The organism is Streptomyces sp. NPDC054794, from assembly GCF_053611585.1.
Map to the genome: position 1 here is coordinate 1 of NZ_JBSHAQ010000051.1, position 54191 is coordinate 54191.

General features: G+C 70.8%; 57 protein-coding genes, 1 tRNA gene and 4 pseudogenes (1 of these 62 running past the window's edge). 34 read left to right on the forward strand and 28 right to left on the reverse strand.

Going from position 1 to position 54191, the window contains the following annotated elements; genetic code table 11:
- Nucleotides 1-91 precede the first annotated feature (91 nt).
- On the reverse strand, nucleotides 92-517 hold the full coding sequence (gene dtd, locus ACWGKT_RS37625; RefSeq protein ID WP_235453549.1) for a D-aminoacyl-tRNA deacylase: 426 nt from the start codon (nucleotides 515-517) through the stop codon (nucleotides 92-94).
- Nucleotides 518-675: 158 nt separating this feature from the next.
- Between dtd and ACWGKT_RS37630 the strand changes: the two genes are divergently transcribed.
- The 3 genes from ACWGKT_RS37630 (at nucleotide 676) to ACWGKT_RS37640 (ending at nucleotide 3882) form a co-directional block, all read left to right on the forward strand.
- Entirely contained in the window at nucleotides 676-1254 is a 579-nt protein-coding gene (locus ACWGKT_RS37630; RefSeq protein WP_453277191.1) for an RsiG family protein, read from the forward strand.
- Between the two features lie 114 nt (nucleotides 1255-1368).
- The gene (locus ACWGKT_RS37635) at nucleotides 1369-2625 is read left to right on the forward strand and encodes a GNAT family N-acetyltransferase (protein WP_453277192.1); all 1257 of its coding nucleotides are present in this window, start codon (nucleotides 1369-1371) and stop codon (nucleotides 2623-2625) included.
- A 339-nt stretch (nucleotides 2626-2964) separates the two neighbouring features.
- Nucleotides 2965-3882 (forward strand): winged helix-turn-helix domain-containing protein, encoded by a 918-nt coding sequence (locus ACWGKT_RS37640; RefSeq protein WP_453277193.1) that lies wholly within the window; start codon nucleotides 2965-2967, stop codon nucleotides 3880-3882.
- On the opposite strand, the gene ACWGKT_RS37645 is transcribed toward ACWGKT_RS37640, so the two are convergent.
- Nucleotides 3877-4065 (reverse strand): hypothetical protein, encoded by a 189-nt coding sequence (locus ACWGKT_RS37645; RefSeq protein WP_356148970.1) that lies wholly within the window; start codon nucleotides 4063-4065, stop codon nucleotides 3877-3879. The genes ACWGKT_RS37640 and ACWGKT_RS37645 overlap by 6 nt on opposite strands.
- A 150-nt stretch (nucleotides 4066-4215) precedes the next feature.
- On the opposite strand from ACWGKT_RS37645, the gene ACWGKT_RS37650 reads away from it, so the two are divergent.
- From ACWGKT_RS37650 to ACWGKT_RS37700, 11 genes are all read left to right on the forward strand, one after another.
- A complete protein-coding gene (locus ACWGKT_RS37650; protein WP_453277194.1) occupies nucleotides 4216-5097 on the forward strand; it encodes a winged helix-turn-helix domain-containing protein in 882 nt (293 codons plus the stop codon).
- 26 nt (nucleotides 5098-5123) lie between these two features.
- The gene (locus tag ACWGKT_RS37655; RefSeq protein WP_453277195.1) at nucleotides 5124-5852 is read left to right on the forward strand and encodes an HAD family hydrolase; all 729 of its coding nucleotides are present in this window, start codon (nucleotides 5124-5126) and stop codon (nucleotides 5850-5852) included.
- A 337-nt stretch (nucleotides 5853-6189) separates the two neighbouring features.
- Nucleotides 6190-7086, forward strand: coding sequence for a winged helix-turn-helix domain-containing protein (locus ACWGKT_RS37660; protein WP_453277196.1), 897 nt, complete (start codon nucleotides 6190-6192; stop codon nucleotides 7084-7086).
- 309 nt (nucleotides 7087-7395) lie between these two features.
- Nucleotides 7396-9615: a phosphotransferase family protein gene (locus ACWGKT_RS37665; RefSeq protein ID WP_453277197.1), complete on the forward strand. Its 2220-nt coding sequence runs from the start codon at nucleotides 7396-7398 to the stop codon at nucleotides 9613-9615.
- A 44-nt stretch (nucleotides 9616-9659) separates the two neighbouring features.
- Nucleotides 9660-10268 carry a TetR/AcrR family transcriptional regulator gene (locus ACWGKT_RS37670; protein ID WP_453277198.1) on the forward strand — a complete coding sequence of 203 codons (609 nt, stop codon included), beginning with the start codon at nucleotides 9660-9662 and terminating at the stop codon, nucleotides 10266-10268.
- Between the two features lie 68 nt (nucleotides 10269-10336).
- On the forward strand, nucleotides 10337-12418 hold the full coding sequence (locus tag ACWGKT_RS37675; RefSeq protein ID WP_453277199.1) for a HelD family protein: 2082 nt from the start codon (nucleotides 10337-10339) through the stop codon (nucleotides 12416-12418).
- Nucleotides 12419-12455: 37 nt separating this feature from the next.
- Nucleotides 12456-13079, forward strand: a complete 624-nt coding sequence (locus ACWGKT_RS37680) for an RraA family protein (protein ID WP_453277200.1) — start codon at nucleotides 12456-12458, stop codon at nucleotides 13077-13079.
- Nucleotides 13080-13091: 12 nt separating this feature from the next.
- Nucleotides 13092-13655 (forward strand): HAD domain-containing protein, encoded by a 564-nt coding sequence (locus tag ACWGKT_RS37685; RefSeq protein ID WP_453277201.1) that lies wholly within the window; start codon nucleotides 13092-13094, stop codon nucleotides 13653-13655.
- A gap of 157 nt (nucleotides 13656-13812) precedes the next feature.
- The gene (locus tag ACWGKT_RS37690) at nucleotides 13813-14277 is read left to right on the forward strand and encodes a helix-turn-helix domain-containing protein (RefSeq protein WP_453277202.1); all 465 of its coding nucleotides are present in this window, start codon (nucleotides 13813-13815) and stop codon (nucleotides 14275-14277) included.
- 78 nt (nucleotides 14278-14355) lie between these two features.
- The gene (locus ACWGKT_RS37695; protein ID WP_453277203.1) at nucleotides 14356-15003 is read left to right on the forward strand and encodes a hypothetical protein; all 648 of its coding nucleotides are present in this window, start codon (nucleotides 14356-14358) and stop codon (nucleotides 15001-15003) included.
- Between the two features lie 99 nt (nucleotides 15004-15102).
- On the forward strand, nucleotides 15103-15450 hold the full coding sequence (locus ACWGKT_RS37700; protein ID WP_453277204.1) for a DUF2516 family protein: 348 nt from the start codon (nucleotides 15103-15105) through the stop codon (nucleotides 15448-15450).
- A 128-nt stretch (nucleotides 15451-15578) separates the two neighbouring features.
- Here the strand turns inward: ACWGKT_RS37700 and ACWGKT_RS37705 are convergent, their stop codons facing one another.
- The 3 genes from ACWGKT_RS37705 to ACWGKT_RS37715 all read right to left on the reverse strand — a co-directional run bounded on the left by ACWGKT_RS37705 (nucleotide 15579) and on the right by ACWGKT_RS37715 (nucleotide 19302).
- Nucleotides 15579-16892, reverse strand: coding sequence for a PP2C family protein-serine/threonine phosphatase (locus tag ACWGKT_RS37705; RefSeq protein ID WP_453277205.1), 1314 nt, complete (start codon nucleotides 16890-16892; stop codon nucleotides 15579-15581).
- Between the two features lie 263 nt (nucleotides 16893-17155).
- Complete coding sequence (locus ACWGKT_RS37710) at nucleotides 17156-18241, reverse strand: NlpC/P60 family protein (protein WP_453277206.1); 1086 nt, start codon at nucleotides 18239-18241, stop codon at nucleotides 17156-17158.
- 212 nt (nucleotides 18242-18453) lie between these two features.
- Nucleotides 18454-19302: a class I SAM-dependent methyltransferase gene (locus ACWGKT_RS37715; RefSeq protein ID WP_453277207.1), complete on the reverse strand. Its 849-nt coding sequence runs from the start codon at nucleotides 19300-19302 to the stop codon at nucleotides 18454-18456.
- Nucleotides 19303-19496: 194 nt separating this feature from the next.
- On the opposite strand from ACWGKT_RS37715, the gene mshA reads away from it, so the two are divergent.
- The 4 genes from mshA to ACWGKT_RS37735 all read left to right on the forward strand — a co-directional run bounded on the left by mshA (nucleotide 19497) and on the right by ACWGKT_RS37735 (nucleotide 24037).
- The gene (gene mshA / locus ACWGKT_RS37720) at nucleotides 19497-20834 is read left to right on the forward strand and encodes a D-inositol-3-phosphate glycosyltransferase (RefSeq protein ID WP_453277208.1); all 1338 of its coding nucleotides are present in this window, start codon (nucleotides 19497-19499) and stop codon (nucleotides 20832-20834) included.
- Nucleotides 20827-21336 (forward strand): type III secretion system chaperone family protein, encoded by a 510-nt coding sequence (locus ACWGKT_RS37725; protein ID WP_356149008.1) that lies wholly within the window; start codon nucleotides 20827-20829, stop codon nucleotides 21334-21336. The genes mshA and ACWGKT_RS37725 overlap by 8 nt, the downstream gene beginning before the upstream one ends.
- Nucleotides 21337-21448: 112 nt before the next feature.
- Entirely contained in the window at nucleotides 21449-23131 is a 1683-nt protein-coding gene (locus ACWGKT_RS37730; protein WP_453277209.1) for a glycosyl hydrolase family 28-related protein, read from the forward strand.
- A gap of 102 nt (nucleotides 23132-23233) precedes the next feature.
- Nucleotides 23234-24037 (forward strand): hypothetical protein, encoded by an 804-nt coding sequence (locus ACWGKT_RS37735; RefSeq protein WP_453277210.1) that lies wholly within the window; start codon nucleotides 23234-23236, stop codon nucleotides 24035-24037.
- 12 nt (nucleotides 24038-24049) lie between these two features.
- On the opposite strand, the gene ACWGKT_RS37740 is transcribed toward ACWGKT_RS37735, so the two are convergent.
- The gene (locus ACWGKT_RS37740; protein WP_453277211.1) at nucleotides 24050-24847 is read right to left on the reverse strand and encodes an AraC family transcriptional regulator; all 798 of its coding nucleotides are present in this window, start codon (nucleotides 24845-24847) and stop codon (nucleotides 24050-24052) included.
- 49 nt (nucleotides 24848-24896) lie between these two features.
- Between ACWGKT_RS37740 and ACWGKT_RS37745 the strand changes: the two genes are divergently transcribed.
- Nucleotides 24897-25322: a DUF2000 family protein gene (locus tag ACWGKT_RS37745; protein ID WP_453277212.1), complete on the forward strand. Its 426-nt coding sequence runs from the start codon at nucleotides 24897-24899 to the stop codon at nucleotides 25320-25322.
- Between the two features lie 57 nt (nucleotides 25323-25379).
- Here the strand turns inward: ACWGKT_RS37745 and ACWGKT_RS37750 are convergent, their stop codons facing one another.
- Entirely contained in the window at nucleotides 25380-26636 is a 1257-nt protein-coding gene (locus ACWGKT_RS37750; protein WP_453277213.1) for an MDR family MFS transporter, read from the reverse strand.
- A 182-nt stretch (nucleotides 26637-26818) separates the two neighbouring features.
- Between ACWGKT_RS37750 and ACWGKT_RS37755 the strand changes: the two genes are divergently transcribed.
- From ACWGKT_RS37755 to ACWGKT_RS37770, 4 genes and pseudogenes are all read left to right on the forward strand, one after another.
- Entirely contained in the window at nucleotides 26819-27580 is a 762-nt protein-coding gene (locus ACWGKT_RS37755; protein WP_453277214.1) for a phosphoglyceromutase, read from the forward strand.
- 154 nt (nucleotides 27581-27734) lie between these two features.
- Nucleotides 27735-27809: pseudogene (locus tag ACWGKT_RS37760) on the forward strand (DUF2637 domain-containing protein); the annotation flags it as partial.
- A 13-nt stretch (nucleotides 27810-27822) separates the two neighbouring features.
- Nucleotides 27823-27900 (forward strand): annotated as a pseudogene (locus ACWGKT_RS37765) (mobile element transfer protein); the annotation flags it as partial.
- A 263-nt stretch (nucleotides 27901-28163) separates the two neighbouring features.
- A complete protein-coding gene (locus tag ACWGKT_RS37770) occupies nucleotides 28164-28550 on the forward strand; it encodes a hypothetical protein (RefSeq protein WP_453277215.1) in 387 nt (128 codons plus the stop codon).
- A gap of 911 nt (nucleotides 28551-29461) precedes the next feature.
- Here the strand turns inward: ACWGKT_RS37770 and ACWGKT_RS37775 are convergent.
- From ACWGKT_RS37775 to ACWGKT_RS37795, 5 genes and pseudogenes are all read right to left on the reverse strand, one after another.
- Entirely contained in the window at nucleotides 29462-29686 is a 225-nt protein-coding gene (locus ACWGKT_RS37775; protein ID WP_453277216.1) for a hypothetical protein, read from the reverse strand.
- Between the two features lie 846 nt (nucleotides 29687-30532).
- Nucleotides 30533-30739: a hypothetical protein gene (locus ACWGKT_RS37780; protein WP_453277217.1), complete on the reverse strand. Its 207-nt coding sequence runs from the start codon at nucleotides 30737-30739 to the stop codon at nucleotides 30533-30535.
- Between the two features lie 119 nt (nucleotides 30740-30858).
- Nucleotides 30859-31353 (reverse strand): DUF5959 family protein, encoded by a 495-nt coding sequence (locus ACWGKT_RS37785; protein WP_453277218.1) that lies wholly within the window; start codon nucleotides 31351-31353, stop codon nucleotides 30859-30861.
- Between the two features lie 82 nt (nucleotides 31354-31435).
- Entirely contained in the window at nucleotides 31436-31900 is a 465-nt protein-coding gene (locus ACWGKT_RS37790) for a GNAT family N-acetyltransferase (protein WP_453277219.1), read from the reverse strand.
- 148 nt (nucleotides 31901-32048) lie between these two features.
- Nucleotides 32049-32333, reverse strand: a pseudogene (locus ACWGKT_RS37795) (MFS transporter); the annotation flags it as partial.
- 1 nt (nucleotide 32334) lies between these two features.
- On the opposite strand from ACWGKT_RS37795, the pseudogene ACWGKT_RS37800 reads away from it, so the two are divergent.
- Nucleotides 32335-32592, forward strand: a pseudogene (locus ACWGKT_RS37800) (carboxymuconolactone decarboxylase family protein); the annotation flags it as partial.
- Nucleotides 32593-32645: 53 nt separating this feature from the next.
- Here ACWGKT_RS37800 and ACWGKT_RS37805 read toward each other — a convergent pair.
- Nucleotides 32646-32897 (reverse strand): SCO4226 family nickel-binding protein, encoded by a 252-nt coding sequence (locus ACWGKT_RS37805; protein ID WP_356157141.1) that lies wholly within the window; start codon nucleotides 32895-32897, stop codon nucleotides 32646-32648.
- A gap of 460 nt (nucleotides 32898-33357) precedes the next feature.
- Nucleotides 33358-34047, reverse strand: coding sequence for a phosphate signaling complex protein PhoU (gene phoU / locus ACWGKT_RS37810; protein WP_235453582.1), 690 nt, complete (start codon nucleotides 34045-34047; stop codon nucleotides 33358-33360).
- A 222-nt stretch (nucleotides 34048-34269) separates the two neighbouring features.
- Here phoU and ACWGKT_RS37815 point away from each other — a divergent pair, with 222 nt between their 5' ends.
- Both ACWGKT_RS37815 and ACWGKT_RS37820 read left to right on the forward strand, forming a co-directional pair.
- The gene (locus ACWGKT_RS37815; RefSeq protein ID WP_453277220.1) at nucleotides 34270-35562 is read left to right on the forward strand and encodes a sensor histidine kinase; all 1293 of its coding nucleotides are present in this window, start codon (nucleotides 34270-34272) and stop codon (nucleotides 35560-35562) included.
- Complete coding sequence (locus tag ACWGKT_RS37820; RefSeq protein WP_010358452.1) at nucleotides 35559-36239, forward strand: response regulator transcription factor; 681 nt, start codon at nucleotides 35559-35561, stop codon at nucleotides 36237-36239. Before ACWGKT_RS37815 ends, ACWGKT_RS37820 begins: the two co-directional genes overlap by 4 nt.
- 134 nt (nucleotides 36240-36373) lie before the next feature.
- Here the strand turns inward: ACWGKT_RS37820 and ACWGKT_RS37825 are convergent, their stop codons facing one another.
- Complete coding sequence (locus tag ACWGKT_RS37825; RefSeq protein ID WP_356157147.1) at nucleotides 36374-37063, reverse strand: DUF461 domain-containing protein; 690 nt, start codon at nucleotides 37061-37063, stop codon at nucleotides 36374-36376.
- A 628-nt stretch (nucleotides 37064-37691) separates the two neighbouring features.
- Between ACWGKT_RS37825 and ACWGKT_RS37830 the strand changes: the two genes are divergently transcribed.
- From ACWGKT_RS37830 to ACWGKT_RS37860, 7 genes are all read left to right on the forward strand, one after another.
- A complete protein-coding gene (locus ACWGKT_RS37830) occupies nucleotides 37692-38174 on the forward strand; it encodes a CarD family transcriptional regulator (protein ID WP_003953493.1) in 483 nt (160 codons plus the stop codon).
- Nucleotides 38175-38426: 252 nt separating this feature from the next.
- Nucleotides 38427-39191, forward strand: a complete 765-nt coding sequence (ispD, locus tag ACWGKT_RS37835; RefSeq protein ID WP_356157149.1) for a 2-C-methyl-D-erythritol 4-phosphate cytidylyltransferase — start codon at nucleotides 38427-38429, stop codon at nucleotides 39189-39191.
- On the forward strand, nucleotides 39181-39672 hold the full coding sequence (gene ispF, locus ACWGKT_RS37840) for a 2-C-methyl-D-erythritol 2,4-cyclodiphosphate synthase (protein ID WP_453277221.1): 492 nt from the start codon (nucleotides 39181-39183) through the stop codon (nucleotides 39670-39672). The genes ispD and ispF overlap by 11 nt, the downstream gene beginning before the upstream one ends.
- A gap of 99 nt (nucleotides 39673-39771) precedes the next feature.
- Nucleotides 39772-40176: a PPOX class F420-dependent oxidoreductase gene (locus tag ACWGKT_RS37845; protein WP_453277222.1), complete on the forward strand. Its 405-nt coding sequence runs from the start codon at nucleotides 39772-39774 to the stop codon at nucleotides 40174-40176.
- 82 nt (nucleotides 40177-40258) lie between these two features.
- Nucleotides 40259-41662 (forward strand): cysteine--tRNA ligase, encoded by a 1404-nt coding sequence (gene cysS / locus ACWGKT_RS37850; protein ID WP_453277223.1) that lies wholly within the window; start codon nucleotides 40259-40261, stop codon nucleotides 41660-41662.
- Between the two features lie 99 nt (nucleotides 41663-41761).
- Nucleotides 41762-42703, forward strand: coding sequence for a 23S rRNA (guanosine(2251)-2'-O)-methyltransferase RlmB (gene rlmB, locus ACWGKT_RS37855; protein WP_235453589.1), 942 nt, complete (start codon nucleotides 41762-41764; stop codon nucleotides 42701-42703).
- A gap of 138 nt (nucleotides 42704-42841) precedes the next feature.
- Nucleotides 42842-44572 (forward strand): DoxX family membrane protein, encoded by a 1731-nt coding sequence (locus ACWGKT_RS37860; protein WP_453277224.1) that lies wholly within the window; start codon nucleotides 42842-42844, stop codon nucleotides 44570-44572.
- A 137-nt stretch (nucleotides 44573-44709) separates the two neighbouring features.
- Here the strand turns inward: ACWGKT_RS37860 and ACWGKT_RS37865 are convergent, their stop codons facing one another.
- The 3 genes from ACWGKT_RS37865 to ACWGKT_RS37875 form a co-directional block, all read right to left on the reverse strand.
- The gene (locus tag ACWGKT_RS37865) at nucleotides 44710-45441 is read right to left on the reverse strand and encodes a nucleotidyltransferase family protein (protein WP_453277225.1); all 732 of its coding nucleotides are present in this window, start codon (nucleotides 45439-45441) and stop codon (nucleotides 44710-44712) included.
- Nucleotides 45442-45585: 144 nt separating this feature from the next.
- Nucleotides 45586-46053: a hypothetical protein gene (locus ACWGKT_RS37870; protein WP_356157163.1), complete on the reverse strand. Its 468-nt coding sequence runs from the start codon at nucleotides 46051-46053 to the stop codon at nucleotides 45586-45588.
- A 216-nt stretch (nucleotides 46054-46269) separates the two neighbouring features.
- Nucleotides 46270-47406: an ABC transporter ATP-binding protein gene (locus tag ACWGKT_RS37875; RefSeq protein ID WP_235453593.1), complete on the reverse strand. Its 1137-nt coding sequence runs from the start codon at nucleotides 47404-47406 to the stop codon at nucleotides 46270-46272.
- A 220-nt stretch (nucleotides 47407-47626) separates the two neighbouring features.
- On the opposite strand from ACWGKT_RS37875, the gene ACWGKT_RS37880 reads away from it, so the two are divergent.
- Nucleotides 47627-47700, forward strand: a tRNA-Thr gene (locus ACWGKT_RS37880).
- An 81-nt stretch (nucleotides 47701-47781) separates the two neighbouring features.
- On the opposite strand, the gene ACWGKT_RS37885 is transcribed toward ACWGKT_RS37880, so the two are convergent.
- The 10 genes in view from ACWGKT_RS37885 to ACWGKT_RS37930 are tightly spaced (at most 20 nt apart) and all read right to left on the reverse strand, a layout consistent with a single transcriptional unit that may run on beyond the window.
- The gene (locus ACWGKT_RS37885) at nucleotides 47782-48933 is read right to left on the reverse strand and encodes a tyrosine-type recombinase/integrase (protein WP_453277226.1); all 1152 of its coding nucleotides are present in this window, start codon (nucleotides 48931-48933) and stop codon (nucleotides 47782-47784) included.
- Nucleotides 48933-49121 carry a helix-turn-helix domain-containing protein gene (locus ACWGKT_RS37890; RefSeq protein WP_453277227.1) on the reverse strand — a complete coding sequence of 63 codons (189 nt, stop codon included), beginning with the start codon at nucleotides 49119-49121 and terminating at the stop codon, nucleotides 48933-48935. Before ACWGKT_RS37890 ends, ACWGKT_RS37885 begins: the two co-directional genes overlap by 1 nt.
- Nucleotides 49118-50512: a replication initiator protein RepSA gene (gene repSA, locus ACWGKT_RS37895; protein WP_453277228.1), complete on the reverse strand. Its 1395-nt coding sequence runs from the start codon at nucleotides 50510-50512 to the stop codon at nucleotides 49118-49120. Before repSA ends, ACWGKT_RS37890 begins: the two co-directional genes overlap by 4 nt.
- Before the next feature lie 4 nt (nucleotides 50513-50516).
- Nucleotides 50517-50720, reverse strand: coding sequence for a hypothetical protein (locus ACWGKT_RS37900; RefSeq protein ID WP_235453597.1), 204 nt, complete (start codon nucleotides 50718-50720; stop codon nucleotides 50517-50519).
- Nucleotides 50720-51538, reverse strand: a complete 819-nt coding sequence (locus tag ACWGKT_RS37905; protein ID WP_453277229.1) for a GGDEF domain-containing protein — start codon at nucleotides 51536-51538, stop codon at nucleotides 50720-50722. The genes ACWGKT_RS37900 and ACWGKT_RS37905 overlap by 1 nt, the downstream gene beginning before the upstream one ends.
- A 5-nt stretch (nucleotides 51539-51543) precedes the next feature.
- Nucleotides 51544-51861, reverse strand: a complete 318-nt coding sequence (locus tag ACWGKT_RS37910) for a SpdD protein (RefSeq protein WP_235453598.1) — start codon at nucleotides 51859-51861, stop codon at nucleotides 51544-51546.
- A 16-nt stretch (nucleotides 51862-51877) separates the two neighbouring features.
- Entirely contained in the window at nucleotides 51878-52063 is a 186-nt protein-coding gene (locus tag ACWGKT_RS37915) for a mobile element transfer protein (protein WP_235453599.1), read from the reverse strand.
- A gap of 20 nt (nucleotides 52064-52083) precedes the next feature.
- Complete coding sequence (locus ACWGKT_RS37920) at nucleotides 52084-52746, reverse strand: DUF2637 domain-containing protein (protein WP_453277230.1); 663 nt, start codon at nucleotides 52744-52746, stop codon at nucleotides 52084-52086.
- Nucleotides 52747-52758: 12 nt separating this feature from the next.
- Nucleotides 52759-54099 carry an FtsK/SpoIIIE domain-containing protein gene (locus ACWGKT_RS37925; RefSeq protein ID WP_453277231.1) on the reverse strand — a complete coding sequence of 447 codons (1341 nt, stop codon included), beginning with the start codon at nucleotides 54097-54099 and terminating at the stop codon, nucleotides 52759-52761.
- Nucleotides 54096-54191 carry the final stretch of an SCO3933 family regulatory protein gene (locus ACWGKT_RS37930; RefSeq protein ID WP_453277232.1) on the reverse strand. Its footprint extends 240 nt past the window's final position, so only the last 96 of its 336 coding nucleotides appear in the window; its start codon lies beyond the right edge, outside the window; the stop codon is at nucleotides 54096-54098. The genes ACWGKT_RS37925 and ACWGKT_RS37930 overlap by 4 nt, the downstream gene beginning before the upstream one ends.

The window sequence follows — 54191 nt, forward strand, 5'->3', positions numbered from 1 at the left end:
CCTCTCATCAGGCACTCCGGAGCTTTCGATGTTCACTCCGGCATAGAAACACAAGCCACAGAGTCACAACCAGCCACTTTCGACACACGCCCTAGACCTCGATCAGTACGGTGAACGGGCCGTCGTTCGTGAGGGAGACGCGCATCTGCGCGCCGAACCGGCCCGTCGCCACCGTCGCGCCCAGGGAGCGCAGCTGGGCGACCACCTCGTCGACCAGCGGCTCGGCCACGTCGCCGGGGGCGGCGGCGTTCCAGGTGGGGCGGCGGCCCTTGCGGGCGTCGCCGTAGAGCGTGAACTGGCTGATGACCAGGAGCGGGGCGGCGATGTCGCTGCACGACCTCTCGTCGTGCAGCATGCGGATGGACCACAGCTTGCGGGCGAGCTGGGCCGCCTTCTCCTTGGTGTCGTCGTGGGTGACCCCGACGAGGACGCACAGCCCCTCGCCCTCGATCGCCCCGACCGTCTCGCCGTCCACGACGACGCTCGCGCCGTCCACCCTCTGCACCACTGCACGCATGCGGACCATCATGCCGGGTGGTGCACTCTCGTTCGCAAGGGGCCTATTTTTGCTCCTTAACCCCCCATCTGGGGCCGTTCGGGGGCACTCAGTCACATAGCGGCCAGTTGGGGTGGCACGATGCTTCCGTACGCGGGTCGAGGGGACGGTTGAGGCACATGAGCACACCGAGTACCGGGCGGCTGGAGACCCACCGGCCGCCCGCGCAGCGCGGCGAGAGTCCGCTGCTGCCCGAGGATCCGCCCGAGCACGACCTGACCCTGCTCAGCCTGCCCGAACTGCGCACCCTGCGCCGGGACGCGCAGCGCGACGAGGCGGACCTCAGCTATGTGCGGCGGCTGCTGCAGGGGCGCATCGACATCCTGCGCGCGGAACTCGCGCGCCGCGGCCCGGCCTCCGTGCCCGCCCCCGGTGAGGCCCCGGTCGTGGACCGCCTCCCGGAGATCCTCACCGACGCCCCGGCCCGCCACCGCTCCGCCCGCCACGTCACCCTCGGCACGCCGTACAGCGAGGAGTACGAGCGGCTGGCCGCCGACATGCTCGCCGAGGTCGAGCTCTCCGACCTCGAAGCCCGCACGGACCTGGAACTGAACACCGCGATGGGCCGCCTCGTCCGTTACGAACAGCGGGTCTCCTCCCGCCGGCAGCACCTGCAGCGCACGACCGACGACTGCAGCGGGGAGATCACGCGCCGGTACCGGGACGGCGAGGCGCAGGTGGACGACCTGCTGATCTGAGGCGACGGGCCCGCGAGTGCGGGGGAGAGCCAGGGAGAGCGGGCGAGAACGGGCGAGAACCGAGGGCGGGAAAAACCGCGCGACACCGGTGCGCCTCACACCTACCGTGAGCCCATGAGCAGCTCCGCCGCAGACATCGACGTCCGTGCCATCACCGAGGCCGAGTTCTCCGACTGGAACCGTGCCCTGAACACCGGTTTTCTGCGGGAACCGGTCGTCGCGCAGGAGCAGTTGGAGGCCCGGCGGAACCAGTTCGTGCCCGGCCGTCTGCTCGGCGCCTTCGACGCCGGCCGGTGCGTGGCGACCTTTCGCTCCTTCGCGCAGGAGATCACGGCCGTGGGCGGCGCGACCGTCCCCGCGGACGCCGTCTCCAACGTCACCGTGACCGCCACCCACCGTCGTCGCGGCCTGCTCACCCGCATGATGAACCTGGACCTCGCGGCCGCGAAGGAGCGCGGGGACGTCGTCGCCACCCTGATCGCCGCCGAGTACCCGATCTACGGCCGCTACGGCTTCGGCGCGGCGACCTGGATGGCCGAGTGGACGATCGACGTCCCGCGCACCGGCCTCGACCCGCGTTGGTCGGGCCCGGACGACGGCGGCCGGATCGACCTGGTGGACGGCGAGGAGGTCCGGAAGATCGGCCCCGAGCTGCACGAGCGCGTCCGCCGCGCCCAGCCCGGCGCCGTCAGCCGCGACGAGCTGTGGTGGCGGTCGAGCACCGGTGCCGTACGGCTGTTCGGCGGCGAGTGGACCGAGCCGTTCTACGCGGTCTACCGTTCGGCGGCCGGCGAGGTCGAGGGCCTGGTGGCGTACAAGGCCGACGACCAGTGGAACGGCAAGCAACCGCAGCACACGGCCGAGGTGAAGTGGCTGCTCGGGGCGACCCCGGCGGCCGAGCGCGCCCTGTGGCACTACCTCTGCTCGATCGACTGGATCACCAAGGTCGAGAGCGGCTGGCGCGCGCCGGACGATCTGCTCCCGTTCTACCTGCCCGACCCGCGCGCGGCGAGCATCAGGACGCACGGGGACTGGCTGTGGGTGCGGATCCTGGATGTCGTACGGGCCCTTCAGGCGCGGACGTACGAGGGGACCGGCACGCTGGTGCTGGAGGTGACCGACCGGCAGGGCCTGGCCGGCGGCCGCTATCTGCTGGAGGCCTCGCCCGAGGGCGCGTCCTGCGCGCCGACCACCCGGAGCGCCGAACTCAGCCTGGACGTCGATGCGTTGGCGACGCTGTGGCTCGGTGACGAGTCGGCGAGACGGCTCGCGGCGCTGGGGCGGCTGGAGGAAGAGCGAAAGGGCGCCGCCCGAGTGGCCGACGCCCTGATGCGCACGTCCAGGCGACCGTGGTGCCCGGACATCTTCTGAGTGCTCCCTTCTCCCGACGGCCGTGCGGTCTCATCCGTAGCGAGCTGTGAAGTTGTGGCTGTGCGCTGCCGTTGTGAAGTTGTGGCTGTGCGGATGAAGTTGTGGCTGTGCTCTTGAGTTGTGGCTGTGCGTCCTGCGCTGCTGCGGTGCGGTACCGCGGTCGGCCGGCCCTCCGGGCTCCCGGCTCCCCTCCGGAAGGGAGCCCGGTGGGCCAACCACCGGGAAGTGTGACCATGTTGCTGAAGTTGGCGACCAACTTCAATGTACTTATCTCCACTTGGATGCGACTCATAACCACCTTCCCGTGAACTGCCACAAGATGGCGAGAAGTTGTAGTGTTTGTTCGTGGAGCCGGAACACGCCTCCGTCAATGGACGGAAGAGGTCACAGCGGCCACAGAAGTCACATCACGAGGTGGCCGACGAGCTGCGCACCCGGATCAGGTCCGGCCTGCTGCGGCCCGGCCAGCGCATGCCCACCCAGGCCGAACTGGCCGACGAGTTCGGGGTGGAGCGCGGAACGGTGCGCGAGGCGCTGCGCATCCTGCGGTCGGAGCACCTGCTCACCAACGTCACGCAGGGCAGCCCGGCCAAGGTCGCGGCGTATCCGGTCCCGAATGCGCCGCATGCCGGCCCCGAGGCCCCGCCGCAGCCCACCATGGTGGCGCTCGGGGCACGCACGGCCGCCGCCTTCGCGGCCCCGCACGTCGAGATCGACGCCCTGTGCCTGACCGCGGTCTCGCTCACGCTCGCGATGGGCGAACCGCTGCGCCAGATCCATGCCGGCCGACTGAAACCGGCCAAGGTCGACGTCCGCGTCCTGTTGCCCAGCCGCGACATCGACCTGGCCTTCCCGGCGCCGGTGGACGACGCCTCGGCCGTGGGTCTGCTGCACCGGCGCTGGCTGGCCCAGCGCAACGCCCAGGGCCAGGTGCTGCGGCACAACCTGCACGCCCTGCGTGCCACGCACGGCATAGACGTGCAGGTTTCCTTCCGTGCGCTGCCGTTCACGCCGCCGGTGAAGCTCTACCTGTTGAACGGCACGGAGGCGCTGTTCGCGTACTACACCCTGACCCGGCGCGAACGCGAGATCGACCACGAGCACCTGGAGATGTACGACGCCGAGGGCACGCGGTCGATGCTGTTCGCCTTCGAGCAGGGTGCGGGACTGCGGGACACGACGTTCGTGGAGCAGTCCCACCTCTGGTTCAACGCGCTGTGGGAGACGATCAGTACGGAACTCGTGCTGACGTCATAGGGCGGGCCCGGCGAGCAGGACGGCGAGGAGCACCGCCCCCGCGGAGCTGACGGCCGGGCTCTTGGCCTTGATGCCTATGGTGAGGAGCAGCAGGCCGACGATGCCGGTGGCGCCGTACTTCCACTGGACGAGCTGCTCGAAGCCGACGACGAAGACGGCGGAGATGAGAGCGAGGGCAGGCATGATGTATCCCCCTTCGGGCTGGTAAGGGAAGCAAAACTTCCGCCAACTCAACCAAGTTGGCAACCAACTCTGATTAAGTTGTCCCCACTTGGCAACCAGTCATAAACAACTTCCAAGCAACTCCCGTAAGATGGATCAAAGTTGTAGCGTTTGGTTGTGACTCAGGAGAACGTGGCAGTGGACGCCAGCAGAAGGCTCACGCCCCAGGAGATCGCCGACACCCTGCGGGAACGCATCCGCGTCGGCGACCTGAAGGCGGGGGACCGCCTGCCCACCCAGGCCGAGCTCGCCGAGGAGTTCGGTGTGGAGCGCGGCGCCGTCCGCCAGGCCCTGCGGTCGCTCCAGGAGGACGGCCTCCTCAGCAGCGTCAGCAGGGGCAGCCCGCCGCGGATCGCGGAACCCGCACCCTCCCACGACGAACCCCAGCCGACCATGGTCGGCCTGGCGCCCCGGCTCGCCGAGGCCTTCTCGGCCCCGCACGTGCGCATAGACGCGGCCTGCCTGACCGCGCAGAGCCTGATCCCGGCCCTGGGCGAGCCCCTCCGGCTGATCCACGAGGGCCGCATCCGCCCGGAGCGGATCGACGTCCGCATCCTGCTGCCGTCCCGGGACATCAACCTCGCCTTCCCGGTCCCGGTCGAGGGGCGCGGCGACGACGACCCGGTCCACCACCGCTGGCTGGCGATGCGCAACGCCCAGGGGCAGGTCCTCCAGTACAACCTGCAGGCCCTGCGCTCCACGCACGACATCGACGTGCACGTCACCTTCCGCGCGCTGCCGTTCACCCCGCCGGCCAAGCTGTACCTGCTCAACGGCAGGGAGGCGCTGTTCGCGTACTACATGATCACCCGCCGCGAGGAGGCGACCGACAGCGGAACGCTGGACATGTACGACGCGGTCGGCTCCGAGTCCCTGCTCTTCTCCTTCGAGAAGCGGGCCGGGCAGCGGGACGCGGCGTTCGTGGAGCAATCGCAGAAGTGGTTCGACGCCCTCTGGGAAACCATCACCACGGACCTGACACTCTCCATGTGACTTCTGATACGACGCAGACTGATCCGGTGTCGACCGAACCGGCGACGGGAGAGACAGCGAACGAGATCGAGAAGCTCCGGGAACTGATCAAGCGTGCCCGGGTCGTCCTCTGGGACTTCGACGGGCCGATCTGCCGCCTGTTCGCCGGGCACAAGGCGGAACACGTGGCCGGGGACCTGGTGGAGTGGCTGGAGGGGCGCGGGCTGCACGGTCTCCTCACCGAGACCGAGCGGGAGTCGCTGGACCCGCACATCGTGCTGCGCGCCGTCGACCGCAGACACCCGGGCAGCGATCTCGTCGCGGAGCTGGAGGAACGTCTCACCCAGGAGGAGCTGCGGGCCGCGTCCTCCGCGATGCCCACCGCCTACGCCGACCCGGTGATCCGCACCTGGACGGCGGTCGGCTCCCGGCTGGCCATCGCGACCAACAACTCTCCCCGGGTGGTCCGTTCCTACCTCGACACCCGCGGCCTGACCGAGTGCTTCGCCCCCCACATCTACGGCCGCACTCAGGACCTGCACCGTCTCAAGCCCGACCCGCACTGCCTCAACCGCGCCCTGAGCGCGATGGGCGCGGCCCCCGGCGCCGCCCTGATGATCGGCGACTCCCCCTCCGACCTCGACGCGGCCGTGCGGGCCGGCGTCCCGTTCCTCGGCTACGCGCGTAACGAACAGAAGGCAAAGCTCTTGCGGGCGGCCGGAGCCGGGTACGTCGTGGGGTCACTGGAGCCTTTGCTGGGGTTGCTCCGGCGGTGACGCCCGGGGCGGCGGCCGTCCGGCCGACCCGCCCCCGGGACCGCCCGGCGCGCCTGCGGAGCCAGGCCGTCAGGGACACGAGCACCCCGACGGTCCAGCAGGCCAGTTGGCTGAGATCGTCGATCTGCACGGTGACCCCGAATACCTGCACGGTCATGGTTCCACCCCCTCATTCCGCATCAGGTCAGCCAACCCTTCAAGCGCCGGAGTTGACTGGCAAGTTGACTGCTTGGGGGAAGGTGCCCCGTCAACGTGATCCAGTAACCGGGGAGTTGACTTGGCTGGTTGCCTGACCGGAAGTTGTTTGCCGGAGGGTGGGAGGAGGTACGTACGACCTGTGACGGAGCGCAGGAAGGACGAGGGCGGCGGCAGCGAGTTCCGGCGCGTGTCGCAGGAGCTGCGGGTGCGGATGGCCGACGGCGGCTATCCGCTGCGCTCGTTCCTGCCGTCGCAGAACGCGCTCGCCGAGGAGTTCGGCGTCTCGCGGGACACCGTCCAGCGGGTGCTGCGGGAGCTGCGCAGCGAGGGATGGATCGAGTCCCGGCAGGGACAGGGGTCGCGGGTCGTCCGGAGCCAGCGCATCCAGTCCTCGGCGCCCCGGGCCACCAGGTCGCGGCACCCGATGACGCTGGGTCCGCTGATCGGCGAGGCCTTCGAGCAGCCCGAAGTGACGCTGGACATCTACACGTTGACCTCGGAGAGCCTGGACGCGCACATCCGCGTCCAGGCGGAGCGCATCCGGGCCGGCGCGATCTCCCCCGAGCGCATCGCCCTGCGCATGGTGCTCCCCTCCGAGCAGTTGGAGCTGCCCTACCCCCGGGCCAAGGGCGACGGCGCCGACGCCCGCCCACGGGCCCGCCTGCGCGCCCTCACCGACCGGCACACCGCGTCCCTGAAGATGGTCCTGGGCCAGCTCCGCACCGAGAAGCTCGTCGAGAACGTCCAACTCCAAGTCCGCCACGCCCCGTTGGCCCCGGCCTTCAAGCTCTACGTCATCAACACCGCCGAGGTCCTCCACGGCCCCTACATCCCGATCGAACGCCCCCTGATGCTGGATGACGGCGAGGAGATCGAGGCCGTCGACGTCCTCGGCCTGGGCGCCACCCTGACCCACCACGTCCGCGACCACCACCCGGACTCCCCGGGCTCGGTCTTCGTGGACAGCATGACGGCCTGGTTCGAGGCGGTCTGGAACCTCCTGACGGAGGAGGCGCAGGCAGCGCAGGAGGCGTAGTGGGGCGCGTGATCGCCGCCTCTGGCTCTGTTGGGCTACGGCGTCCCGGGGCCGCGCCACGCTGGCGCCATCCGTGCCTGGTTCCGCTCGGCCCGCTGTGCGTTAGCATGCGGGATCGGCTGAGCAACCGCTCGGATTTGTGCGTAAGGGATGGCCACAGGGCCAGTCTCGTCCGGCCAGGCTACAGATGAGTGACAGACCACCCGTTGAGCTCACTCGAATGTGACTCTGGTCGTGTGGTCTATCAGTTGGACCTAGCCTTTTCCTACCCTTCCCCCCTTCCGCCTGATCGAATCCCCGGAGCGGCCAGTGGGCGCACCGCCTGTCCCCCTCGTGAACGGGGGACGCGCCGGCAGAGTCCGGCCGCGTGCCGTGTACAAGGCGTTCCTGGGTCGCGCGGAGGAACGGGGGCAGGCGAGCGAGGGCTTCCACAACCAGAACTACGTGCTGCCCCTGACCGAGACGGTGGCGCGGCTGGTCGGCCTGGAGCCCGGGGCCCCGGTGACCGTACGGGTCCGCAAGACCGACGCGCTGCCGGTGGTGATCAGGACCTGGCAGAACGAGGCGCAGATCCTGCGGGCCATCAAGGGCGTACTGCCCAACGTCCCGCGGTGCCTGGTCGAGCAGGACGGTTTCGCCATCCACAGCTATGTGGAAGGCGTCCCGCTCTCCAGCGTCTGCGCCGACGGCAAACCGGTCGACGGCCTGCTCGTGAAGGCGCTGGCGGGCCTGCTCGCCGAGACGGCCCCGGTCCGCGGCAGCTCGCTGCCGCCGCTGCCGTCGGTCTGGCCCAGGAACCACACCGACAGCCAGGCCTTCCTGCGAACGCTCGCCCATCTGGCCGACACCCAGATCCGCCAGCCCAACTGGCCCTACTTCGGCGGTCTGTTCGCGGCCCTCGGCATCCCCGAGGACGCGCTGGTCCGGCTGGCCGAACGCGTGCCCTCCATGGCCCGCCGCCCCTACAGCCTGCTCCACGCCGACCTGCACCGCGACAATGTGATCATTTCGTACGACGGCACCCCGCCCCTGTTCTGCGTCGACTGGGAGCTGGCCACCTACGGCGACCCCCTGCACGACCTCGCCACCCACCTCGTCCGGATGCGGTATCCCGCCCACCAGTTCGACGAGGTCGTCGAGGCCTGGGCCGAGGCCATGCGGGCGGTCCGCCCGGCGGCGGTGAACGGCGTGGCCAAGGACCTGCGCCACTACCTCGCCTTCGAGCGGGCGCAGTCCGTCTACCCCGATGTCATGCGGGCCGCGAAGTCCCTGCAGGACTCCTTCGACCAGAAGAGCCTGGACGAGGCGACGGCGGCGGTGCGCCGCGCGCTGGAGGCGGGCGCGGAGCCGCTGCGACTCAGACAGGTGCCGGGCGAGCGCGAGATCGAGCGGATCCTGTTCCGCTGGCGTGCGTCCGCCCGGGCCGGCGGCCGGTGCGGCACGATGGCCCGGGCCATCGACTGGAAGCCGGACGACCGCGTCCCGGAGCATTCCGACTTCCCCCACTCCGCCGTCTGCGACGCCCTGTACCTGGAGGGCGCGGCCCCGGCCAGTCGGGTCTTCAAGGGCACCGCGCACCTCAACTCGGTGATCTGGGTGCCGGGCACCTCGTTCCCCGTCGTGGTCCGGCGCAAAGAGGCGAACGTCTGCCGCCGCGAGCGCAGCTTTCTGAGTGAGCACGCCGTGCTGCGGGCGATCGAGGAGGCACGGGTGGCGGTGGCCGCGCCCCGCGTCCTGGCGCTGGGCGAGAGCCACTCCAAGGGCCTCTTCGACATCCGGACCTACCGGAGCGACGGATTCGCCATCCACACCTACGAGGGCCCCCGCGACACCGGCCAGAAGCCCAACCACCCCGTCCACGGCCTGCTCCCGCACGAGGCCGACGGGCTCGTCGACCAGCTTGCCGCTCTGACGCGGGTGGACTACGTCCTCGTCGACCCGGTCGCCGGCGACCTCGGGTTCTACGGCTGGCTCAGTGATCAGCTCGTCGCGCTGGTCGGCACCCTGCCCAAGGAGTCCCAGCAGCTGGCCCGCTTCCTCGGCCTGCCCGACGCCTCCCGGCTGCGCGAGATCCTCTCCCGGCACGAGGTGAGCCGGCGCGCGCCGGCCCTGCTGCACGGGGACCTCAACCCGTGGAACCTGGTGCGCCGCGACGACGCCCTCGCGCTGACCCTGATCGACTGGGAGATGGCGCTGGTCGGCGACCCCCTCTACGACCTGGTCCGGCACATGCACCTGACCCCCACTCGCCCGGAGATCCGCGACCGCATGTTCTCCCGCTGGGAGCGCCGGCTGTCCGAGGAGTTCACCCGGAACTGGCGCGAGGACTGGCGGGTCTACCGGTGGATCGAGATCGTCCGCTCGGCGTACGTCGACCTGGACCGGCTGGTCACCGGCGCCGGCCTGGACGCGCCCAACGTCCGCCGGGCCGTGGACTCGTACGCGATGACCCTGGCGGCCGCCACCGGCTCCCTCGGTCTGTCGGTGCGGCGGAAGGCGAACCCGTACCTGGCCCGCGCGCTGGCCTAGCGCCGACGCCGCGTGCGCCGCGCCGCACTGCGTACGCTCGGCGTATGGCTGAGGAGATCGGGCTGCGGGAGCGCAAGAAGCAGCGGATGTACCAGGACGTGTCGGACATCGCGGTAGGGCTGTTCCTGGAGAAGGGGTTCGACGCGGTGTCCGTGGCGGAGATCGCCGCCGCGGCCGGGATCTCCAAGCCGACGCTCTTCCGGTACTTCCCGGCGAAGGAGGACCTCGTCCTGCACCGGATCGCCGACCACCGCGAGGAGGCCGCGCGGATCGTCGTGGGCGCGGACTCGCCGCTCGGCGCGCTGCGCCGCCACTTCCTCGACGGGCTCGACCGGTACGACCCGGTCACCGGGCTCAACGACGATCCCCGTGTGCTCGCCTACCACTCCCTCCTCTACGGCACTCCGTCCCTGGTCGCGCGGGTGTACGAGTACCTGCGGCGGTCGGAGGCCGCGCTGGCGGAGGAGCTCGGCGGCGGCCTGGACGCGCGGCTCGCCGCCGGGCAGATCGTCGCCGTACGACGTGTCCTCGCGGAGGAGAACTGGCGGCGGATCGCCGCCGGGGAGCCGGCGGCTCAGGTGCGGGCCGATGCGGTGGCCGCCGCCGAGCGGGCCTTCGAGTGGCTGGCGGCGGGGCTGCCCTGGCTCGCGTGAGTCGATGCTCACACACGGAGACTCGGTAAAAAATGTAACCCGGTCACGAATTTCGGTACCGTGGGTCCATGACGTCGACCCACCCGCGCCTCCAGGACCCCCATCACCCGGAACCGAGCCACGGACTGCGCGACGAACTCGACTTCGAGCGCGCCTATCACGACACCTGCCGCACCACCCTCGCCGCCATGGTCGACGGCGCCGCCGAACAGGTCGTCATCGGTGAGGACGTCTCCGCCTCCGGTGCCGACGCCGAGGTCCTCGGGTACCAGTTGCGCAGCCGGGCCAAGTCGCTGAGCGAACTGCCCGAGGGTCCGCTGTTCTTCGGGCGACTCGACTTCGACGACGACGGCCAGGCACTGCACATCGGCCGGCTCCGGATCAGCGAGCACCCGGCCGCCCCGCCCCTGGTCGTCGACTGGCGCGCCCCCGTCTCCCGCGCCTTCTACCAGGCCGGCCCCCGCGACCGGCAGGGCGTCGCGGTGCGGCGCCGCTTCGGCTGGGCACCCGGCAGCCGCGGCGACCGTGCCGACCTGACCGGCCTGGAGGACGAACACCTGGGCAGCGGCGAGACCGGGACGAGCGACATCGTCGCCCGCGAGATCGAGCGGCCCCGCCTGGGCCCCATGCGGGACATCGCCGCGACCATCCAGCCCGAGCAGGACGACCTGGTACGCGGCGACCTCGCCGAGTCCCTGTGCGTCCAGGGCGCTCCGGGCACCGGCAAGACCGCCGTCGGCCTGCACCGCGCCGCCTACCTGCTCTACACCTACCCGCAGCGCGTCCAGCGCGCCGGACTGCTCATCCTCGGCCCGAACCCCACCTTCCTCTCGTACATCTCCGAGGTGCTGCCCTCCCTCGGCGAGACCGGCGTACGGCAGGCCACCCTCCACGACGAGATCGCCCGCCACCCGGTGACCGGTGCCGACACCGAGAGGGCCGCCGCCCTCAAACATGACGCCCGCATGGCCGAGGTGCTGCGCCGGGCGCTGTACGCGCGGGTGTCGGCCGAGGGCACCGACTCCCTGGCCGTGCCGGACGGTTCGTACCAGTGGCGCGTTCCGGCCACCGAGCTGGCCCGGATCGTGGCGGAGGTACGGGACGAACTGCCGCCGTACGCCGTCGGCCGCGAGCGGGTGCGCATGCGGGCGGTGGGCTCCGTCCTCGCCCGGGCCGAGCGGCGGGCCGGGCCCCAGCCGCGGGCCTGGGTGCGCGGGATCGAGCGGGCGCGGGCGCTGAGCGCCTGGGTCGAGGCCGTCTGGCCGAAGGTCAGGCCGGAGGAGGTCGTCGCCGAGCTCCTCACCGACCCGCAGGCGCTGGCACGGGCGGCGGAGGGGCTCCTGGACGCCGAGGAGCAGGGGGCGCTCCGGTGGGCCCGGCCGCCGCGCTCGTACAAGTCCGCGCGCTGGTCGGCCGCCGATCTCGTCCTGCTCGACGAGGTCGCCGGGCTGATCGAACACCCCGAGGGATACGGCCACATCGTCGTCGACGAGGCACAGGACCTCTCCCCGATGGAGTGCCGGGCCATCGCGCGGCGGGCCCCCTTCGGCTCGCTGACCGTGCTCGGCGACCTGGCGCAGGGCACATCGCCGTGGGCGGCGCGCTCCTGGGAGGTACTCCTGGCGCACCTGGGCAAGCCGCGGGCGGCGGTGGTACCGCTGACCACGGGCTTCCGGGTGCCGACGGCGATCGTCGAGCTGGCCAACCGGTTGCTGGAGCGCCTGGACGTCGACCTGCCGGCGGCCCGGTCCCTGCGCGGGGACGGCGAGCTGCGCCTGCGACCGACCGACGACGTCCTCGGCACGACCGTCACCGCCGTACGGGACGCGCTCACCCGGGACGGCTCCGTCGGCATCGTCGCCGCGGACGCGGAGGTGGACCGGGTGCGCGAGGCGCTCGCGGCGGCCGGCATCCGGGCGGCGGCACCGGAGGAGCTGGGCGCGCGGGTGACGGTGGTGCCCGCGACCCTCGTCAAGGGCCTGGAGTACGACCATGTGGTGGCCGTCGAACCGGCCGCCGTCGCGGAGGCGGAACCGCGCGGACTGCACCGGCTGTACGTGGTGCTGACCCGGGCGGTCTCCCGGCTGGACGTGGTGCACGGACGGCCGTTGCCGTTCCCGGCGGGCGGCGGGACTCCGGGGAGCGGGTGACGGGACTCGGGGGACAGAGGGGCGTTGGCGTCCCCTCATGACCGACGTCACCGACTTCCAGGGCATCCCCACGCCCACCCTCGCCGATCTCCTGGGCCGCGGTCAGGTCATGGACATCGGGATACGGCCGCTGTGGGATCCGGTCCCGCGCATCGCCGGGCCGGCGTTCACCATCAACTGCCTTCCCGGCGACAACCTCATGCTGCACGCGGCGATCCACCGCGCGGCGCCCGGCTCGGTGATCGCCGTGGAGTCGGGGGACCTGGACCACGCGCTGGCCGGCGGAAACGTCTGCGCGGTGGCGCGGCGGCGCGGCATCGCGGGGTTCGTCGCCGACGGACTGATCCGCGACCTGGCCGAGGTGCGGGAGATGCGCTTCCCGGTGTTCGCGCGCGGCGTCATCCCGATCCCGGGCGACAAGAAGGCCGTACGACCGCTGAACGAGCGGGTGCGGTGCGGCGGTGTGCGGGTCGGTGCCGGGGACGTGGTGGCGGCCGACGAAGAGGGCGTCGTGGTCGTACCGGACCTGCGCCGGGCCGAGGTGCTCGCCGACGCGCGGGCCCGGCTCGCCGAGGAGGCCGCGGAGACCCTCGACGTGTGGGAGGCGAAGCACCGGGCGCGGATCGACATGATCCTCGCCGGGAACGGCTTCCTTGGCTGATCATGGGTGGTGATGCCCGAAATACCCCTCTTCCTCGACATCGACGGGACGCTGCTCCCGTTCGGGGGGCCCGGCCCCTACCCCGAGTACGAGCCGGCCCCGGCCCCTGCCCTGCGGTGGCGGGGCGGCGTCGGTCCCGACTGCCGACTGCGCGTGGTCCCGTCGGAGGCCGCCGCCCACCCCCTGCTGGCCCGGATCGACCCCGCGCTCGGCGCGCGGCTGGCGACGCTGGGCTGCGAGCTGGTGTGGGCCACCACCTGGATGGACGACGCGAACAGCTGCGTCTCGCCCTGGCTCGGCCTGCCCGAACTTCCGGTCGTCGACTGGCCGGACGAGGCCGAGCCGCTGTCCGCGCTGCACTGGAAGACCCGGCCGCTGGTCGACTGGGCGGCCGGCCGCCCGTTCATCTGGCTGGACGACGAGATCACCGAGGCCGACCGCGACTGGGTCGCCGCCCACCACCGGGAACCGGCCCTCCTGCACCGCGTCCACCACCACCACGGCCTCACGGACGCTGACTTCTCCACCCTCCGGGAGTGGCTGCACACGCATCGGAGCGCCACCACGGGCCTGTAACGGGGCGGGCGACGACCGCGTGGCGTCGCGTGGCACCGGGCCTGCGCGGGTGCGCCGAGAACCAGCCGTTCACGCCGATGGCCGCGCAGAAGTGGCGCGGCACACTTTTGCAAGCAGGTGCTTGCAATTGTTAGCGCGACTGGGGCAAGGTGGGGGCATGGCATCGCTCAACGTCGGCAATCTCGGTGAGTACCTGCGCGAACAGCGGCGCACTGCGCAACTGTCGCTCAGGCAGCTGGCCGATGCCGCCGGGGTGTCCAATCCGTACCTGAGCCAGATCGAGCGCGGGCTGCGCAAGCCGAGCGCGGAGGTGCTGCAGCAGGTCGCCAAGGCCCTGCGGATCTCCGCCGAGACGCTGTACGTCCGCGCCGGCATCCTTGACGCCGAGCGGGACCTGGACGAGGTGGAGACGCGCGCCGTCATCCTCGCCGATCCCACGCTCAACGAGCGGCAGAAGCAGGTGCTGCTGCAGATCTACGAGTCCTTCCGCAAGGAGAACGGATTCGCAGGCGTCGCGGACGACGACGGTGTGGAGGAGACCCGGCCCCACGACGACACCACCGTGCGCGGCACCCGCACGGCCGACGTGAGCGAAGCCGATCCGCAGCAGGCGGCCGGCTGAGCCGGACCAGGGCACCGGCCGCCCTGCCGCGGACCAAACGAACCCTCAGCCGAATGTGAATCCGGGAGGACCCTCACCATGGCCATCACCGACGATCTGCGCAAGACCCTCAGCGACCCGACTCCGCTCTACTTCGCCGCCGGCACCGCCGACCTGGCCTTCCAGCAGGCCAAGAAGGTGCCCGGCCTGGTCGAGCAGCTGCGCGCCGAGGCCCCGGCCCGCATCGAGGCCGTGCGCAACACGGACCCCAAGGCCGTGCAGGAGAAGGCCGCCGCCCGTGCCAAGGAGGCCGGTGCCAAGGCCAAGGAGGCCCAGGAGACGATCCAGGCCAAGGTGAACGAGTTCTTCGGCACCCTCGACGGTGACCTGAAGAAGCTCGGCACCACGATCGACGCGGACCTGAAGAAGCTCGGCGAGTCCGCCCAGGACCTCGCCCTGCGCGGCGTCGGCGTCGCCGCCGAGTACGCCGTCAAGGCCCGCGAGACCTACGAGAAGGTCGCCGAGCACGGCGAGCAGGCCGTCCGCTCCTGGCGCGGCGAGGCCGCCGAGGAGATCGAGGACCTGGCCATCGCGGTCGAACCGAAGAGCGAGCCGGCCGCGCTCAAGGAGGAGCCGAAGCCCGCCGAGGCCAAGGCCGAGGCCGCCCCGGCGAAGAAGCCCGTGGCCAAGAAGGCGCCGGCCGCCCGCAAGGCTCCGGCCAAGAAGTCGACGCCGCCCGGCAAGTAGGCGGCACCGCGCACACGGGCCGGGCACCCTTGGGGTGTCCGGCCCGTTGTACGGGTACGGTGACCGCGTAGGTGTCGCAGAGAGCGGGCGGTGGGCAGCATGCTGATGTTGGGCTTCACGGGGTTCTTGGGACTGCTGAAGATCGTCCTGATGGCCCTCGCCGCGTTCGGGCTGATCGACGCGGCGTTCCGGCGCGAGGACGCGTTCCGTGCGGCCGACAAGCAGAACAAGGTGTTCTGGCTGATCGTGCTGGGCATCGCGCTCGTGGTGAGCTACCTGTTCTCGATCCTCTCGATCCTGCCCATCGCCGGCCTGGTCGCGAGCATCGTCTACATCGTGGACGTGCGCCCCGCGGTCAAGCAGGTCTCGGGTGGCAGCGGCTGGGGCCGCCGCCGCGGCGGCAGCAGCAGCGACGGGCCGTACGGACCGTACAACGGCGGCCGCTGACCGGCGGCCGTACGACGACGCGCGGCCGCTGACCACGGCCGCTGAGCGCGCCCGGTCCCACCGGCGGGGCCGACGGGCCGCCCTCGCGGCACCCGCCCCACCCGGCGGCGTTTTTTTACGGCTCCCGGTTACGGCACCCGGTCCAGCAGGACCACCGCGACGTCGTCCGTCAGCTCGCCGCCGTTGAGGTCGCGGACCTCGTGGACGGCGGCCCGCAGCAGTTCCTCGCCGCGCAGGCCCTCGGCCAGCTGGCGGCGCACCATCCGCACCATGCCGTCCTGACCCAGGCGCTCCCCACCCGCGCCCACACGGCCCTCGATGAGGCCGTCGGTGTAGAGCATCAGGCTCCACTCGGGACCCAGCCGCACCTGCAGACGGGGCCAGCGGGCGCCACGGAGCAGACCGAGGGCGGGGCCGTTGTTGTCGTACGGCAGCAGCTCGGCGGGCCGGCCGGGGCGGGATATCAGCGGGGACGGATGGCCGGCCAGGCACAGGCCCGCGCTGCGGCCGTCGGGAGAGATGTCCACCGTGCAGAGGGTCGCGAAGATCTCCTCGTCGGAGCGCTCATGCTCCAGTACCTCCTGCAGCGTGCCGAGCAGCTCGTCGCCGCACAGCCCGGCCAGCGTCAGCGCGCGCCAGGCGATGCGCAGCTCCACGCCGAGCGCGGCCTCGTCGGGGCCGTGGCCGCAGACGTCGCCGATCATGGCGTGCACGGTGCCGTCGGGCGTGCGCACGGTGTCGTAGAAGTCACCGCCGAGCAGCGCGCGCGAGCGGCCGGGGCGGTAGCGGGCGGCGAAGCGCAGCGACGAGCCCTCCAGGAGGGGCGTCGGCAGCAGACCGCGCTCCAGGCGGCGGTTCTCCTGCGCGCGCACCCGGCCCTCGGCCAGACGCCGCTCGGCCGAGTCGGAGCGCTTGCGCTCGACGGCGTACCGGATGGCGCGGCTCAGCAGCCGTCCGTCCAGTTCGTCCCGGAACAGGTAGTCCTGGGCGCCCACGCGCACGGCCTCGGCGCCGCGCTCGGCGTCGCCGGACGCGGTGAGGGCGAGGACGGCATGCCGGGGCGCGAGCTCCAGCACGTGCTTGAGCACGGCCAGCTCGTCGTCGCCGCCGCCGGCCCGCCCGGGCGCGGTGAGCGCCAGGTCGAGCAGGATGCAGTGCACGTCGTCGGTGAGCAGCCGCTCGGCCTCGGTGAGGTTGCGGGCGGTCCGGACACGGATCGGCTTGCCCGACGAGTCCAGCAGCTCCGGCACGATCGGCCAGCCGGCCGGATCGTCCTCGATCAGCAGCAGGGTGAGAGTGGTGGCGGACGCGGTGCTGTTGCTCGCCGCGGCCTCGCCTCGGTGCGCCTCTTCCTTGAGGGGGCCGCCGACTGCGGACGCGGCCCGCGCCTGACCACTCTCCGCGGCCGGGATCGCTCTCTGCCGCGGTACGGGTACGGGCATCGTGTTGGTTCCTTCCCTCCCCCCGAGGGCATGGTGGGTACGAGGGACCTCGACCCACCCGACGGGGACCATAGCGGTAGTGCCCGCCGCAACGGAATGGTGTGAGCCCCGTCGCCCCGCCGCAGGCCACCGTCATATGCCGCGTTCCGTGGCGGAGTTGGACAGGCCGGCGCTCGCAAGGGGATGACGAAGGTCACGTCCTGCCGGGGTTTGGAAGGTCGTTGACCATGTGCTGGGTCACATGACCCAGGTCACGAGGGCGCTCAGGCGTCCGGTCGCACCACAGCAAGGATGGGCATTTCGCCCGCCCCCGCGAGCGTCACCGTCCGTCCGGGCCGCGGCGCGTGGATGATGGCGCCGTCGCCGACGTACATCGCGACATGGCTGGCGTCATCGAAGTAGATGATGAGGTCGCCGGGCCGCATGTCCTTGATGTCCACGTGCTTGAGCTGTTTCCACTGCTCCTGCGAGGTGCGCGGGATGGGGTGCCCGGCGTTCGCCCAGGCCTGCGAGGTCAGGCCGGAACAGTCGAACGTCTTCGGGCCCTCGGCGCCCCATTCGTACGGTTTGCCGATCTGTGCCGTCGCGAACTCGACTGCCTTTTTGCCCTGTTTCGACGCCTTGCTGTTGATCTCCTTGAGGATGCCGGTGTCCAGCCACGCGGTCTGCGCCTTGGCGGCGGCCTCCCGCTCCAGCTTGGCCAGACGCTCCTTCTCCTTCTTCTCCAGCCGGTTCTCCAGCTTTTCGGCCTCGGTGATCTGCTGCTTGATCTTCTTCTTCGCGGCGGCCTTGGCCTTGCGGCCCGCCTCCAGCTTCTCCCACTGGGCCGAGGCGTCCTGCGCGTACTGCTTCAAGTCCTCCTGGGTGCGGGTCATTTCCCCGATGAGGCCCTTGGTCGCCCGCTCGCCCTGCAGCAACCGCCCGGCGCCGTCCAGGAACTGCCCCGGATCGTCGCTCAGCATCAGCCGGGCCTGCGGCGGCAGTCCGCCCATGCGGTACTGGGCGCGGGCCGCGGCGCCCGCGCGGTCCTTGAGCCGGTCCAGCTTCTGCTGGCCCTGGACGATCTTCTTGGCCAGTTCGACGATCTCGGCGGACTGCTGCTGGGCCTTCTCCTCCGCGGCGTTGTACGCGTCGGTGGCGACGGCCGCGTCGTGGTAGAGCCTGTCCAGCTTCTCGCGGACGGCCTCAAGGTCCTTGCTGGGCGGGGGGGTCGGCGAGGCCTTGGGGCCGGGGGTGGCCGTGGGTGTCGGCGTGGGGCTGGCGAACGCCGTGCCCGGCGCGGCCAGCACCGTGACCGCGCAGACCACGGTCACGGCCGCCGTGATCAGGCCCCGCTTGGCCGCTCGCATACCCGTCCCCCAACTGATTTACCGTCAGTAACTTAGGTCGCCGGGGGATCGTGTCATGCCGCGGCGCAAAGCGACAGAGGTGATACCCGGCGATTCCTCCCCACTTTGGCCTCCGGGCATGACGATCCACCCGACCTTGTGACGAACAACGCGTGAAGATCGTTCCCTTTGGGGTGGTGGGGAGGGGGTCGACCGGAGCGGCGGGAAGGGGGTCAGCGGCGGGGCGCCAACGCCCGCCAGGCCACGGTCACTTCCCCCTGCCGCCAGCGGGCCGGCGAGTCCGTCACCGGCCAGTCCGCGGCCAGGTCCCGCACGGCCCGGATCCAGCGCTGGCGCGCGCCGTACGAGGCGTAGGGCGCGGCGGCCGCCCAGGCGCGGTCGAAGTCACGCAGGAAGGCGTGCACCGGCTCGCCCGGGACGTTGCGGTGGATGAGTGCCTTCGGGAGGCGTTCGGCGAGGTCGGAGGGCCGGTCCAAGGAGGCGAGCCGCGTCGCGAAGGTGACCGTGCGCGGCCCCTCCGGGCCGAGCGCGACCCACACGTGCCGCCGCCCGATCTCGTCGCAGGTCCCCTCGACCAGCAACCCGCCCCGCGAGGCGCCGACGGCCGGCGCGAGCCGCGCGCACAGCCGCTCCCACACGGCGGCGACCTCGGACTCCTCGTACTGGCGCAGCACGTTGGCGGCCCGGATGAGCTGCGGCCGCTGCGGAACGGGGACTTCGAAGCCGCCGTGCCGGAAGACCAGCCCCTCGCGCTCGTACGGCCGCGCCGCCTCGACCCGGGCCGGTTCGATCTCGATGCCGACCACGCGCGCGCGTGCGGCGACGCCGCGCAGCCTGCCGAGCAGTTCGACGGCGGTCCAGGGCGCGGCCCCGTAGCCGAGGTCGATCGCCACCGGGTCGGCGGCGCGCCGCAGTTCGGCGCCGTGCGTGGCCGCGATCCAGCGGTCCATGCGGCGCAGGCGGTTGGGGTTGGTCGTCCCGCGCGTCACCGTTCCCACGACGGGGGTCCCCCCGCTCGGGCGAAGCCGAGCGTGGGGGAGGGAGGCTGCGCGGGCTGTCATACGTACGAGGGTATGCGGGCGCCCGGGGTGCACGGGGTGCACGCCTCCCGGCGTCGAACGGTTGATCGATCATGGGTAATGGTTCGGCAAAGCCTCTTGATCGGGAAATGGAGCCGCGCCGTCCGGCGTTGCACTCCCTTGGAGGGCGCCCCAGGTCCTCCGTCCGGCATGTCCGCAGCGAGGAGGAACGCCACGTGAGCCAGTACATGAGCAGGCTCGGGCGTCGCTCCGCGGCCACGCCCCCGCGGCTGCGGCTGCACCGCAGGCCCCGCCGCGTGGCCATGCTCTCCGTGCACACCTCACCGCTCCACCAGCCCGGCACCGGCGACGCCGGCGGCATGAACGTCTACATCGTCGAGCTCGCGCAGCGCCTCGCCGCGATCAACATCGAGGTCGAGATATTCACCCGCGCGACCGCGGGCGGCCTCGCGCCCAGCGTGGAACTCGCCCCGGGCGTCCTGGTCCGGCACGTCGACGCGGGCCCCTACGAGGGCCTCGCCAAGGAGGACCTCCCGGCGCAGCTGTGCGCCTTCACGCACGGCGTGATGCAGGCCTGGGCGGGCCACCGCCCCGGCTACTACGACCTGGTCCACTCCCACTACTGGCTCTCCGGCCACGTCGGCTGGCTCGCCGCCCAGCGCTGGGGCGTCCCCCTGGTGCACGCCATGCACACCATGGCCAAGGTCAAGAACGCCAACCTCGCCGACGGCGACACCCCCGAGCCCGCCGCCCGCGTCATCGGCGAGACCCAGATCGTCGCCGCCGCCGACCGGCTCATCGCCAACACCGCCGAGGAGGCCGACGAGCTCGTCCGGCACTATGCGGCCGACCCGGCGAAGGTGGCCGTGGTCCACCCCGGCGTGAACCTCGACCGCTTCCGCCCGGCCGACGGCCGCGCCGCCGCCCGTGCCCGCCTCGGTCTGCCGCAGGACGCGCTCGTCCCGCTCTTCGCGGGCCGCATCCAACCCCTCAAGGCCCCCGACGTGCTGCTGCGCGCCGTGGCCGTCCTCCTCGAAGAGCGCCCGGACCTGCGCTCCCGCATCGTCGTGCCGATCGTCGGCGGCCCCAGCGGCAGCGGCCTCGCCAAGCCCGAGGGCCTGCAGAAGCTCGCCGCCCGGCTCGGCATCGCGGATGTCGTACGGTTCCGCCCGCCCGTATGCCAGGAACAGCTCGCCGACTGGTTCCGGGCCGCGTCCGTGCTGGTCATGCCGTCCTACAGCGAGTCCTTCGGCCTGGTCGCCATAGAGGCGCAGGCGGCCGGCACACCGGTGCTCGCGGCCGCGGTGGGCGGGCTCCCGGTGGCCGTACGCGACGGCCGGACCGGATTCCTGGTCCAGGGCCACGACCCGGCCGCGTACGCGCGCGTGCTGGGCCGGTTCGCCGACGACTCGGCCCTGTCGTCCCGCATGGGCGATTTTGCCGCCCGGCACGCGCGGTCGTTCGGCTGGGACACCTCGGCCGCCGCCACCGCCGACGTGTACACGGCCGCGACCCAGGCGCACCGCCGTCGCGTACGCTCCCACCATGGGTGAGGCTTCACAGCAGCAGCGCGCGGCGCAGGTGGTCGAAGGTGCCCTCAAGGACGCCGAACTCGACTGGGAGAACCCCGAACCCGGCACCTACGTGGCGAAACTCCCCGGCACCCGCAAGCTCTCGACGACGGTCCAGCTCCTCGTCGGCCGCCACTCCCTCTCCCTGAACGCCTTCGTGATCCGCCACCCCGACGAGAACGAGGCGGCCGTCCACCGCTGGCTCCTGGAGCGCAATCTCAAGCTCTACGGCGTGAGTTACGCCGTCGACCGGCTCGGCGACATCTACGTCACCGCCCGGCTGCCCCTCGCCTCCGTCACCGCCGACGACGTCGACCGGCTGCTCGGCCAGGTCCTGGAGGCCGCGGACGGCAGCTTCAACACGCTCCTGGAGCTCGGTTTCGCCTCCGCGATCCGCAAGGAGTACGCCTGGCGGGTGGCGCGCGGCGAGTCCACGCGGAACCTGGATGCGTTCACCCACCTGACCCAGCGTCCGGCTGACTGACCGGCCTCTTCCCGTACGACCCCTTCCCTGCCCCGGGGTCGCGATGGCATGCTCACCGCCAACGCATTCCTGAACGTCATTCATATCCATGAATTCTGAAGGGCGGGCGGACATGAGCGACAGGCGCCTCACCAGGCGGGCCCTGCTGGCGAACGCCACGGCCGTGGCACTCGGCGCGGCCACCGGCCCGGCACGAGCCGCGACGGCCACCGGCCGGACCAAGGGCACGGTTGCTGCTGAAGTCCCGCTCCTGTGGCGGGAGTTCACCCGCGATCCGTTCACCCACCCGCAGATCCCCTACATCGGCCGGGCCGGTTCCCGCGGCGGTTCGCCCCGCTTCCCGCGCCGCCGCGTCGTGGCCGACGTGACGGACTTCGGCGCCGTGGCCGACGGCACCACCGACTGCGCCCCCGCGATCAACCGTGCCATCGCCGCCGCCGGAAGGGCCGGCGGTGGCACGGTCACCATCCCGCCCGGCACCTTCCGCATCGACGACCTGATCCGCGTCGGCGACTCGAACGTCGTACTGCGCGGTGCCGGCAGCGACCGTACGAAGCTGTACGCGACCAAGAACCTCACGGAGCTGATCGGCGTCTACGGCTCCCGCTACGGCGGCGACAAGTCGTCCTGGTCCTGGGCGGGCGGCCTGATCTGGCTGGCCCCGCGGGCCCGCCTGGACTCCCTCGTCGCCGCGATCCGGGCCAAGGCCTGGCCCTTCGAGGGCTGGACCGGCAACAAGCGGGACGAGTGGACGAGCCTCACCACCGTCGAACCGGCCCGCCAGGGCTCCTGGACGCTGACGGTCGCGGACCCCGCGCGGCTGGGCCCCGGCCGCCTGGTCCTCCTCCGCCTCGCCGACGACGCGGACCACACCCTCCTGGAGCACATGTCGGGCGGCGGCCCGGGTCCGGAGGCCTACGTCTGGGCCGACAAGACCAAGCTGACCTCGTACGTCCCCTACGAATGGCCCGTCCGCATCGCCCGCGTGCACGGCCGCCGCGTCACCCTCGAACGCCCGCTGCCCCTCGACGTACGACCGGAATGGGACCCCCGCCTCACCTCCCACGTACCGGAGTTGACCGGCTCGGGCGTCGAAGGCCTGACCCTGGAGGCGATGCAGACCCCGCAGTCACCGCACCTCCTGGACAAGGGCTACAACGGCGTCGTCCTGCAGTGCGCCTACGACTGCTGGCTGGACGACGTCACGGTCCGCCACGTCGACAACGGCTTCGGCCTGGTCGCCGCCTCCGCCTGCACCCTGCGCCGCACCCGGGTGTCCGGCCGCGGCTCGCACCACCCGTACTTCTGCCGCGAGGGCTCGCACGACAACCTGATCGAGGACTTCACCATCGAGGACCGCACGGTCCCGGCCCCGCCGAACACCCAACTCCACGGCATCAACGTCGAGGGCCTGTCCTCGTACAACGTCTGGTCGCGCGGCGACATGCGCATGGGCACCTTCGACAGCCACCGCGGACTGCCCTTCGCCAACGTGCGCACCGACATCACCGTGAACAACAACGGCCGCCACGGCGGCGACGCCAGCGCCGGCCCGCTGTTCGGTGCGCGGTTCACGCACTGGAACATCCGGGTCGGCAACGGCCGCGCGGGCCTGATGAAGATCGACGGCCTGGCGCCGTACTCCGCCACCGTCGGCCTCAACACGGTCACCGAGTTCGACCAGACCGACGTCCCGGACTTCACCGGCGACCTGCACTCCCGGCTGGAGCTCTACGGCACCACCGACGTCGTACGCCCCCGCAACCTGTACGAGGCCCAGCGCGACCTCCCGTGATCGACCGGGGCCCGAACCGGCGTTCGAGGGTGGGCTGTTAACCTGCGGCGACCCGAATCCTTACCGGGCCCTTACCGGTCTCTCACCAGCAAGAGGTTGTGCATGCGCACAGGCAGATCCGGCTCCGCGGTCGTGCTCGCGGGAGCGCTCGCCCTGGGGGCGTTCGCCGCGCCGTCCGCACAGGCGGCGGACACCGGCGTCACGGTGTCGAACCTGGTCCTGAACAAGGGCAAGCCCATCGTCGTCGGCACCAGCGCGGTGGTGACCCCCGACTTCACGTACCACCTCTCGTGGCCGTCCGGCATCAAGATCATGGACGTGGACACGGCCCCCTTCCTCTACCACGACACCACGGCCGCCAAGGGCGCCAATGAGGGTGGCATCTACACGAGTTCCGTCGAGTACTTCGAGGACGGCACCCACGCCGCGAACTGCGACGGCGAGCTGTACATCGAGCCGCGCTACCGGCTGGACTCGAACAACGACGCGACGACCTGGAAGATCGCGGTCTCCGTTCACATCTTTGGCACCGACGGCCACCTCAAGAGCCAGGAGTACCTGACCGGCTTCGGCTCCGTGCAGGTCAAGCGCGCGGGGAAGGCCACCGTCGACGCCTCGCCCGAGCCCGTCGCCAAGGGCAAGGCGCTCACCGTGACCGGCCGGCTCACCCGCGCCGACTGGGTGCGGCACGCCTACACCGGCTTCGGCGGCAAGTCGGCCAAGCTGCAGTTCCGCAAGGCGGGCAGCAGCAGCTACTCCACCGTCAAGATCGTGAAGGCGGACTCCGCTGGCCGGCTGAAGACCACGGTCACCGCGTCCGCGGACGGCTACTGGCGCTGGACCTTCGGCGCGACGGCCACGACGGGCGGCGCCACGTCCGCCGGCGACTACGTCGACGTCAGGTGACCCGGTCCCGCCTCACCGGGCGCTGAGCCGGTAGCGCCCCGGCGTCACGCCCACCAGCTTCTTGAAGTGCCGGGTGAGATGGGCCTGGTCGTAGAAGCCGGTCAGTGACGCCACCTCGCCCGGGGCCAGCCCGTCGAGCAGCAGCCGGCGGGCGCGCTCCACCCGGCGCGACATCAGGTACTGGTGGGGCGCGATGCCGTAGGCACCGCTGAACGCGCGCACCAGGTGGGCGGGATGGGCGTACAGCGTCCGCGCCGCCTCCTCAAGCCCGAGCCCCCGCGTGACGTGCTCGTCGAGCAACTCGCGCAGGGAACGGGCGAGGGCGGGATCGCGCGCGGGCTCGGGCGCGGCGGCGCGGGGCTTCAGATGCGTCCGCAGCCGCTCGCCGATCAGCGTCAGCCTGCTCTCCGCCTCCAACTCGTCGCCGGGGCGGGCGAGGGCGCCGTGCAGATGGCCGACGCGGCGGCGCAGCACCGGGTCGCGCAGGTCGGGCGCGTCGACCGCGGGGCCGATGAGGTCGAGCCCGAGGAGCGTGGCGTCGAGGTAGAGGACGCGTTTGCGGAACCCCTGCGGGGTGGCCGGGGAGCCGTTGTGCGGGACGTGCGGCGGCAGCAGGGACACCGTGTCGTGCGGGGTGCCGTGCTCGTGCCGGTCCAGGTCGTACCGTACGGCCCCGTCGTCGACGATCAGCAGCGTCCAGGCCTCGTGCACGTGCATCGGGTAGGCGTACTCGGTGAAGTGCGCGTGGAAGACCTCCACGACACCCGGGATACGCGGGCGCCAGGCGGAGACGTCCGGCTGGGCGGCCATGCAAAGAACGTACAAGACGACGGCGTACGGCGGTCGGCAGTCTCGGTGCATGAACACCGAACCGATCCGCTTCGACACGAAGATCGCCGTCCTGCTGCGCGCGGACCTGGAGCCCTGGCAGCGGCTGAACGTGACCGCCTTCCTGGTCAGCGGCCTCGGCACCCAGGCCCCCGAGGTGATCGGGGAGCCGTACGAGGACGCGGACGGCGTGCCCTACCTCCCGATGTTCCGGCAGCCGGTGCTCGTCTTCGAGGGCACGAAGGAGACCCTGACCGCGGCCCACGGCAAGGCACTGAACCGTGCCCTGCCGCGCGCGGTCTTCACCTCCGACCTCTTCACGACCGGCAACGACCGGGACAACCGCGCGGCGGTACGGGCGGTGGGCACCGGGGAGCTGGATCTGGTGGGTATCGCGGTGTACGGCCCCCGGAACGCGGTGGACAAGGTGCTGAAGGGGGCGCGGATGCATCCGTGAGGCGTGCTTGGCGCGGGACTTGAGCCGGCACTTGAGGCGGGTGCTTGCGCACCGGCCTCATGCCGTACGGACCCCGGGCTCGGCGTCGGCCGCGGCGGCGGGGGCCGTCGGCAGTTGCCTCGGGAGGTGGCGCATGAGCAGGCCGTACCCGAGCGCCGCCACCGTACCGACGAGCGCGCACGCCCCCCACAGCCACTCCGCGCCGAACCGGTCGATCACCAGGCCGGACATCAGCGGGGCGACCAGGGCGGCGACGGCCCAGGACAGGGTGTACATGCCCTGGTAGCGGCCGCGCCCGTGGACGGGCGAGAGCCGGACGACGAGCCCGGTCTGCGTCGGGGCGCTGACGATCTCGGCGAGCGTCCACACGCACACGGTGAGCGCGAACGCGCCGACCGACCCGGCGAACGCGGTGAGCCCGAAGCCGTACCCGGCGAGGACGGACGAGACGACGAGGAGCCGGCCCGGGTCCCGGTGCTCGATGAAGCGGGTGACGGGGATCTGCAGGGCGACGATCAGGACGCCGTTGACGGCGATGGCCGTGCCGTAGTCGGCGGGCGAGAACCCGGCCGTGCCCATCGCCACCGGGAGCCCGACCGAGCCCTGCTGGAAGACGAGCGCGACCAGGAAGGACAGCCCGACGACGGCCATGTACCGCCCGTCGCGCAGCACGGTCCCCAGGCCCACGTCCTGTGCCGCGGCCGCCTCGGCGACCCGCTCGGGGCGCGACTCGGGCAGCTTGACGAAGACGACGACGGCGCAGGCGGCCGTCATCCCGGCCTCGATCAGGAAGCCGGCGCGGTAGCTGACCTCGGCGACGAAACCGGCGGCCAGGGAGGAGACGGCGAAGCCGAGGTTGATCGCCCAGTAGTTGAGGGAGAAGGCGCGCACGCGGTCCTCGGGCCGGACGATGTCCGCCATCATCGCCTGCACGGCGGGCCGGGAGGCGTTGGAGGCCATGCCGACGAGGAAGGCGACGGTGGCGATGGAGACGGGGTCGCGCACGAAGCCGAGCAGCGCGACGCAGCCGGCGGTCGCGGACTGGGCGACGAGCAGCGTCGGCCGCCGCCCGAGCCGGTCGGCCATCACACCGCCGCCGAGGGAGGAGACGACCCCGCCGAGCCCGTGCAGCGAGGCGACGAGTCCCGCGTACGACGCGCTGTAGCCCCGGTCCAGGGTCAGGTACAGCGCCAGGAAGGTGGCGACGAACGCGCCGAGCCGGTTGACCAGGGTGCTGAGCCACAGCCACCAGAACGCGCGGGGCAGGCCGGATACCGTTTCCCGGGCGGCGCGGCTCAGGGCGGCGAGTGGCATGGGTCCCCCACGTGCGGAAAAGTTGCGTAAGCAGTGATCAAGGCTTTCGCAACTTACGTCGGAGCTCTCCCGCCGGACCACTCAATTGACGGATGCCGTCAAGAGTCCGCTGCTCGTCGGCTGTCCGTCCGCTCCCCGGGCACTCCAGCGGGGGTCCGAATGCGTGGATTACGCTCTGGGGCATGGCCGACGCACCGTACAAGCTGATCCTCCTCCGCCACGGCGAGAGCGAGTGGAATGCGAAGAACCTGTTCACCGGTTGGGTGGACGTCAACCTGAACGAGAAGGGCGAGAAGGAGGCAGTCCGCGGTGGCGAGCTCCTGACGGACGCCGATCTCCTCCCCGACGTGGTCCACACGTCCCTCCAGAAGCGCGCGATCCGCACCGCGCAGCTCGCGCTGGAGGCCGCGGACCGCCACTGGATCCCGGTCCACCGCTCCTGGCGTCTGAACGAGCGCCACTACGGCGCGCTCCAGGGCAAGGACAAGGCGCAGACGCTCGCCGAGTTCGGCGAGGAGCAGTTCATGCTGTGGCGCCGCTCCTACGACACCCCGCCGCCGCCGCTCGAGGACGGCACGGAGTGGTCCCAGTCGGACGACCCCCGCTACGCCTCCATCCCGCCGGAGCTGCGCCCCCGCACGGAGTGCCTGAAGGACGTCGTCGTCCGCATGCTCCCGTACTGGTACGACGGCATCGTCCCCGACCTCCTGGCCGGCCGCACGGTCCTCGTCGCCGCCCACGGCAACAGCCTGCGTGCCCTGGTCAAGCACCTCGACGGCATCTCCGACGCCGACATCGCGGGCCTGAACATCCCCACGGGCATCCCCCTGTACTACGAACTCGACGCCGACTTCAAGCCGCGCACCCCCGGCGGCAAGTACCTGGACCCCGAGGCGGCAGCGGCCGCCATCGAGGCGGTCAAGAACCAGGGCAAGAAGAAGTAAGCCCGCACGAAGAAGCCCCCTACCAGCGGGTTCTCTGCTGGTAGGGGGCTTTTCAATGGGTTCGGGCCGCCTGTGGGCTGTCCGAACCAGGGAGCGCCGTCGCTGTCAGCGAAGGAAGCGCACTCGGACGCGCAGGGACAGCAGAAGCGCGACAGGGGCAACTCCGACCCTCCGCGCCCGCCTCGGGGTCCCCGTGCCCATGGCCGAAGCCATCGCCGCCCAGCTCTGAAAGGAGAACCACCGTGACCGCCAACCGCCGCTTCCGAGACGTCACCCGCATCGGCCCCGTCCAGGTCGCCACCTCGTACGACAACCGCGGCGACGGCAGACGGGATGGAAGCTGGGGGAAGTAGTGGGCTGAGGGAGGAGGTCAGCGCACTCTGCGATCATCAACACCTTCGCAAGGGCATCACGATCCACGTCGCCCGCATCACATCGTATGGGTGCTCAAATGAAAGCAATGCGAACCAGTCTGTTGCTCGGGTCGGTCCTGGCCGTTCTGCTGACCGGAGGAACTGTCGCCTGGGGCGCACCTCGCGACCAGTGGGACTACCGTCAGGCGGGCCAGCCCACGTTGCCCGCGATGACGATCACAGGTGACAAGACGACACCCGACTCGCTCAAGCTCTACATGAAGCTCTACATACGTCGTCTGCGGGACGGCGATGTGAGCGGGCTGACGGAGTTGGCCTGTCACGACCGCTGGCTCACTCGCGACGACGAGGCGGCAGGCGCTCGCCAGCAGATCGACGCTTACGGCAAGGGTGCGAAGGGCGCTGTCACCATCGAATTCGGCGTCGAGGACCCGTATGACGTCCGCGGCGGCATCATCCGATACCGCAGCACCGGACAGCACGAATACTTCACCGTGTTCAAGAAGCACGGTCTGTGGCTGTTCTACCTGGGTCCGGACGAGGACGACGATCCGGACTCCACAGGCAGGCAGCCCGTGAGCCTCCCATCTGACTAGCCCGTCCCGGCCGCCATCCAGCGACAGACTTCTGTGCTGTACAGCAGCGAAGTACAGCAACCACCGCGACTGCAGCCGGTCATCACCGACCGCCAGCACACGGGCGATCAGCCGGGCAGACCTAAATGACCGTCCCGCCCATAGTTCGCATCGAGGCCGAGGCACGGCCTCAGGATCGTGCCACTCTCATGCCAGAACGGACGGGGACTCACGGGGAACCAGGGTTCGCAGGGGCGAGTTCGGCCAGACTCGGCACGGGGGAGTGAATCCGCAGGTCACGCGCATGGTCGCCCCACCTCGCTCCTAAAGCGGTGCTCCATACCCAGTGGATGAGATCATCCGCGGGTGTCAAACGCGCAGCTACCCCCGGGATGGTCTCTTCAGCAGATCCGCGACGTATCCGGGGACCAAGAGGCTGTTGCCCTGAATCGAAACCGGGCGGTGAAGTGGGTAGGCCGCCCCGGAGCTCCCGACGAGGTGCTGCACCCAGAGATTGTTCTCGGATTCCACAGCCTGTGCCTTGTGAAACCCGTCCATGATGGCAACTGGTACATGGGCAGCATGTACGACGACGGGAGTATTGACTGTTGGGCAGCCTACGACGATCTGCACGAGGCGCTGCGCGGTTTGTAGCTTGTCGGCCTGCCTGCGCTTCAGGGGACTTCCTGAGGTGGCGTTACAGCAGCGGATTACAGCAACCGACCACGGCCGTCGGTGCCCCCCTCCCCTCGCCCGGCAGCCCCGTCTCATTCAGAGCCGTTCACGAGGGTTCACGGCGGGGCCGGAGCCAGTACCGGCTGTGCCGCTGACCCGGCGCGAACGCAGGTGAACAGCGTCGTACACAGCACTCTGCGGCATCAACAGACTTGGAAAGCGTGTTGGCCTGGGGTGCTGTCGTGGCGATGCAGACGTCAGACGCTCGTCTCCGGGCCCCATCGGTCCGGGCCTACTCCGCGCCAGTCGATCCAGGACGCCTCGGCGGCCTCGGCGGCGTCGAGCTCCAGGCCGGCCCGGCGGAGGAACTCGACCAGGTCCGCCATGTTGTGGGCCAGGCCGAGGATCTCGCCGTCCACGCGTACGCGCCGCCCGCCCGTAGGTGATGGCGGGTGGACGATCACGCGAATGGAGCCGGACACGCCTTCAGGATCATCCCCAGCACACCGTTCCGCATTCGAGCGCGTCATTCGCAGACCCTCAGTGCTCGGTCGGTGGCAGCAGTCGCGGTGAACCCGCAGGCAGGTCGAGCGATGAACCCGCCCACGAAGAGCCCGGATCCGGAAGTCCCGGACTGCGCAGCTCCCACCACCCCGCGGGGCTTGGCCGACGTTGTTGCCAGTACGGGTGGAAGAACACCTGAGTCGACAGCCGGTACAGACGTCGACGCAGTTCGGTCCGGCCGGGCCGGACGGCGAGCTGCCGGTAGGTGACACTCCATTCCTGCTGCGCCTGGGCGAGATCGGCGGGGAACGATCGCATGACCAAATTCAATCACGTGTTCGATTTCTGCGTCCATCGGCGACACCGTCACGCGAAGCGGAACCTTGGCCAGGCGTGCCAGACCGTGCCAGGTCGTGCAGGGAACCACGGTGAACGCCGGGGACACACTCGGTCCACAACTAGGGCACTGACGCCCTTGACCGCAGGTCAACTACCGGAGTCAGGGCAAGAGGACCTGAGCTTCCCAAGCTGAGGGCTCAAGGTGGGTGTCACGGGCCGGCCCGTCACGGCTTGCTCTGGTCGATGGCACGCACCGGCAGCGTGGCTGAGGCCGGTGAGGGTGCAGCGAGGCACACGCGTGCGTGGTCGGGTGGCGCGCCCGCCGTCGTGGCTGACTGTTGTCGGCTGAAGTTCAGACGGGGAGTGTCGAAGGCCCCGGCCGTCAGCCGATCGGGCCGAGGCTGGGCCGTCTCTGGGCCCCCTGGAGCCTCAACGCTCGCGCGGGAGCGCCCCGCGGCGCGTGGCTGCGGGGCGCCTTGTGGGGTTCAGTCGACCTTCTCCCCGTCGTGCGTACCGCCCTTGCAGAGGTTGTCCGTCAGATCGGCCGTTCCGCCGCCCTGCTTGCACTCAGAAGGGGTGACGTAGGATGGCGCGCCCTGTGCGGTGGCGGCGGCAGCGGCGGCGCCTGTGAGGCCGAGTCCGGCGAGGGCTGCCGTCGCGATGGCGGCGGCGAGGATTCGTCCGATGCGCATGTGGTTCCCCTTTCACGGATTGCCTCGTTTGGGGCACTAGTCAGTTTGATCTTCACCCATGTGGGTGGCACGTCATGTTGCGCCATTCGGGTGAACTGCTCAGTGCTCGGCCCGGCCCGTCAGGCGTCGCTGTCCCGGCGCCACTCGTAGGCACCGGGTGACGTCTCCACGACTTCGCGGGGGTAGACCTCGTGCACCCGGGCGAGCAGGTCGCGCTGTTTGTCGACCCAACCCGGCGGCAGTGCGAACAGCGGGACGGTGACGGTGACCCCTGAGGCGGGTCCGTCGTGGGCCGACACCGACATCCGGTCGTGGCCGTCGGGCTTGAACTTCAAGGACGGTGTCCGCCCCGAGGTGAGCCACATGGCGAATCGCCGGGTCCCCAGGGTCGCCAAGGTGTCCTCCCGGTCCTCCAGATCCTCAGGGAGCAGGGTCACCGAGAAGGTGGCGCTGAGGGACTCCGCCACGATGACGATTTCGCATTCGAGGAAGTCGTGGCCGAACAGGATGCCGGGCCGTGAGCGTCCCAGCACACGCACCGAGACGCTGTGCCCGCTGGTGCCCTGCCGGTCGGCCAGGTGGATCAAGTCGATGACGTCGTCCGCCGAGTTCATGGGCTCCCTCCCCGATGAGGCCCGATGACAAGATCCGAGCATCTTGCCGGGCGGACGGACATGACGGCTCGGATCGCATGGCTCAGCGAGGCGTGTACGCCACACGCTCGAAGGGCCATTCGCGGGCCAGCCAGTCGCTGACGAGGCGGTAGAGCTCGGCGTCGAGGGAAGCGTGGTCCGCCCGGACCCAGGAGCGGACGTCAGTGACACCGGGCTCCTGGCGTGCGCCGTAGATGTAGACACAGCCGATGACGTCATCCCCAGGGACCGACAGGACGGTGTAGGTGAAGCCGACGCGCCGTTCGAAGTCCTCCGCGTGCCGGCGCAGGTCGCGGAGGTTGGCCTCCAGCGACATGCCCCCTGGAGGCGGCCAGGAGCGGCCGGCGAAGTCGGGGTTGGCTCGAATGTGGCCGATGCTGGAGGTCCAGGCGGCGTGATCGGCGGCATTGTGCTGAGGGCCGAGGGGCTCCAGGCGGAAGCGGTCGGTTGCAGGCGGGCGCGGTACGGCGAACTCGGGTTCCACGAGGGGTTGGTCAGGTGAGGTCACCGCGGGAGGTTATCCCCGGGCCCCTACCGATCTCTCGCGAATTCGGCAACGCGGGTGACTCGGCCCGGCGGCCCGTACGAGCCGATGATCAGTCGCTCGTCCACGATGCCGTGAGCGACCGGTTTGCCCACGCCGTCGGCGATACCCGCTACGTACGGCGGTGCGGCAGCCGGAATGCCGCTGCCAAGCCGGCCAGGCCTATGACCGCGAGGGTGGTCATCGCCGCGGCGTAGGCGCCCTTCGTGAGGCCGGAGACCAGGATGGTGCCGGCTATGGCCGTGCCGAAGGACGAGCCGAGGTTCGACACGCTGCGGGACAGGCCCGAGATCTCGCCCTGTCGGTCTTCCGGGAAGCTCGACTGCACGACGTTGACCGACGGGGTCAGCATCACGCCCATGCCGAGTCCGATCAGCAGGAGCCCGGGGACGAAGGCCCTGGTCGCGGCCTGGCGCGAGGCCACGGTGTTCACCGACGCCGAGCGTGCCGCCCTGGAGCTGGCCGAGCAGGGCACCCGGATCGCCGACGCGGCCGGCGGCGTCCCGGACGAGGTGTGGGCGAACGCCGCCAAGCACTATGACGAGGAGCAGCTCGCCGCCCTGGTGGCGCAGATCGCCGTCATCAACGCCTTCAACCGCGGGAACGTCATCACCCAGCAGCCCGCCGGCCACTACGAGGTCGGCCAGGTCCACTGACCGGACGGCCCACCGACCCCCGGGCGCCGCTGTCGCGGAGCCCGGGGCGGGCGTCACCAGATGGACAGGGGCACGGGGCGGATCTCGTCCGCCGGGTGCCCCGCGCGTTCGTGGATGCGCTGGACCGCTTCGGCGGAAGGAGCGTCGGAGAGGCAGTACACGGTGCCGGACACGGGATCCGCCCAGGCCCGTTCGAAGTGCACGCCCTCTTCTTTCTCTATCGCCAGGTCGGCCTCGTGGGCCCGCTGGAGCTCCTCGTCGGTGATGCCCTGCATCCCGTGGTGGACGTCCATGAACTGGGTCATGGCCACGCACCCCCTTCGTGCCTGGTGCTCCCTTTCATGCTGCGCCTCGCGGCCCCGTCACAGCGACCGGACGGCCCCGGGTACGCCGAAGGTCCCCGGTGCCGCGGGGCACCGGGGACCTTCGCCGTCGTAGCGGACGCCTGCCGTCAGCCGCACTGGCAGGGGTTGCCCGACTGGCACCCGCAGCCGCAGCCCGAGCCGCAGCCGCATGCGCCGAAGAGCGGGAGGCTTCTGATCTCAGTGGGCTGGTCGGTCTCGCGCTCCTGTGTGGGGTCGGGCGTGGTGCTGGGGGATTCGGCCATGGGTCCCCTCCTAGAGGCTTGGGCCTGCCTGCTGCCTTTGCCCATTTCATGCCCGGTATCTCGGGCGCATCAACGGCGCACAGTGGCGCCCGCACGCCCGAACCGAACCCCGCGAGCCCCCTTGGGGCTCGCGGAAGCCCTCGGCCGACCCCGGGGGGTTACTTGCCCTCGGGCCCGGTCACCGGCTGGATGTCCTGCTGGAGGTCGTCCGCGTGCTCGCCCGTGACCAGGAACACCACGCGCTTGGCGACCGCCACCGCGTGGTCGGCGTACCGCTCGTAGTAGCGGCCGAGCAGGGTCACGTCGACGGCCGTCTCGATGCCGTGCTTCCAGCGCTCGTCGATCAGGTGCTGGAACAGGGTGCGGTGCAGCAGGTCCATCTCGTCGTCGTCCTGCTCCAGCTGCAGGGCGAGGTCGACGTCCTTGGAGACGATCACCTCGGCCGCCTTGGCCATCAGACGCTGGGCGAGCTGGCCCATTTCGAGGATCGTGGCGTGCAGGTCGTGGGGGACGGCCCGCTCCGGGAAACGCAGCCGTGCGAGCTTCGCCACATGCTGGGCGAGGTCGCCGGAGCGCTCCAGGTCGGCCGACATACGAAGTGAGGTCACCACGATCCGCAGATCCGTGGCCACCGGCTGCTGGCGGGCGAGCAGGGCTATCGCCCGCGCCTCCAGGTCGTGCTGCAGTTCGTCGACCTTCTTGTCGGCCTCGATGACGCTCTCGGCCAGCTTGAGGTCGGAGTCGAGGATGGCCGTCGTGGCGCGCCCGATCGCCGACCCGACCAGCCGGGCCATCTCCACCAGACCGTCGCCGATCGAGTCCAGTTCCTCGTGGTACGCGTCCCGCATCAGGGTTCCCTCTCGTGCGTGTTCTCCGGGGGCTCCGGGGGTCGGGGCCCGTGACAAACCAGCCATGCGAACCCCACGCTCCCACGTTCCGGCCCGTACGCGTCCGTTTCCGCCACCCCAAATGAACCAATACTGGCTCCAAGGTGAACTCTGGGCGACGAGTGTCGGAGGTCGCACCTCGACGGCTGTGGGGATGTCGTAGGCCATGCCTAACCTGGGTGCATGGACGTGAACGCGGCGGTCGCCGCAGCGGCAGCGATCGCCGGGGTGCTCACCGGTGTCATCGCCATGCTGGCGTTCCGCTGGAGCGAACGCGACCAGAAGCGGCCCACCAGGACTTCTCTGCACACCGATCCCGTGCTTCCGCCGGGCGTGGACACCGTGCTGTCCGTGCTCCGGTCCTCGGCCGTCGTCCTCGACGAGGCCGACGCCGTCGTCAAGGCGAGCTCCGCGGCGTACGCCCTCGGGCTCGTCCGTGGCGGAAAGCTTGCCGTGGAGCCCATGCTCCAGATGGCGAGGGACACCCGGCGGGACGGAGAGATACGCCAGGTCGAGCTGGATCTGCCGAGGCGCGGGACGGGCAGGGGCGAGGCACTCGCCGTGTCCGCGCGCGTCGCGCCCCTCGGATCCCGGCTCGTCCTCCTCCTCGTCGAGGACCTCACCGAGGCCCGGCGCATCGAGGCGGTACGACGCGACTTCGTCGCGAACGTCAGCCATGAGCTGAAGACCCCGGTGGGCGCACTCTCCCTCCTGTCCGAGGCGGTCATGGACGCCTCCGACGATCCGGAGGCCGTGCAGCGCTTCGCCGGTCGCATGCAGATCGAAGCCACCCGGCTGACCAACCTGGTCCAGGAGCTCATCGACCTGTCCCGGGTACAGAACGACGACCCGCTGGAGGACGCCGAGCCGGTCCGGGTCGACGAACTGGTGGCGGAGGCGATCGACCGCTGTCGCCACCAGGCAGGCGCCAAACAGATCACCATGGCCGCGGGCGGCACCGCCGACCTGCACGTCTGGGGAAACCGCGGGCAGCTCGCCGCCGCCATCGGCAACCTCGTCGAGAACGCCGTGAACTACTCCCCGGCCCGCACCCGCGTCGGCATAGCCGCCCGCCGGGTCAGCGGTTCCGGCGGGGACCTCATCGAGCTCGCCGTGACCGACCAGGGCATCGGCATCTCGGACAAGGACAAGGAGCGCATCTTCGAGCGCTTCTACCGCGTCGACCCGGCCCGCTCGCGGGCCACCGGCGGCACCGGTCTGGGTCTCGCCATCGTCAAGCACGTGGTCGCCTCGCACGGCGGGGAGGTCACGGTGTGGAGCGCCGAAGGCCAGGGCTCCACTTTCACCCTCCGGCTGCCGGAGGCGGGTGCGGCCCGTGACCGCGCTCAGCAGCACCCCGACCTCGACGAAGAGGCGGATCAGGCCGCACACTCAACTTCCGGATCTCCCGATTCCGGCGTATCCCCCGACTCAGCCGCGTACGAAACGCTTCCCGCCCCGGAGGTCCTTCCGTGACCCGAGTGCTCGTCGTCGAGGACGAGGAGTCCTTCTCCGACGCCCTGTCGTACATGCTCCGTAAGGAAGGCTTCGAGGTCGCCGTGGCGGCCACCGGGCCCGACGGACTCGACGAGTTCGAGCGCAACGGCGCCGACCTCGTCCTCCTCGACCTGATGCTGCCGGGGCTGCCCGGCACGGAGGTGTGCCGCCAGCTGCGCGGCCGCTCCAACGTCCCCGTCATCATGGTGACCGCCAAGGACAGCGAGATCGACAAGGTCGTCGGCCTGGAGATAGGAGCCGACGACTACGTCACCAAGCCCTTCTCCTCGCGTGAGCTGGTCGCCCGTATCCGGGCCGTGCTGCGTCGCCGCGGTGAGCCGGAGGAGGTCACGCCGGCGGCCCTGGAGGCCGGCCCGGTCCGGATGGACGTCGACCGGCACGTGGTCACCGTCTCCGGCTCCAAGGTGGACCTCCCGCTCAAGGAGTTCGACCTGCTGGAGATGCTGCTGCGCAACGCCGGCCGCGTGCTGACCCGTATGCAGCTGATCGACCGCGTCTGGGGGGCCGACTACGTCGGTGACACCAAGACCCTCGACGTCCACGTCAAGCGTCTGCGCGCCAAGATCGAGCCGGACCCGGGCGCCCCGCGCTACCTGGTCACGGTCCGCGGCCTGGGCTACAAGTTCGAGCCGTAGACCGACCTCCGGCCCTGAAGGCCCGTCAAGGGCCGAGCCGTACGACGAAGGGCGGTCCCCCTCAGCGGGGGGACCGCCCTTCGTCGTACGGCCGTTTCGTACGGCCGCTATGAACCGCTGTGTCGTACGACCGCTCAGTTGCCGGACGGCGTGGTCGACGCCGACGCGGAGTCGCTCGGGGTCGAACCCGTGGACGCGGAGCCGCCGGCGGACTCGGTCGCCGAGGCGGAGGCGCCCTTCTTCGGCTTCTTGTTGTCGGACGCCGTGGCGCCCGCGGCCGGGCTGCCCGTGGCGGACGCGGACGGCGTCGGGATCTCGCTCGGGCCCCAGCCGGTGAAGTAGCTCTTGGCCGGGACGACGAAGGCGCGCAGGCTCACGTCACCGGTCTTGGTGAAGGTGAAGGTGATCTTCTGGGCGTTGCCGTCCCGGACCGCCTCACGGCTGCTGGCGAGCACGGCGGAGGCGTTGTCCTTGCCGCCGATGATCAGCGAGCCGCCGGCCGGCACGGTCAGGGACCCGCCCTTGGCCGGGCTCAGCTGGGCGGTCTTGCCGGTGCCGGGCACGACGATCGACTGCAGGGTCTGGTCGGTGGTGCCGGTGTTGAACACGGTCGCGGAGATCACGGCCGGACCCGTGGACTGCAGGTCGGGCTGGGTGATGACCGTCGCGTTCTGCACCTTGATGGCACCGACGGACGTCGCGGCGTTGTCCGGCTTGACCTGCAGCGTCTGTGAGTTGTTGCCTGCGCCACAGGCGGCGAGCGAGGCGATGGAGAACACGACGGCGGAGGCGGCGAGGGCGCCGCGTCGAAGGCTGCTGCTCACGGCGGCGGCAACTCCTTGAACGCACGGGCGACTCCTTATAAAGCCGCCCTAAGTGTCTGTCAGCGACCTTAGGCTACCGAGCCGTTCCCACGGGGCCGCACCCGACCCTCCCCCAACCTCACACGCATCGCTCAAGCAGGGGGGTACCCGAGGCCCTCGAGTGACTCCCGAGTCACTTTGGCGAGACGCTCGTCCGGCATTCACATAAGACGGTTCGCAACACCGCGCGTAAGACATCCGGCAACACCCCGCGCAAAATTTCCGTGAAGGAATGCGAGCCACCTCGGATATTGATCACGTACCGATCAGCCGGCGGCTCGTGATCAATTCCGGATTCGTCTCACGGCCCACCGGAGCCACCGAACGGAGTAGCGGAAGTCGCACGCTTGAGACCGGACAAATGTGGACGTTCCTCCACTTGGAGGGGCCCCCGGATGTGTGTAACGTGCCCGTTTCGCTCCGCCCGGAGAGCCGCTCCGACCTGCGAATACCTCGTTCCGCAGGGCCTGCGCAGCACGTTCCTGTTGCTGTTGTCAAGCCCCGAGATATGCCCTGACCTGCGAAAACGCCATTCAGAAGACGCCGTATCCGTGTTACCCTGGATAGCCACGGAAGGGGTACCTGTCACATGACGTTCAAGGTTGGCGACACCGTGGTCTATCCCCATCACGGGGCCGCGCTGATCGAGGCCATCGAAACTCGCCAGATCAAAGGCGTGGACAAGACCTACTTGGTGCTGAAGGTCGCCCAGGGTGACCTGACGGTACGTGTGCCAGCGGACAATGCGGAGTTCGTCGGCGTGCGTGATGTGGTCGGTCAGGACGGGCTGGACCGGGTCTTCGAGGTGCTGCGCGCGCCGTACGCCGAGGAGCCCACGAACTGGTCTCGTCGATACAAGGCAAACCTGGAGAAGCTCGCCTCCGGTGATGTCATCAAGGTCGCGGAAGTCGTGCGTGACCTGTGGCGTCGCGAGCGCGAGCGCGGACTCTCCGCCGGTGAGAAGCGCATGCTCGCCAAGGCTCGCCAGATCCTGGTGAGCGAGCTCGCCCTCGCGGAGAACACCAACGAGGACAAGGCCGAGGCCCTGCTCGACGAGGTTCTCGCGTCCTGACGCAGGCAGTAGCCCTGCTCTGGTCAGCACAGTGAAATGCCGCGGTGCCCGATGACAAGATTCCTGTCGCCGGGCGCTGCGGCATGTTCGTACTCGGATGCCGTTCGCCGGGGTGGTGCCCCCGATACTTGGCGTGCCGGGCCCGCGCAGCCGGCTCGACCGGTGTCACGGAAGGGTCCGGTCGAGCGTGTCGCGCCCGACACGGTGAGGCCATACCCACCTAGGCCGAGCACACAAACCTGACAGGAACCGATGTCTGACGTTTCGCGCCCTTCGCCCGCAGAGCCCCGTACGGAGGCCCGTACCGCCGTCGTGATCCCGGCCGCCGGCCGGGGCGTACGACTCGGTCCGGGCGCCCCCAAGGCGCTACGCGCGCTGAACGGCACGCCCATGCTCATCCACGCGGTCCGCGCGATGGCCGCCTCCCGCGCGGTCTCCCTCGTGGTGGTCGTGGCCCCGCCCGACGGCACGGCCGAGGTCAAGTCGCTGCTCGACGCGCACGCGCTGCCCGAGCGCACCGACTTCCTGGTCGTCCCCGGCGGGGACACCCGCCAGGAGTCCGTGCGGCTCGGACTGGAAGCGCTGCCGCCGGACCACGACATCGTCCTGGTGCACGACGCGGCCCGGCCGCTGGTCCCGGTGGACACGGTGGACGCGGTGATCGAGGCGGTACGGGAGGGCGCGGCGGCCGTCGTGCCCGCGCTGCCGCTCGCGGACACCGTCAAGGAGGTCGAGCCTGCCGCGGCCCCGGGCGAGCCCGAGCCGGTCGTCGCCACTCCCGAGCGGGCGCGGCTGCGGGCCGTGCAGACCCCGCAGGGCTTCGACCGTACGACGCTGGTCCGCGCCCACGAGACGGTGACCGACGACGTCACCGACGACGCGAGCATGGTCGAGCAACTGGGGGAGCGGGTCGTGGTCGTGCCCGGCCACGAGGAGGCCTTCAAGGTCACCCGCCCGCTGGACCTGGTCCTCGCCGAGGCGGTCCTGGCCCGCAGGAGGCTGAACGATGGCTTCTGACCCCGTGCTTCCCCAGGTCGGCATCGGTACCGACATCCACGCCTTCGAGGAGGGCCGCGAGCTGTGGTGCGCCGGCCTGAAGTGGGAGGGAGAGGGGCCGGGGCTGGCCGGTCACTCCGACGCGGACGTCGTCGCGCACGCCGCCTGCAACGCGCTCCTCTCGGCCGCCGGGCTCGGTGACCTCGGGCAGCACTTCGGCACCGGGCGCCCCGAGTGGTCCGGCGCGTCCGGCGTCACGCTCCTGACGGAGGCGGCCCGGATCGTCCGCGAGGCCGGCTTCCGCATCGGCAACGTCGCGGTCCAGGTCGTCGGACCCCGCCCCAAGATCGGCAAGCGCCGCGACGAGGCCCAGAAGCTCCTGTCCCAGGCGGCGGGCGCCCCGGTGTCCGTCTCCGGCGCCACCACCGACGGCCTCGGCTTCCCCGGCCGCGACGAGGGCCTGATGGCGATCGCCACGGCACTCGTCGTGCGCGTGGGCTGAGGGCGTGCGAGGGTACCCGCAGAGCGATCATCGACAAGCGACCCCCGACGCAAGCGACCCCTGACGATCGGCCGCCGGCCGAGGTCCCGGAGGTGCCCCATGTCCACCGCCCTGTCCGACCGGCTCAAGGCCCTGCTCGACACCCCCGTCTTCATCGTCCTCGGCACCGTCCAGCCCGACGGCAGCCCGCAGCTGTCCCCGGTGTGGGTGAAGCGGGACGGCGAGCAGATCCTCGTCTCCACGACGGTGGACCGCCGCAAGAAGAAGAACCTCGACCGCGACGCCCGGGTGAGCGTCGTGGTCCAGGACCCGGCCTCGCCCTACGAGTACGCGGAAATCCGCGGCAACGCGGAACTGACCACCGCGGGCGGCCAGGAACTGATCGACGAGCTCGCCCTGAAATACACCGGCAAGAAGTACGCGGAATTCAACCCGGCTTCGGCACAGGACGCGGAACGCGTGGTCGTGCGGATCACCCCGCGGAAGGTCGTGGGAAGCCTCTGAACCGCGTCGGACGTGTCACGAATCCGTGGCCCGTGGCCAAAAGGGGCGTGAGGCACTCCCCGGCGCCCACTACCCTGGAGTGGTGACTATTCGGCTGTACGACACCGACGCCCGGCAGATCCGCGACTTCACCCCGGTCACGCCGGGCTGTGTCTCGATCTACCTGTGTGGTGCCACCGTGCAGTCCGCGCCGCACATCGGGCACATCCGCTCGGGCCTCAACTTCGACATCATGCGCCGGTGGTTCAGCTACCGGGGCTACGACGTGACGTTCATCAGGAACGTCACCGACATCGACGACAAGATCATCGCGAAGGCCCACGAGCAGAACCGGCCCTGGTGGTCGATCGGGTACGAGAACGAGCGCGCCTTCAACGACGGCTACACGGCACTCGGCTGCCTGCCGCCGACGTACGAGCCCCGCGCCACCGGCCACATCACCGAGATGATCGAGATGATGCAGGGCCTGATCGAGCGCGGCCACGCCTACGAGGCGGACGGCAACGTCTACTTCGACGTGCGCTCCTTCCCGCGGTACCTGGAGCTGTCCCGGCAGGAGCTCGACAACCTGCTCCAGCCCTCCGGCGAGGGCGAGACCGGCAAGCGGGACCCGCGCGACTTCGCCATGTGGAAGTCCGCCAAGCCCGGTGAGCCGACCTGGCCGACGCCGTGGGGAGACGGGCGCCCCGGCTGGCACCTGGAGTGCTCGGCCATGGCCCACAAGTACCTGGGCAGGTCCTTCGACATCCACGGCGGCGGCCTCGACCTGATCTTCCCGCACCACGAGAACGAGATCGCCCAGGCCAAGGCCTACGGCGACGACTTCGCCCAGTACTGGGTGCACAACGCCTGGGTGACCATGGCCGGCGACAAGATGTCCAAGTCGCTGGGCAATTCGGTGCTCGTCAGCGAGATGGTCAAGGTGTGGCGGCCCATCGTGCTGCGCTACTACCTCGGCACCCCGCACTACCGCTCGATGATCGAGTACAGCGAGGACGCCCTGCGCGAGGCCGACTCCGCGTTCGCGCGGATCGAGGGCTTCCTGCAGCGCGTCGTCGAGCTGGCCGGGGGCGTCGTCGAGCCGTCCGCCGAGGTGCCGCCCGCGTTCGCCGAGGCGATGGACGACGACCTCGGTGTCCCGCAGGCGCTGGCCGTCGTGCACACCACGGTCCGGCAGGGCAACTCCGCACTCGCCGCCGACGACAAGGAAGCCGCCGTGGCCCGCCTCGCCGAGGTGCGTGCCATGCTCGGCGTCCTGGGTCTCGACCCGTTCGACCCGCACTGGGCCGGTGACGGTGCCGACCGCGGAGAGGACCTGCACAGCGCGGTCGACAGCCTCGTACGACTGGTCCTCGACCAGCGCGAGGCGGCCCGCTCCCGCAAGGACTGGGCCACCGCGGACGCCATCCGCGACCGGCTCAACCAGTCCGGCCTCGTCATCGAGGACAGCCCGCAGGGCCCGCGCTGGAGTCTCGGCGCGCGCTGAGACCGACGCCGGTCCCCGGTGATCGATTGTGCCGCCCGGCCCTCCGGGCGGCACACTGCATATACACGTACGCACGCTTCCGTAGAGAACAGGTAGGTCATGGCCGCGAACAACCGCCGCATGTCCGGCAAGAAGGGCGCGCAGGTCGGCAGTGGCGGCCAGCGACGCCGGGGCCTGGAGGGCAAGGGCCCGACCCCGCCCGCCGAGATGCGCAAGGGGCACGCCAAGCAGCGTGCCGCGAACGCGAAGGTCCGCCGCGCCCAGGGCCGCCCGCAGCAGCGCAGGGGCGGCGGCAAGACGTCGTCCGAGCTGGTCGTCGGCCGCAACCCCGTCGTCGAGGCGTTGCGCGAGGGCGTGCCCGCGAGCACCCTGTACGTCCAGCAGTTCATCGACAACGACGAGCGCGTCCGTGAGGCCCTGCAGCTCGCCGGTGAGCGCGGCGGCATCAACCTCATGGAGGCCCCGCGCCCCGAGCTCGACCGCATGACCAACGGGCTCAACCACCAGGGTCTGGTCCTGCAGGTCCCGCCGTACGAGTACGCGCACCCCGAGGACCTCGCCGACGCCGCCTACGACGAGGGCGAGGACCCGCTGATCGTCGCCCTCGACGGGGTGACCGACCCGCGCAACCTCGGCGCCGTCGTCCGCTCCGTCTCCGCCTTCGGCGGCCACGGCGTCGTCGTGCCCGAGCGGCGCGCGGCCGGCATGACCGCCGGCGCCTGGAAGACCTCCGCCGGTACGGCGGCCCGTACGCCCGTCGCCCGCGCCACCAACCTGACGCGCGCCCTGGAGGCGTACAAGAAGGCCGGCATCGTGGTCGTCGGTCTCGCCGCCGACGGCGAGGCCGAACTCGGCGACCTGGCGGCCCTGGGCGGCCCGGTCGTCATCGTCGTGGGCAGCGAGGGCAAGGGCCTGTCCCGACTCGTCGGCGAGACCTGCGACTTCCGGGTGCGGATCCCGATGCCCGGTGGCGCCGAATCGCTCAACGCCGGTGTGGCGGCGGGGATCGTGCTGTACGAGGCGGCTCGCCGCCGGGCCTGACACATGGCCGCGGACGCCTGAACAGGCGTCCGCGGTCTCACTCGTACGGGTCAAACCTGGCGTCCAGGACAACCTTGACGCGGTCCGGACACATCCGGCCGGTCAAAGCAGTGTCCTAACTCCACGTCACTCGGTTAGATGAGTGTGGACACCAGAACACCCCGCACACCCACGGGGGACCGCTCGTCGGGATTCAGCTCCGGGCTCGACGACGCTCCCGCGCTGAGCATGGTGAAGGTGCCGAGCGATCCGGCGCAGGTCATCGTCAATCACGCGAGCTTCCGCGTGCAGCTTGGCGCATCGACACGGCGGAACCAATCCCCGCGGGTCGCACGGCACTTGAGCGCCACCGAGAACACCGCCCGCATCCCGGCCGTCGGCGCCGCGGGCAGAGCGGGCGCCCCCGGAGGCCGCCGCCGTGCCGTCGTCTGGAGCGGCCGCTCCGCCCCCGACGACACCGGCGCCCACCGGCTGCTCCAGGCCGTGCGGGGCGGCAGCGTCCGCCACCCCGACGAGCCGTCCGTCGACGCCGGGGCCACCCAGGTCATCTCGCGCATCGACGACGGATACGGCGGGTACAGCGGCTACGGCGAACTCGACCAGACCGTCCAGACCCCGGTCGTCGGCCCGCCGCGCGGTCCCAGCTCCGGCGAGACCCGACTCCTGCCCCACATGCGGACCGTGGGCAGCGCCTACGACGAACCCGCTTACCGTGGCCCGCAGTTCGAGGGCCGTGAGGACCGCGAGAACCACGACGGCTACGACGACTACGACGAGTACGACGACTTCGAGCAGGAGGCCGAGGAGGAGGGCGAGTTCACCGGCCGGCGCCAGGGCGACGACCCGGCCCGGCACGCCTACTACCCCGGCCGCCGACTGAACCTCGGCGTCGTCCTGCTCCCGCTGCGCGTCTTCCTCGGCTTCATCTCCATCTACGCCGGCATGGGCAAACTCTGCGACCCCGTCTACTTCGACGGCGGCGAGCGCGGCTCCATGGTGAAGTGGCTCAACACCCTGCACCCCTGGGAAGTCGCCGAGCCCCTGCGCCAGTTCGCCCTCCAGCACCCGATCGGCTCCGGGCTGGTCATCGCCTTCCTGCAGGTCGTCGTCGGCGTGCTGACCGTGCTCGGCTGCTGGCAGCGGGTCGCCGCTGTCTTCGGCGCGCTGCTCTCCGCCGCGCTCATCGTCACCGTCAGCTGGAAGACCGTCCCGGCCTACGACGCCCCGGACATCATCTACCTCGCCGCCTGGTCCCCGCTGATCATCGCCGGCGCCCCCGTCTACTCCGTGGACGGCCGTCTCGCGGGCAGTGCCTGGCGTCGGCTCGGCCCCCGCTCCGACATCTGGGAGCTGCGCCAGTACGTCCTGCGCCGCGGCGCCCTCATCACGGCCGTCACCGTCGGACTCACCCTGCTCGTCGGCTCCCTGCTGGGCGGCGCCGTCCGCGACTCCAGCCGTGTGGTGGTCCCCGGGCCCGGCGAGGCCCCGCGCAACAACCTCCCCGGCTCCCCGCTCACCGACGGGCCCGCCGAGCGGCACCAGAAGAAGACGCCGACGGCGTCCAGCTCGCCCAGCGGGGGCGCCACGGCGGGCGCCAGCCCGTCCGGCACCGCGACGACCCCGGGCGCGACACATTCCGCGGGCGCCGCGACCAGCGGCGTTCCCAGCCAGACCCAGGGCACCACGGGCCAGGCCCCGCCGCGGCACACGTCCCCGGTCGGCCAGGCGCCCACCACCAGCGCGGGCCCGACCTCAGGCGGCGCCACGACCGGCGGCACCGGCTCATCCGGCGGCGCAAGCACCGGCGGCACCGGAAACGGCGGCTCCTCCACGGGCCAGCCGGGCTTGGTGGGCGGCTTGCTGGGCTGACGAGATCGGCACGTGAAGGGGCCTCGCACCAGGAGGTGCGGGGCCTTTTCACGCAGGCGCCCGCACCAACCAACGGGCGCGGGGAACCGCGCACCCAGCCACAGCCCGTCCGAGCTGAAAACGCAACGGAACCAACATCACCGCCCCAGAGCGGCCAGCTCCTTCGCTGCCTCGGTCAAGTCCTTCGCCGTGTCGATGGCGCGCCAGTACGCACCCTGCGGAATCGGGAAGCCGGCCAGCCGCCGCTCACGGGCGAGGTGCGGGAACGTGGTGCGCTCGTGGTCGCCGCGCCCGGGGAGCAGATCGGCGAACTCCGGCGAGAAGACGTAGACACCCGCGTTGATCTCGAAGGTGGAGGGCGGCGCCTCGATGAAGTCCGTGATGTGTCCGAACCCGTCCGTCTTCACGGCACCCCACGGAATGCGCGGCCGCGCCAGCGCCAGCGTGGCGACGGCGTCGCGCTCGGTGTGGAAGTCGGCCATCTCGCGCAGCGAGAAGCGCGTCCAGATGTCGCCGTTGGTGGCGTACCAGGGCCGGTCCGGGTGGGGCAGCCGGGCTGCCGCGTACTTGAGACCGCCGCCGCGGCCGAGGGGCTCCGTCTCCACGACGGTGGTGACGTTGACGGGAAGGTCGGCCGAATCCAGCCACTTCTGCAGGACCTCGGCGAGGTGGCCGCAGGAGATCACGACATCCGTCACGCCCTCTTCGGCCAGCCAGGTCAGCTGGTGGCCGATGATCGGCGTGCCCGTTCCGGGGATCTCGACCATCGGCTTGGGCCGGTCGTCGGTGTAGGGACGAAGCCGTGAGCCCTGGCCACCGGCCAGGACGACGGCTTGAGTGGGGCGGGACGCGGCGTTCGGATCGGTCATGACCGAACTGTACGTCGCGCCCCGCGGGCTGCTTCCGGCGGCAACCGTTCCTTAATCAGCCGTTACCCACTTCACGGCTGCCGCTTTCCGGAGGCCGCCCGCGGCGGCTCGGCTGTGGTCCTCGGCTCAGCTGTGTTCCTCGGCTCAGCTGTGCGCCGCGAGGACGCCGGAGGCGAAGGAGGTGTCGCAGACGGGCCGGGCGTACGACTGGGCGCGCGAGGCGCCGTACGCGCGGACCGCGGCGCGGCCGAGGGCGCGGGCGATGGAGGTGCAGTGCCTCGCCAGCGACGGACGGCCGTTCACAGCCTGCTGGAGGTGGGTGAGGACCTCGCCCGGGTTCTTCTCCTGCAGCTCGGCCATCAGCTGGTCGCGCAGGACGTCCTGCGGGGACCGGGAGAGGGCGCGGGGCCTGGCGGCCGGCAGGTCCGCCGAGGTGACGTCCGTGGCGGTGAGCACCGAGTTGGAGGGGCTCCCCGACCAGTTGACTCGGGTGACCGCCAGGGTCCCGGAGAGCACCAGGACGACGGGCAGGACGAGGGCGAGGGTGCGGCCGATCCGGCGGGCGGGTCCCCCGCGGCCGCGTCGCGTCTGTGGGGTGGTGGAGTGCTTCACGCGAGTGAGGGTAGCGTCCGGTAACCATTTGGCGACATTTGGTCACCGTTTCGAGGGACAGGATGGGATCAATTCATGGGTGACGTGTTGACGCACGCTGCTCGAAATGGTCTCCCTTGCCGGGGTTCCGGCGACAACGAGAAGGGCCCCGCGGCGTGCGCGGGGCCCTTCTTCGTCAATCTGGGTGAATTGCCCGAGGTTGTTCCACTCCTCGGGTCAGTCGGAGAGGCGCTCGCCCGTCGAGGTCGAGAAGACGTGGGTCTCGCCCGGCCGCGGCACGACGTGCAGCTGAGCGCCCTTCTCCGGCACCTGGCGGCCGTTGACGCGGACGACCAGGTCCTTCAGCTCGCCGCCGACCTCGGCGGTGCCGTACACGTAGCCGTCGGCGCCGAGCTCCTCGACGACGTTGACGGAGACGGCGAGACCGGCCGGGGCGTCCTCGGTGTCCTTGGACAGGGAGGCCGCGGCGGCGCCGTTGTGCTCGACCACGTCGAAGTGCTCGGGCCGGACACCGACCGTGACCGTGCGGTCACCCTTGTCGGAGGCGGCCTTGAGGGCCTCGCGGTTGACCGGGACGACGCTGTTGCCGAACTTCACGCCACCGTCGGTGATCGGGACCTCGACCAGGTTCATGGCGGGGGAGCCGATGAAGCCGGCGACGAAGAGGTTGGCCGGGCGGTCGTACATGTTGCGCGGCGAGTCGACCTGCTGGAGCAGACCGTCCTTGAGGACCGCCACACGGTCGCCCATCGTCATGGCCTCGACCTGGTCGTGGGTGACGTAGACGGTGGTGATGCCGAGACGGCGCTGCAGCGAGGCGATCTGCGTACGCGTGGACACGCGGAGCTTGGCGTCCAGGTTGGACAGCGGCTCGTCCATGAGGAAGACCTGCGGCTCACGCACGATGGCGCGGCCCATGGCGACACGCTGGCGCTGACCGCCGGACAGGGCCTTCGGCTTGCGGTCCAGGTACTCGGTGAGGTCGAGGATCTTCGCGGCCTCCTCGACCTTCTGCCGGATCTCCGCCTTGTTGACGCCGGCGATCTTGAGCGCGAAGCCCATGTTGTCGGCGACCGACATGTGCGGGTAGAGCGCGTAGTTCTGGAACACCATGGCGATGTCCCGGTCCTTGGGCGGCAGGTGGGTGACGTCGCGGTCACCGATGCGGATGGCGCCGGCGTTGACGTCCTCGAGCCCCGCGAGCATCCGGAGCGAGGTGGACTTTCCGCAGCCCGACGGGCCGACCAGAACGAGGAACTCGCCGTCCTCGATCGCGATGTCGAGACCGTCGACGGCGGGCTTGGTGGAACCCGGGTAGATCCGGGTCGCCTTGTCGAACGTGACAGTGGCCATGGTGAATGGGCCCCCTTCTACCGGCAGGAACGTGCCGGACGATCCGAGTAGGAAGGTGGTTGGTGTAGTCCACGCGAGTGAACTGGGTCAGGACGGTACCTGGCGTTCGCCTGATCTGTCAGCACCCGGGGGACTGTGAACTTCGCGGAAATTTTCGACAAGGGGCCCCTCGGACCTGGGTACACTGCACGGGCGCGCCCGCGTCCCGCGGATTCCGCACGCCTCCTTAGCTCAGCTGGTCAGAGCGCCGCTCTTGTAAAGCGAAGGTCGTCGGTTCGAATCCGACAGGGGGCTCTCTCGCTGAACAGCGCGAACGCCCCGGCCGATGATCGGTCCGGGGCGTTCGACATCTACGAGTGACATCAACCGGGGCGGTCACTCACGGTCGACACGACGCCTGAGCAGGCGGTCCATGTGGCTGATGGCCTCGCGCTGCGTGTCCGAGGTTACGTGCGTATAGACGTCCATCGTGATGCTGATCTGGCTGTGCCCCAGGATCTCCATCACGACGCGGGGCGCGACACCGGCCGCGGTGAGGAGCGTGGCGCAGCCGTGCCGGGCGTCATGCAGCCGGATGCGCCGAAGGCCGGCGGCGGCGGTGATGCGGAAGAACGACCGGTTGACGTTCTGCGGGTCGATCGGGCGACCGGTGCGCGTGGTGAAGACGTGCGAGGACAGGGAGAGCTCGACGCCCTTGAGTCGCGCTGCTTCGCTCTGTCGCATCCGGTGCCAACGAAGCGCCGCCAGGCAGATCAGAGGGAGGGGCACGGGACGTGCCCGGCCGCTTTTGGTGGTGTCCTCGTAGAGCTCCCCGCCCACGCGCTGCACCTGCTTGCTGACCCGCAAGACCCGATGTTCAAGGTCCACGTCCGACCAGCGGAGCCCCAGGATCTCGCCGCGGCGCAGGCCCATGGAGACCGCCAGGACGAAGGCGGCGTACAACGGATCACGGCGCGCCTCCTCCAAGAACCTCAGCGTTTCGTCCAGCGTCCACGGAGACAGCTCGCGGCGGGGCACCTTCGGGGCCTCCACGAGCGAGGCGGCGTTCCTCGTCACCAGCTCCTCACGGCAGGCCGCGGTGAGGGCCGTCCTCAGCACCCGGTGTGCCTCTTTGGCCGTGGCCGGGGAGGCGCGGCGTGACACCTCGGCGACGAACGTCCGCACGTGGCGAGGCCCCAGCGCCTCCAGGCTCTTGGAGCCGAGCAGCGGCACGAGGTAGAGGCGCACGTGCATGGCGTACTTGTTGTACGTCGTCCGCTTGCGGTTGGGCTTGATGAAGTGCTCCAGCCAGTACGGCAGCCACTCGGCGAGCTTGGCCGACCGGGTAGGCACGGGCACGCCCTGGTCGACCTTGGCGAGCAGTTCCCGGCGCTTGGCGTCGCACTCGGCCCACGTCTTGCCGTAGGCGAACTTTCGGGCGCGGGCGCCGTCCGGTTGAAGCACGTATACCGCGCACTGGTAGCGGCCGTCCTTGCGCTTGGTGATGGTGCCGGCGCCGTTCGGGTTGCCCTTGCGGTCACTGGCCATCAGGCAGCCTCCTCGATCTGGCCAGCGATGAAGTCACTCACGGCGCTCTCGGGGATGCGTCGGCAGCCGTCGACCTTGATGGAGACGAGGCGGTGTGTGCGGATCAGGTCGTAGACCTTGGTCCGGCCGACCTTGAGTCGCACTTTGACCTCATCCACGGTCAGCAGCACAGGTGAAGTGATGGTCATGCGACGGCTCCTTCCAGGTCGAGCCAGGCGGGGAGTTCTTCGCGGGCGATCTCGCGGTTTTGCTGGATGTCGCGGCGGATGTTGGCGGCGAGCCAGGACTCACCTGGGGTGTGGCCGTGGCCGGCGTAGGTCCAGTGGGCGAGGGTGAGCGTGGTGGCCTCGGTCTCGTCGTCGGGGTCGGGCAGGCCGAGGGCGGCGCGTTGCTGGGCGGCGCGGTAGTCGGCGCGGACCTGGCGTAAGGCACCGAGAGTGGTGGAGTAGCGGCGGGACTTGGTGGAGAAGTGGCCTCGGAAGCCGAGCATGTGAGCCCAGTTCTGGAGCTTGCGGTCCGGGTAGAGCGGGTGCAGGTCGAGGCAGGCCTCGATGAGCCGTCGCGGGTGGTCGGGTACGTCGAGCAGGACCAGGGCCTCTTTGTTGCCGATGCGGCGGTCGACGGTGCCGGTGGTCTCGGCGGCTTTGGTGGCGTACTTGGCCACGTAGGAGGCGACGGCCTGTTCGGTGATGTCCTCGCCGTGGCCGAAGGCGCCGATGGGCTGCACATCGAGCTGGGCGCCCCAGCGCAGGGTGCGGGCTGGCTGGTCGCCGGACGGAGGTACGTCGACCGCGACGCGGGCTGCGGCGGCATGGATCGCGTCGGTGAGCAGGTCGACGGTGGCCCAGGCCGGCGGCGGGCTGTCGGGTCCGTCCGGTCCGTCGAAGCGGATCACGGCATGGAAGTGCACGGCCCCGCGCTTCTGGTACTCGGCGACCTTGCCGAAGGAGACCCGCGACTGTTCGTGGGCGGCCTTTTGGGTCAACCCGACCCGGCGGGCGATCTCGCGGCGCAGGTAGATCGTGAAGTAGCGCCACAGGTCGGAGGCGTGGTTGTTCCACAGCACGGCGCCTGCGTAGTCGTACGTCACCGGATCGAGCGGGGTGCCGAGTTCGGGGGCGTCCTCCTGGTGGTGGATGCCGCAGGCGCAGGGCCGGGTGCCGGGCCGGTTATGGACTCGCCCGAACGAGGGGGCGGTGAGGGTGGCGAAGACGCGGGGGTGGTCGCGGATCGTCTCTGGGGTGCCCTTGTTCGGGTCGCCGACGAGGCCAGCGCGGATGAGGTGGTAGGTGTCGCCCGCATAGGTCCAGGCGCAGGCCGGGCAGCGGGAGGCGCGGCGGTTGCCGCAGGCGATACGGAGACGGCCGCCCGGCTCGGTGTCTGTCGAGTACGAGTGGAGTAACTGGCCGGTGTGGGCGTCGCGGGTGACGGTGGAGCCTTGCAGATGGATCGGGTCGGAGCAGCCGCCCGTGCGACGGATCTGCTCTTGGATGCGGTCGAAGCCGGTGGACCCGGCCAGCCTCAGCACGTCGGCGAGGGTGGCCGGGTCCAGGCCCGCCGCAGTGGCGGTGTCGGTCACTTGCTCACCGCCCCCAACGCCGCTTCTTCGGCGTGTTGGCGTTGCTGCTGGTTGGCCCGGAAAGAGCCGTGCGGCCGGGAGACGGCTTGGCACTGCGCTGGCTGTCGTGCAGCCCGTGTGCCTTGGCGGTCTTCTTCAGGCGGTCGTACTCGCCGTCGATTGCCTCGTAGGCGATGCGGTCAACTCCCTTGCTCCACTTGCGCGGCATCAGGCGGTCACCTCCTGCTTGCGTACGAGGTGGGCGGCGCCTGTGCCCTTGCAGGCCGGGCAGGGCACGCGGAGGGTGACGCGGGTGCCGTCGAGGTGACGGGTGCCGGTGGTGATGGCCGCGATGGCGAAGCCGTCGCAGTTCCGGCAGATCCGCCGGCGCAAGGTGCGCTGGGGCATGATGGGTGTCCCTTTCGGGTCCGTTGGATTTGGAAGGGGTTCAGGCGCCCGGAGCGGACGAGACTTGGCGGTTGAGGCCGCTCCGGGGGCCGCTTGGCGTGTGTTGCGCCTGCCGTGGCCCTTGGCCGCGTACATCGCGGAGTCGGCGGCGGACAGAGCGTCGGTGAGGGTCGGCACGGGCAGCTGCTCGCGGTGGCCATGGCCGACCGAGGCCGAGACCGGCAGGACGCCGCCGTTGTGCTCGACGGGCCGGTCCAAGGCGATCCGCAAGGCGTGGAGGCCGGGGGTGCGGCCGGGGTGGGTGACGATGGCGGCGAACTCGTCTCCGCCGAGGCGGGCGGCGAGGCCGTGGCGTCCGCACCAGTCGCTCAATCGGCGGGCGGTCGCGGTGAGCACCGTGTCCCCAGCGGCGTGGCCGTGGGTGTCGTTGATGACCTTGAAATCGTCCAGGTCAACCAGGACCACCAGGGCGCCGGGATGCTTGGCCAGTAGGCGTTCGGCGCGAGCAGTCCATCCGGCGCGGGTGTGCAGGCCGGTCAGGGGGTCGCGGCGGGCGGTGGCCAGGCGGCGCAGGAGCATCCCGCCGTGGAGGGCCCATCCCAGGGCCGGTAAGCCAGCGGCGATCACGTGCGTGTCCATGTCGGTCACCGCCCCTTCTGGAGGTCCTTGGCGAGGAGGCGGAGGACGATGGCCACCAGGGCCACGGAGACGCCGGTGATGGCGACCGCGAGGAGCATGGAGACCAGGACGGCGCCGACGACGAGGACCACGGCGGTGCCGCCGCCGACGAGGGCGAGCGCGGCGCCCGGGGTCAGCTGGACGGTCGGCCGGTTGGGGACCGCCGGGGCGACCGGGGCCGGGGCCTGCGAGGCAGCGGGCATCGGCGCGGTGCCGTTGGCGGTGGGCGCCGGGGACGGGACCGCGGGGGCGGTGTCCGGGGTCGGGTACTTCGGGGTGAGCACGGGATCGTTCCTCCTGTCAGGCGTTGCAGCGGTGGGTACGGGCGGCGAGCTCGGCGGCGGAACGGTCGCAGTGTTCGGTGGAGAAGCCACAGCCAGGAGCGGTGCAGGCGGCTGTGTGCTTGGTCTGGCCACGGCCGTTGTTGTAGGTGCCGACCTTGACCGGCCCGAGCTGGATCACGTCGTAGAACCGGTTCGGACGCATGAGATGAACCTCCGTCGGAGTCAGGCCAGTTGAAGATGAGCGGCGATCGCTTGGCAGGTCGCGGCGGGCAGGCCCAGTCGGGCGGTGAGCGTGTCGGCGGTGATCTGCTCGCCCGTGCTGTCGCGGTGTGCGTCGGCGATCGAGCGGGCGTGGTCGAGCAGGGCCGGGGGAACGCTCGGAGTGCCGGCGGGAGGCTTGACGGGTGCCGGGGGCAGTTCCGCCGCCGGAGCCGGGGCCGCCGGTTCGGGTGCGTCGGTACGGTGCACTTGGACTTCCGGGGCCGCCGGTTCTTCGTCCGGCTCCGGCTCCGAGACGACCGGGGCGGGAGCGGGAGCGTGGACGAGGAGGGTTCCGCCGAGGAAGGCGAGGGCGGGCCATCCGGCGACGAGGATGCGCAGCCAGGCAGGAACGTGGTGCAGGTCGAGCAGCCCGGCCGTGGCGACGTTGGCCCCGAGCGAAGCCGTCAGAGCGATGGCGAACCAGGTCCAGGACGACCGGTCGCGGGCGGCGCGCAGCCGACGCCAGGCGGCGACCAGAAGCAAGTCGACCGAGACCGGATAGGCCCACGCCTTCCATCCGGATTGCCCGGCCGCCGACGCCAGGTCGTGCAGGTGCGCGAAGGACAGGGCACCGGCGATTACGGCTTGGATGAGGACGGCATCAGGGCGGATCGAGCGGTTCACACGATCACTCCCTCAGTCTGTGACCGGCAGCGGCTTGACCAGAGACGGGCCAGGCGCGGGAGCGTCGGCGGGCACGTGTGGCCGGTACGGGTCGAGGGCGGGCAGGTCGGGGACGAGGTGGGCGAACTCTCGGCAGGCCGCCATGGCTTCATCGCGGGAGGTGTGGGGGGTGCGAATCTTCGCCCAGCCGCCCGAGGAGTCGGCGGCGACGGCCGTTCCGGGGCGCTCCGCCGGGATCAGGCTGGCGGCCGTGACCGCGTCGGGGGCCACGTCGGCGAGTCCCATTTCGGCGGTCTGCTTGTCGTTGACCCGGTGGACCACGCGGCCGGTGAGCTGGGCGCGCAGCATGGTCGCGCCCTTGCCCAGCTCGGAGCCGAAGCGCTGCCCGCACACCTCCAGGTAGATCCCGACCGCGCGGGCCATCTGCGCCAGCCGGATCAAGGCGGTGACGATCCGCTCGCGCCGTTCCTCGTCCTTCTTGGAGGAGATCAGGAAGAGTTCGGCTACCTCGTCGACCAGGACGACGACCGGCACCGGCCGTATGTCCTCGGGCAGGTCCCACATGTCGGAGACGCCGTGCTGGCTCAGCAGGTCGAAGCGGGATTCCATCTCGCAGACCAGCGCTTCCAGCAGGGAGGCGGAGTCGTCCGGCGTGGTGGCCAGGGCCGACAGGCGGGGCGCGTACGCCGAGTGCTCGACACCGCGCTTGCAGTCGATCCCGACCAGGGCCACCGGCAGCTGTGCCAGTCCCTTGATCAGGTTGCGCTGATAGACGGACTTGCCTGAGTTGTTCGCGCCCAGCGTCAGTGCCATGGGCACCTTGCGGTAGTCGCGGACGAACGCGGTCCCGTCCTCCCTCAGCGCCACCGGCACAGACAGGTCCCGAGGGCGGGCCCCGCGGGGAAGCCGGACCCGGCGCAGCACGTCGTAGCCGGTCATGCGTAGCTCGACGTATCCCGGCTTGGTCTCGGCGACGGTCACCGAGTGCACGCCCCAGGCATGCCGCAGCCGCTCGGAGGCGGCCATCAGGTCAGCTGGCTCCAGTCCGGCGGGTAGCCGCAGAGTCACCCGCAGCCCGGTCGAGGTGCCCCGCACCCGGCGGATCTTCGGCGGGACCGGCAGTACGTCACGACGGGCCACGTTCCGCGTGATGAACGCCCGCAGACGCGACGGCTGGACTGTCAGCCCGCACACGTCCATCGTCGAGCGGTACGTGATCGTGAACCGGCCCCAGGTGACCGGCAGCCCGACCAGTGACCAGTACACGCGCGGCGCGCGTACCTTCGCGTAGCCGAGACCGCCAGCCCCCGCGAGGGCGCCCGTGGCCTCCAGCACCATGGGCAGATCGCTCATGGGCAGGCCGCCGAGGTGATCGCGGCCGCACGGAACGAGATGCCGTGGCGCTTCTGGCCGTTGAACTCGTTCTCCCAGTCACGGGCCTTCAG

What these genes read in the sequence shown, in the direction of transcription:
- dtd (WP_235453549.1), bottom strand. Translation starts at nt 517, where the DNA reads ATGCGTGCAGTGGTGCAGAGGGTGGACGGCGCGAGCGTCGTCGTGGAC.
- ACWGKT_RS37630 (WP_453277191.1), top strand. Translation starts at nt 676, where the DNA reads ATGAGCACACCGAGTACCGGGCGGCTGGAGACCCACCGGCCGCCCGCG.
- ACWGKT_RS37635 (WP_453277192.1), top strand. Translation starts at nt 1,369, where the DNA reads ATGAGCAGCTCCGCCGCAGACATCGACGTCCGTGCCATCACCGAGGCC.
- ACWGKT_RS37645 (WP_356148970.1), bottom strand. Translation starts at nt 4,065, where the DNA reads ATGCCTGCCCTCGCTCTCATCTCCGCCGTCTTCGTCGTCGGCTTCGAG.
- ACWGKT_RS37670 (WP_453277198.1), top strand. Translation starts at nt 9,660, where the DNA reads ATGGCTGAGGAGATCGGGCTGCGGGAGCGCAAGAAGCAGCGGATGTAC.
- ACWGKT_RS37675 (WP_453277199.1), top strand. Translation starts at nt 10,337, where the DNA reads ATGACGTCGACCCACCCGCGCCTCCAGGACCCCCATCACCCGGAACCG.
- ACWGKT_RS37680 (WP_453277200.1), top strand. Translation starts at nt 12,456, where the DNA reads ATGACCGACGTCACCGACTTCCAGGGCATCCCCACGCCCACCCTCGCC.
- ACWGKT_RS37685 (WP_453277201.1), top strand. Translation starts at nt 13,092, where the DNA reads ATGCCCGAAATACCCCTCTTCCTCGACATCGACGGGACGCTGCTCCCG.
- ACWGKT_RS37690 (WP_453277202.1), top strand. Translation starts at nt 13,813, where the DNA reads ATGGCATCGCTCAACGTCGGCAATCTCGGTGAGTACCTGCGCGAACAG.
- ACWGKT_RS37695 (WP_453277203.1), top strand. Translation starts at nt 14,356, where the DNA reads ATGGCCATCACCGACGATCTGCGCAAGACCCTCAGCGACCCGACTCCG.
- ACWGKT_RS37700 (WP_453277204.1), top strand. Translation starts at nt 15,103, where the DNA reads ATGCTGATGTTGGGCTTCACGGGGTTCTTGGGACTGCTGAAGATCGTC.
- ACWGKT_RS37705 (WP_453277205.1), bottom strand. Translation starts at nt 16,892, where the DNA reads ATGCCCGTACCCGTACCGCGGCAGAGAGCGATCCCGGCCGCGGAGAGT.
- ACWGKT_RS37710 (WP_453277206.1), bottom strand. Translation starts at nt 18,241, where the DNA reads ATGCGAGCGGCCAAGCGGGGCCTGATCACGGCGGCCGTGACCGTGGTC.
- ACWGKT_RS37715 (WP_453277207.1), bottom strand. Translation starts at nt 19,302, where the DNA reads ATGACAGCCCGCGCAGCCTCCCTCCCCCACGCTCGGCTTCGCCCGAGC.
- ACWGKT_RS37725 (WP_356149008.1), top strand. Translation starts at nt 20,827, where the DNA reads ATGGGTGAGGCTTCACAGCAGCAGCGCGCGGCGCAGGTGGTCGAAGGT.
- ACWGKT_RS37730 (WP_453277209.1), top strand. Translation starts at nt 21,449, where the DNA reads ATGAGCGACAGGCGCCTCACCAGGCGGGCCCTGCTGGCGAACGCCACG.
- ACWGKT_RS37735 (WP_453277210.1), top strand. Translation starts at nt 23,234, where the DNA reads ATGCGCACAGGCAGATCCGGCTCCGCGGTCGTGCTCGCGGGAGCGCTC.
- ACWGKT_RS37740 (WP_453277211.1), bottom strand. Translation starts at nt 24,847, where the DNA reads ATGGCCGCCCAGCCGGACGTCTCCGCCTGGCGCCCGCGTATCCCGGGT.
- ACWGKT_RS37745 (WP_453277212.1), top strand. Translation starts at nt 24,897, where the DNA reads ATGAACACCGAACCGATCCGCTTCGACACGAAGATCGCCGTCCTGCTG.
- ACWGKT_RS37750 (WP_453277213.1), bottom strand. Translation starts at nt 26,636, where the DNA reads ATGCCACTCGCCGCCCTGAGCCGCGCCGCCCGGGAAACGGTATCCGGC.
- ACWGKT_RS37755 (WP_453277214.1), top strand. Translation starts at nt 26,819, where the DNA reads ATGGCCGACGCACCGTACAAGCTGATCCTCCTCCGCCACGGCGAGAGC.
- ACWGKT_RS37770 (WP_453277215.1), top strand. Translation starts at nt 28,164, where the DNA reads ATGACGATCACAGGTGACAAGACGACACCCGACTCGCTCAAGCTCTAC.
- ACWGKT_RS37780 (WP_453277217.1), bottom strand. Translation starts at nt 30,739, where the DNA reads ATGCGCATCGGACGAATCCTCGCCGCCGCCATCGCGACGGCAGCCCTC.
- ACWGKT_RS37785 (WP_453277218.1), bottom strand. Translation starts at nt 31,353, where the DNA reads ATGAACTCGGCGGACGACGTCATCGACTTGATCCACCTGGCCGACCGG.
- ACWGKT_RS37805 (WP_356157141.1), bottom strand. Translation starts at nt 32,897, where the DNA reads ATGACCCAGTTCATGGACGTCCACCACGGGATGCAGGGCATCACCGAC.
- phoU (WP_235453582.1), bottom strand. Translation starts at nt 34,047, where the DNA reads ATGCGGGACGCGTACCACGAGGAACTGGACTCGATCGGCGACGGTCTG.
- ACWGKT_RS37815 (WP_453277220.1), top strand. Translation starts at nt 34,270, where the DNA reads ATGGACGTGAACGCGGCGGTCGCCGCAGCGGCAGCGATCGCCGGGGTG.
- ACWGKT_RS37830 (WP_003953493.1), top strand. Translation starts at nt 37,692, where the DNA reads ATGACGTTCAAGGTTGGCGACACCGTGGTCTATCCCCATCACGGGGCC.
- ispD (WP_356157149.1), top strand. Translation starts at nt 38,427, where the DNA reads ATGTCTGACGTTTCGCGCCCTTCGCCCGCAGAGCCCCGTACGGAGGCC.
- ispF (WP_453277221.1), top strand. Translation starts at nt 39,181, where the DNA reads ATGGCTTCTGACCCCGTGCTTCCCCAGGTCGGCATCGGTACCGACATC.
- ACWGKT_RS37845 (WP_453277222.1), top strand. Translation starts at nt 39,772, where the DNA reads ATGTCCACCGCCCTGTCCGACCGGCTCAAGGCCCTGCTCGACACCCCC.
- rlmB (WP_235453589.1), top strand. Translation starts at nt 41,762, where the DNA reads ATGGCCGCGAACAACCGCCGCATGTCCGGCAAGAAGGGCGCGCAGGTC.
- ACWGKT_RS37860 (WP_453277224.1), top strand. Translation starts at nt 42,842, where the DNA reads ATGAGTGTGGACACCAGAACACCCCGCACACCCACGGGGGACCGCTCG.
- ACWGKT_RS37865 (WP_453277225.1), bottom strand. Translation starts at nt 45,441, where the DNA reads ATGACCGATCCGAACGCCGCGTCCCGCCCCACTCAAGCCGTCGTCCTG.
- ACWGKT_RS37875 (WP_235453593.1), bottom strand. Translation starts at nt 47,406, where the DNA reads ATGGCCACTGTCACGTTCGACAAGGCGACCCGGATCTACCCGGGTTCC.
- ACWGKT_RS37885 (WP_453277226.1), bottom strand. Translation starts at nt 48,933, where the DNA reads ATGGCCAGTGACCGCAAGGGCAACCCGAACGGCGCCGGCACCATCACC.
- ACWGKT_RS37890 (WP_453277227.1), bottom strand. Translation starts at nt 49,121, where the DNA reads ATGACCATCACTTCACCTGTGCTGCTGACCGTGGATGAGGTCAAAGTG.
- ACWGKT_RS37900 (WP_235453597.1), bottom strand. Translation starts at nt 50,720, where the DNA reads ATGCCGCGCAAGTGGAGCAAGGGAGTTGACCGCATCGCCTACGAGGCA.
- ACWGKT_RS37905 (WP_453277229.1), bottom strand. Translation starts at nt 51,538, where the DNA reads ATGGACACGCACGTGATCGCCGCTGGCTTACCGGCCCTGGGATGGGCC.
- ACWGKT_RS37915 (WP_235453599.1), bottom strand. Translation starts at nt 52,063, where the DNA reads ATGCGTCCGAACCGGTTCTACGACGTGATCCAGCTCGGGCCGGTCAAG.
- ACWGKT_RS37925 (WP_453277231.1), bottom strand. Translation starts at nt 54,099, where the DNA reads ATGAGCGATCTGCCCATGGTGCTGGAGGCCACGGGCGCCCTCGCGGGG.